Origin of the sequence: Rhodobacter sp. NSM, assembly GCF_052244495.1 — a bacterium.
GTDB lineage: Bacteria > Pseudomonadota > Alphaproteobacteria > Rhodobacterales > Rhodobacteraceae > Cereibacter_A.
In genome coordinates this window covers 112,521-167,550 of record NZ_JBQPXH010000004.1, presented here as the reverse complement: position 1 = coordinate 167,550, position 55,030 = coordinate 112,521, and the positions used below count along the sequence as shown (strand labels likewise).

The following is a 55,030-nucleotide window of genomic DNA, read 5'->3' as shown; positions in this document are numbered from 1 at the left end:
TCGGCTCAGTCAGGGCAAGATCGAATGACTGTTGCCGGCGAGGGAGACAGTGGTCGATAAAGATAACGTCGCGCGCGGCAGTATGGCCGAAGTGTGGCCATTTACAACAGAAATCACGGCCAGGGGCAGAATGCCGCCGGCACGTCGCATTGGCAGTCGAGGCGAGGAACGGTAGGGTCGTTCCGAAGGACATTCTGGAGACTGAACATGACCTGGGGAACCCTGATGAGCCGCGCCCACGGGATGTGCGAGTTCTGCGGCGGCATGGACGACTGCCTGCCGGTCGAGGTCGAGGGCGCAGGCGAGATCCTGATCTGTTCGATCTGCGACGGCGACCCGCCGGTCGAGCACTGGCGGTGCCTCGAATCCGCGGCGAAGTCGGATGTTCCGGAGGTGCAGGTCGCGGTCTGGCGTAAACTGGGCGAAATCGGCGAGCCATGGGCTGCCGAGATCCGTTCGACGATGCAGTTGTCGCCCGAGGCCCGGGCGCTCGTCTGAGAGCGCCCGGCGAGCCGCCTGCGGCCCATGCGGCGGATGGTCATGGGGCAACCGGATTCGGCGGCGAACTGAGTCGGCATGCCGCCGAGCCCGACGTTCGCGACCCGCAGTTCTGCCGGTCAGATCCGCCCCATGAGGATGAGGATCAGCACGACGACGACCACGACGCCCACGACGCCGGAAGGTCCATAGCCCCAGCCGCGCGAATAGCCCCAGTTCGGCAGGGCGCCGACGAGAATTAGGATCAGGATGATCAGAAGGATGGTCGACACGGTCATGGTGCTCCTCTCCGGCCGAATATGGCTTTCCGCGCCAACGTCTTGCGGCTGAGGCGGTTCCTGCCTGACGACAAATTCATATTATTGAATATGGTGTAATCGCCTGCTAGTCTCGCCCCTGCAACTCAATCAGGGAATCGATCGCATGACCCTCGACCGGATGGTGATGTTCTTTGCCGGATGCATGGTGCTTCTGAGCGTGCTGCTCACCATGCTCGTGTCTCCGCTCTTCGTCTGGTTCACCGTGTTCATCGGGCTGAACCTCGTCCAGTCATCCTTCACCGGGTTCTGTCCCGCCGCGATTGCGTTCCGGAAACTCGGCGTGAAAAGCGGCTGCGCCTTCGAGTGACGGCCAAGATGCGCCTTGAGCCTTGCCAGTTCGGCTGATGGCGCGCGCCGCTCCGCGCGGCGCGGACGCGACTAACGGGGTTGCGGCCGCCCCTGCCAAATGCGAGGCAGGCGGCCGGATCAGGGCAGGCGACGCGGCTCGAGCAGCTTGAGGCGGTCGCCCATCAGAGTGTTTACGTCACCCATGGAATCGAGCGATTCCTGCGTGCGCCGCGCCCGGTCGGTAAAGGGCGACGTCCGCCGGTAGAGGTCGTCCATCGAGCCGTCGGGTATCTGTGTCTCGTCCTGCGGCGGCACCGTCTGGACGCGCTGGCGTTCCAGCGCCTCGGCCTGCTCGCGGTGCTTGCAGATGAGGTAGTCGAGGGTCAGATCCTCGTCCGTGCGCAGAGGCGTGCCCTTCGACTTGACGCAGGCCGCCTGCGCCGCCCCCGGAAGGGCGAGCGCAAGAGCCGCGACAAGGAAGAGCCGCCGTGCCGTCATCTGGTGAACTTCTTGTACTTCACGCGATGAGGCTCCACCGACTCGGGACCGAGGCGGCGGATCTTGTCTTCCTCGTAGGCCTCGAAGTTGCCCTCGAACCATTCCACATGTGCATCTCCTTCGAAGGCCAGGATATGCGTGCAGAGCCGGTCGAGGAAGAAACGATCGTGCGAGATGATGATGGCCGAGCCCGCGAAATCGTCGATCGCGGCCTCCAGCGCCTGAAGCGTCTCGACGTCGAGGTCGTTGGTCGGTTCGTCGAGCAGCAGCACGTTCCCGCCCGAGCGCAGCAGCTTCGCCATGTGCACGCGGTTGCGTTCGCCGCCCGACAGCAGGCCCACCTTCTTCTGCTGGTCGGTGCCCTTGAAGTTGAACGCCCCGCAATAGGCGCGGCTGTTCATCTCGGCGTCGCCAAGGTGGATCACCTCCAGCCCGTCCGAGATCTCTTCCCAGACGGTCTTGTTCGGGTCGAGCGCGTCGCGCGACTGGTCCACATAGGAAAGCTGAACCGTGTCGCCGAGCGTGATCGTGCCCTCGTCCGGCGGCTCCTGCCCGGTCAGCATCTTGAACAGCGTCGACTTGCCGGCGCCGTTCGGCCCGATCACGCCCACGACGCCCCCCGGCGGGATCGAGAAGGAGAGATTCTCGATCAGGAGCTTGTCGCCCATGTGCTTCTTGAGGCCCTCGACCTCGATCACCTTGCCGCCGAGGCGCTCGCCGTTCGGAATGATGATCTGCGCGGTGTTGATCCGCTCGCGCACCGACTGCCCGGCCAGTTCGTTGTATTTCTGGATCCGGGCCTTCTGCTTGGCCTGACGCGCCTTCGCGCCCGAACGGATCCATTCCAGTTCGCGCTGCAGCACCTTCTGCTTGGCCTTGTCCTCGCGCGCTTCCTGCACCATCCGCTTGGCCTTCTGCTCCAGCCACGAGGAGTAGTTGCCTTCGTAGGGCACGCCGCGGCCGCGGTCGAGTTCGAGGATCCAGCCGGTGATGTCGTCGAGGAAGTAGCGGTCGTGGGTGACGATCAGGATCGTGCCCTTGTAGTCGATCAGGTGCTGCTGCAGCCAGGCGATCGATTCCGCGTCGAGGTGGTTGGTCGGTTCGTCCAGCAGCAGCATGTCAGGCGCTTCGAGCAGCAGCTTGCAGAGCGCCACGCGGCGGCGCTCGCCGCCCGAGAGGCTCTCCACATCGGCATCGTCCGGCGGGCAGCGCAGCGCCTCCATGGCGATGTCCACCTGGCTGTCGAGGTCCCAGAGGTTCTGCGCGTCGATCAGGTCCTGAAGCTGGGCCATCTCGTCCGCGGTCTCGTCCGAATAGTTCATGGCGAGTTCGTTGTAGCGCTCGAGGACCTCGCGCTTGGCCGCCACGCCTTCCATCACGTTTCCGCGAACGTTCAGTGCCGGGTCGAGTTGCGGCTCCTGCGCGAGATAGCCGACCTTCGCGCCCTTGGCGGCCCAGGCGTCGCCTTTGAAATCGGTGTCCATGCCCGCCATGATGCGCAGCAGGGTGGACTTGCCAGCGCCGTTGACGCCCACGACCCCGATCTTGACGCCCGGCAGGAAGTTCAGGTGAATGTTCTCGAAGCACTTCTTGCCGCCGGGGTAGGTCTTGGAGACGCCCTCCATGTGGTAGACGTATTGATACGAGGCCATGCCAACTCTCCGAAATCGCGGTTTGGCGGCCCTTGTACCGATTGCGCTGGACAAGCACAACGCGAGGATGGTTTCTCGGCGGCTCCGGGGGGCCGCGTCGATGCGTGGCTGTGATCTGGCGGGGCGGGTCCCGCCGCATGGGGGGACGGGTGCAGGGCTGGCCGGTGGCGAGGGCGGGGATGGTGATCGGCCTTCTCGGGGGATCCTTCGATCCTGCGCACGAGGGTCACGTCCACATCACCCGCGAGGCGCTGAAGCGGTTCAGGCTCGATCGGGTCTGGTGGCTGGTCTCGCCCGGAAATCCGTTGAAGTCGCGCCCGCCCGCGCCGCTCGCCCGCCGCCTTGCCGAGGCACGTCGTCTGATGCGACATCCGCGGGTGCGCGTCACCGGTCTCGAGGCGCGGATCGGCACGCGGTTCACGGCCGAGACGCTGGCCGTGCTGCGTCGCCGCTATCCCGGCGTGCGGTTCGTCTGGCTGATGGGCGCCGACAATCTCGCCCAGTTTCATCGATGGGAGCGGTGGCGCTCGATCATGGAGAGCGTGCCGGTAGGCATTCTCGCCCGCCCGGGCGCCGGCCTCCGCGGCCGGACCAGCCCTGCCGCCCGTATCTTCGCCGGATCGCTGATGCCGCAGGCGGAGGCTGCCGGGCTGGCGTCGCGGCAACCGCCCGTGTGGTGCTTCGTGGACCTGCCAATGGTGGACCTCTCCTCCACCGCGATCCGCGAAAGGGGGCATTGGCAGCGCTGAAGCGGTGACGACGGCGGAGCCGCGCGCCGTCGCGCGTCAGGCTGCGTCCGCGGTATGCCCGCGACGCCGCCCCCCGGATTTCAGACGAGCTTCGCCGTCATCGTGATGTCTGCCGTCATCAGCTTCGACACCGGACACCCGGCCTTGGCCTTCTCCGCCGCCTCGCGGAAGGCGTCCTCGCTCGCACCGGGGATCGACGCGCTGAGGTCGAGATGGATCGCGGTGATGGCGAAGCCGTCGTCCTGCTTGTCGAGCGAAACCGTGGCCGTCGTCTCGATACGGTCCGCGGTCAGTCCGGCCTCGCCCAGCACGTTCGACAGCGCCATCGAGAAGCAGCCGGCGTGGGCCGCACCGATCAGCTCCTCGGGATTGGTGCCGGGACCCTCCTCGAACCGCGTGTTGAACCCGTAGCGCGCTTCCGAAAGCACGCCCGATTGCGTGCTGACCGTGCCCTTGCCGGTCTTGAGATCGCCCGTCCAGACCGCCGAACCCTTGCGCTTCATGATATCCTCCGGTTGCCCGGGGCCGTCATTGCCCCGCCGTGGCAACGGCTGCGGCCTGCGCCCGGTTCCGGAGCGGGCGGGTTGCAGGCGCGGGCATCCCGGTGCCGCTTTCCGTGGCAACGCCGCCGGCGGGGGCTCGATGCCCCTGCCGGCGGCACCTCCCCGCCGATCCGACCCTCGGCAAGAGGGGCCGCCCGGACAACCGGACCACGCGGGGAAGCGCCTGAACCGGGTGCCTCAGGCTGCCAGATCGCCCGCAAGGCCCCGGTCGATCAGGGCGATGGTCTCGTCCACGCCGTAGAGCGCCACGAAGCCGCCGAAGCGCGGGCCTTCCGAAGCGCCCAGCAGCACTTCGTAGAGCGCCTTGAACCAGTCACGGAGCGGTTCGAACCCGTGCTCCTTGCCCACCGCAAAGACCATCGATTGCAGCGCCTCCGCATCAAGCCCGCCCTCCCAGGCCGCGAGCCGGGCGCGCAGATCGCCAATCGCCGCGCGCTCCTGATCCGTGGGCAGGCGGTAGACCCGCTTCGGCGCCACGAAGTCGTGGAAGTAGCGCACGGCGAAGCCCGCCGCCGCGTCGAGGTCGGGATGGGTCTCGGGGCTGGCCTCGGGCGCATAGCGCTTGATGAAGCCCCAGAGGCCGTCCTTGTCCTGCGCCTGCGCGACCGAGGCGAGGTTCAGCAGCATCGCAAAGCTCACCACCATCTTCGACTCCGGCGGCGCGCCGTGGTGGATGTGCCAGACCGGGTTGTCGATCTGCTTGGCCACCTCCTGCGAGGGGAACGCCCGAAGCTGCTGGTGATACTCGTCCACCGCCTTCGGGATCACGTCGAAATGCATCCGCTTGGCAGTCTTGGGCTTGAGGAACATGAAGTAGCTCAGGCTCTCGGTCGAAGCGTAGGTGAGCCACTCGTCGATGGTCAGACCGTTGCCCTTCGACTTCGAGATCTTCTCGCCCTTGTCGTCGAGGAACAGCTCATAGGTGAAATGCTCGGGCTTGCGGCCGCCCAGCACCTCGCAGATCCCGTCGTAGATCGGCGTGTTGGTCGAGTGGTCCTTGCCATACATCTCGAAGTCCACGTCGAGCGCGGCCCAGCGGGCGCCGAAGTCGGGCTTCCACTGCAGCTTCACGTTGCCCCCGGTGACGGGCAGGGTGGTCTCGGTGCCGTTCTCGTCGTCGAAGGTGATGGTGCCGTCCTTGGCGTTCACCTCCTTCAGCGGCACGTAGAGCACGCGGCCCGACGTGGGCGAGATCGGCAGGAAGATCGAATAGGTCTGCTGCCGCTCCTCGCGGAGGCTCGCCATCATGATCTCCATCAGCGCGTCGTAGCGCTCGCAGGCGCGGAGCAGCGTCGCGTCGAACTGGCCCGACCTGTAGAAGTCGGTGGCCGAGATGAACTCGTATTCGAACCCGAAGGTGTCGAGGAAGCGGCGCAGCATGGCGTTATTGTGGTGGCCGAAGCTCTCGTATTCCCCGAACGGGTCGGGGACCGAGGTCAGCGGCCGCTGCAGGTTCTCGCGCAGCATCGCGCCGTTCGGCACGTTGTCGGGCACCTTGCGCATCCCGTCCATGTCGTCCGAAAAGCAGATCAGCCGCGTCGGGATGTCCGAGATCGCCTCGAAGGCGCGGCGGATCATCGTCGTGCGCGCCACCTCTCCGAAGGTGCCGATATGCGGCAGACCCGAGGGGCCGTAGCCGGTCTCGAACAGGACATAGCCCTTCTCCGGTGCCTTGCCCTTGAAGCGGGCGAGGATCCGGCGGGCCTCTTCGAAGGGCCAGGCTTTGGACGTCATCGCGGCTTCGCGGAGGGCGGACATGGGCTGAGATCCTCGGGCAGTCGGGCGGCCCCGTGCCGCCCCGAACCTCCGTCCTGTATTGCCGGGGGTGGGGCGCGTCAATATTGCAGGCCCGGCCTTTCCCAAGCCTGCCGGATGCCGCCGGACGATCGGGCCGCGGCTTCGGCGTCAGGCTTCCGGTCCGCCGCGCCACCTGCCGATGACGCCATCGTGATCGCGTGCGCCCCGTCTTGCCCGAGCGGGAGCCGGGACATATTGTGCGCCGCGACATGGACTTCAGGATGCCAGCCTTGGCCGACACGCTCTCCTCGCTCAGCCCTCAGGATGCCCTCGTGGCGATCATGATCGCGGTCTCGTTCTCCGACGAGACGGTGCGCACGGTCGAGTTGATCGCCATCGAGAGGATCGTGAATCACCTGCCGATCTTTTCGGGCTACGACGGCGACCGGATCCGGCCCATCGCCCAGACCATCATCGACCTCTTCGAGGAGGACGAGGGGCTGGATGCCCTTTTCGGCCTGATCCGCTCCGCCCTCGAGGACCGCCTTTACGAGACTGCCTATGCGCTGGCCTGCGACGTCGCCGCGGCGGATGGGACGCTCGGCCAGCCGGAGCTGCGCATGCTCGAGGAGATCCGCAACGAGCTCGACATCGACCGCCTTCACGCCGCGGCCATCGAACGCGGCGCCCGCGCGCGGCACATGCTGGTCTGAGCGCGGCCGCGGATGCTCGAGCTGCAGGCGGGGATCGGGGGCTGTCTGCCCCCGGCCGCCCCTCCGGGGCGACTCCCCCGAGGATATTCGGGCGAGAATGAAGCAGAGAGTCGTCCCGCCGTGCCTCAGGCGGGGAGGGTGGCCCATCGGGCAATGAGTGCTCGCTGAAGCGCGCGGGCCCGCGCCAGCCATTCCGGGCCTCCCTGCGGACGTTCGCGCGCCTCCAGCGGCAGGGCCGCGCGGCGGGTGCGGTCGGCGCAGCAGATCGCGAAGACGAGTTCCCGGCCATCGCCGGGACTGGCGATTCCGACGAGCGCCGAGACGAAGTTGAGGGTGCCGGTCTTGGCCGCGACCGCGACCGGCGGGCCTGCCCTCTTCTTGCCCCGGTCGGCCGCGACCTCGGATCGCTTCAGGATCGGGCGCAGCCCCAGCCCCTCGCGTTCGGCGGCGAGCAGGGCCCTCACCATGTCGCCTGCCGAGACGAGCGAGCCGCCACTCAGGCCGGAATGGTCATGAAACTCGGTCGATAGGCCGAAGCGGCGGTTGGCCCATGCACTCATTGCCGCCGCCGACTGCGCGAGCGAGGGCGCGCGCGAGGCGGTCAGGCCGACCGCCTCGGCGGTCATGTTCGTCGAGAACTTCAGCATGTCGCGCAGGATCTCGCGCAGCGGGTCGCTCTGCCACTCGACGAGACTCTTGCCCTCCGGCCGGACGCGGACGACCTGCGCCGCCGGAAGCGTGATGCCCTGTGCCTTGGCGAGGGTCTGGAAGACCTCCGCGGTGTAGGTTTCGGGATGGCGCACCGGCAACCAGCGGCTGCCGGCCTTTCCGAGGGCGCTGCTCGCCACGGTCCAGCTGTCCGAGCCCTGATCGCCGGCATAGGTGTAGATCGGCAAGTCGCGGGTCACGACCTCCATCCGGGCCATGGCGACCTGCGGCACGAAGCGCTCGGCCCGGGCATCCATGGTCACCGACCAGCCCTTGGCGGCCCGCTTCCACTCGAAATGCACGCGGTTGAAGTTGAGGTTGAGGCCCGAGAGCGCCGGGTTGTAGCCGACGTGGGACGGCTGCTCGGGGTCGATCAGCGGCACGGAAGGCAAGGCACCGGCATCGGCGATGTAGCGGCCGGTCACGCCTCGCACGCCGGCCGCCGCGAGCCGTGCGGCCATGTCGCCGAGCGCATCGGTCGACAGCGTCGGATCGCCCGAGCCGGACAGCACGAGGTCGCCCTGCACGATGCCGTTCGTCACGGGGCCGGTGGCGAGGATCCGCGTGACGAAGCGGAAGTCCGGCCCGAGCGTCTCGAGCCCGTAGAGGGCGGTGATCGCCTTCGCGGTGCTGGCCGGCGGCAGGCGGAGCGCGGCATTGTGGGCTTCGAGGATCTGGCCCGTCGCGGCATCGGCGACCACGTAGGCGACGGCGCCGCCGAGCGCGGCCTTCGCAACGAGGCTTCCGGCATCGGGCGGAGGCTCGGCGAAACCGCGGCGAGGCGGGCGGGGCGAGGTCAGGGGCGCATCGGCAAGCGCGGGCGTGGCCGCGCCCGCGACAAGCGCGCCGAGCAGCCAGCGCCGGGTGAAGGTCATGCGAGGATCCTCATGGCCGGAAGGTAGCGAGAGCCTGTGCCTGCTGGCAAGTCCGGAGGTCTTCACGGCGTCTGACCGTTGCGTGGGCGTGCCTCTGTGCGTGCGCTGCCTTCACGGCGCCTGAGGATCCGCAGGGCATTGTGGGTGCCGGCAACGGGCCGCGGTCGTCGCGGGACCGGGCGGGGCGGTTCTCCGGCGTCCTGCCGAGGTCACGGCGATCGCGTCCGCGTTCCGCCGGCGCTGTTGGGCCGGCGATCGGCGGGAGCGCGGGGGAAGGGGCGGCGGAAGGCCGCCCCTTCTCATTCCGGGCGCAGGTCCGCGGGGGTCAGGCGCCAGGCGCGGCCGAACCCGCCATTCAGGACCGCCGAAACCGGCGTCAGCCGCGCGAAGGCGAAATCCGCGAAATCGACGTAGAGCTTGGCCTTCGGATGCGAGGCGAGCCAGTGCGCGCGCAGCGGCCCGTGCTCGGGCGAGCCGCGGGCGATGAGCCGCGCCCTGACCTTCACCATCAGCCGGGGGTGCGTCAAAGGGTCGCCCTTCGTGCCGGGGCTGCCCACCATGACGGCGGCGTCCGGATGGGCGCGGAGCGCCTCGAGATGCGGGGCCAGCCCCGAGACCAGCGTCAGCGGATCGCCTTCGGGATCCAGCCCGAAGGCGATCAGGCTGATCCCCGGTGTGCCCGTCGCCGCATCCGTCACGGCAAGCGAGGCATGCTGCGCCTTGGCCAGCAGCGTCTGCGCCAGTATCCTGGCGTCGTCATCGGCCGGCATCAGGGGGTCTTTGGGATCGGGCATGGTCCGCAGTGAGGGTTGACAAGCGCGGGGGGCGGCGTTCCGCTCGTGCCGACAATCGGTACAGGCATGCCATGCGCGAGACAACCCTGACCTTCTGGGACCATTTCCTGCCGAAGATCGTGACCGTCCTTCGAGAAGGATACGGGCTGCGCGACCTGAGGGCGGATGCCCTGGCGGGTCTGACCGTCGCGATCGTGGCCCTGCCGCTCTCGACGGCCATCGCCATCGCCTCGGGTGTGGGACCGGAGAGGGGGCTCTACACAGCCATCGTCGGCGGCTTCCTCGTCTCGGCTCTGGGTGGCAGCCGCTTCCAGATCGGCGGTCCCGCGGGGGCCTTCATCGTGCTGGTGGCGGCCTGCGTGATGCAGACCGGGATCTCCGGCCTGATCCTCGCCACCTTCCTCTCCGGCTTCATGCTCATCGGCGTGGGTACGCTGAAGCTTGGCAGCTACATCCGCTTCATCCCCTATCCGGTGACGGTGGGCTTCACCGCCGGGATCGCCGTCATCATCGGGGCGAGCCAGATGAAGGAGCTGCTGGGGCTCTCTCTTGCCGGGCCCGAGCCCTCGGCGCTGGTGGCGAAGATCGGCGCGCTCTGGGCTGCGCGCGGCACCCTCACGCCTGAGGCGCTTGCCGTCGCCGTGGCAACGATCAGCATGATCGAGATCCTGAAGCGTGTCGCGCGGCGCCTGCCGAACCTGCTGATCGCGGTCATCGTGGCCTCTGCGGCGGTCGAGGCGCTGCAACTGCCCGTCGAGACCATCGGCACCCGCTTTGGCGAGTTGCCGCAGATGCTGCCCATGCCCGCGCTGCCCGCCCTCGACACACAGGCCATCCTGGCCGCCTTGCCCTGGGCGGTCAGCTTCACGCTCCTCGGCGCGATCGAGTCGCTCCTCTCGGCCGTGGTGGCGGATGGCATGGCCGGCACCCAGCACCGCCCGAACGCCGAACTCATCGCGCAGGGCTGGGCCAATGTGGGCTCTGCGCTCTTCGGCGGCTTCTGCGTGACCGGCACCATCGCCCGCACCGCGACCAACGTTCGGGCGGGCTCGCGCGGGCCGGTCTCGGGCATGCTGCATGCGCTCTTCGTGCTGGGCTTCATGATGATCGCGGCGCCGCTCGCCGCCTATATCCCTCTGGCCGCACTGGCGGGCGTGCTGGCGGTGGTCGCCTGGAACATGTTCGAGAAGGAGGAATTCTGGGCTCTCCTGCGGACGTCGCGCGGCGATGCGATGGTCGTGCTGGCCACCTTCCTGCTGGTGATCTTCCGCGATCTGACCGAGGGCATCGTGGTGGGCTTCGCCCTCGGCGGCCTCGTCTTCATCCGCCGCATGTCCGAGAGCGCCTCGGCCGAGCCTGCGCCGGTGCCGGAAGCCGGCGGCGCCGTCACCTCCGAGCGCGTGGTCTACCGGCTGCGCGGCCCCTACTTCTTCGGGGCTGCGGCCATGCTCGGCTCCGCGCTCGACCGGTTCGCCGAACGCCCGCGCGCCTTCGTGCTGGACTTCACGGAGGTGCCCTTCATCGACAGCTCCGGGGCGCGGTCCTTCGAGCTTCTGGCGCACAAGATGCACCGTCGCGGCGGGCAGCTCTTCATCACCGGAGCCAATGTCGAGGTGCGCCGCGTTCTGCTGGCGCAGGGCCTGCGTGAGCCGCATGTGCGCTACCTGCCCGACGTCGCGGGCGTCGACGCCATTCTTGGCACCTCCTGAGCGAATCAAGCGGGTCGCCCACGGGTTGCGCGCGGCGACATCCTGCCGCTGCGTCTTTCGCGATTGTCGGCGGTGGAGTCCCTGCGAAAGGCTTCAGAAAAAGTTTCAGAGCGTGACGCTGCGTCACCGCACTTCGACATACCGTTGAAAAACAAGCGCAATTGGCTTTGTCAATTTTCAGGATTTACTACTTTGCGCGGCGGCCAGTAAATGAAATTACAAAAAAACCGTTCTTGGAAAAAGAGTTACGCAAAAATTGACTGATGCGTTACACTCTGTCTAATGGAGGAGGGTGGCCGCGGTGGCGGCCGTGTGGCGGGGTCGTGCACGGCCCGCATGTTGGAGGAGCTTTCATGGATCACGCTCAGGCGAATGCGATCTATCCCGCGTCGGCAGACTTCATTGCGCAGGCCCATGTAGACGCGGCCGGTTACGAGCGGATGTATGCCGCATCCGTGGCCGACCCGGATGCCTTCTGGGGCGAACAGGGCAAGCGGCTCGACTGGATCAAGCCCTACACGAAGGTCAAGGACACGAACTTCAAGCTCGGCGAAGTGTCGATCAAGTGGTTTCAGGACGGCACGCTGAACGTCGCATGGAACTGCATCGACCGTCACCTCGCGACCCGCGGCAAGCAGACCGCGATCATCTGGGAGCCGGACGACCCGAACGCGCCGGCGCAGCACATCAGCTATCAGGAACTGCACGACAACGTCTGCCGCATGGCGAACGTTCTGGTGAGCCAGGGCGTCCGCAAGGGCGACCGGGTGGTGATGTATCTGCCGATGATCCCCGAGGCCGCCTATGCGATGCTGGCCTGCGCCCGGATCGGCGCGATCCATTCGGTCGTCTTCGCGGGCTTCTCGCCGGACGCGCTCGCGAACCGGATCAACGACTGCCAGGCCAAGGTGGTGATCACCGCCGACACCGCTCCGCGCGGCGGCCGGCGCACGCCGCTCAAGTCGAACACCGACGCGGCGCTGCTGCACTGCTCGGACCGGGTGCGCTGCCTCGTCGTCAAGCACACGGGCGACCAGATCCACTGGATGGACGGTCGCGACGTGGACGTGAAGGAACTGATGCGCCACGCCTCGCCCGACTGCCCGATCGAGGAGATGGGAGCCGAGGATCCGCTGTTCATCCTCTACACGTCGGGCTCGACCGGCAAGCCGAAGGGCGTGGTCCACACGACCGGCGGCTACCTCACCTACGCCTCGATGACCCACCAGATGACCTTCGACTACCACGACGGCGACGTGTTCTGGTGCACGGCTGACGTGGGCTGGGTCACGGGTCACAGCTACATCGTCTACGGACCGCTGGCGAACGGCGCGACCACCGTCATGTTCGAGGGCGTGCCGACCTATCCGGATGCCGGCCGCTTCTGGGCCGTCTGCGAGAAGCACAAGGTCAACCAGTTCTACACCGCGCCGACCGCGATCCGCTCGCTCATGGGCCTCGGGCCGGAATGGGTGGACAAGTACGACCTGTCGTCGCTCAAGGTGCTGGGCTCGGTCGGCGAGCCGATCAATCCCGAGGCCTGGAGCTGGTACAACACCCATGTCGGCAAGGGCCGCTGCCCGATCGTCGATACCTTCTGGCAGACCGAAACCGGCGGCCACATGATCACGCCCCTGCCGGGTGCGATTCCGGTCAAGCCGGGGGCGGCCTCGAAGCCCTTCTTCGGCGTCAAGCCGGTTGTGCTCGACCCGACGGACGGTCATGAACTGACCGAGATGGCCACCGAAGGCGTGCTCTGCATGGCCGACAGCTGGCCGGGCCAGATGCGCACGCTGTGGGGCGATCACGAGCGGTTCGAAGAGGCCTATTTCTCGCAATACAAGGGCTACTACTTCACCGGTGACGGCTGCCGCCGGGATGCCGACGGCTATTACTGGGTCACCGGCCGCGTGGACGACGTGATCAACGTCTCCGGCCACCGGATGGGCACGGCCGAGGTTGAAAGCGCGCTCGTGGCTCACGCCCAGGTGGCCGAGGCCGCCGTGGTCGGCTATCCGCACGACATCAAGGGCCAGGGCATCTACGCCTATGTCACCCTGATGAACGGGGTCGAGCCCTCCGAGGACCTGCGCAAGGATCTTGTGAAATGGGTGCGGACCGAGATCGGCCCGATCGCTTCGCCCGACGTCATCCAGTGGGCACCGGGCCTGCCCAAGACCCGTTCGGGCAAGATCATGCGGCGCATCCTGCGCAAGATCGCCGAGAATGACTTCGGCAGTCTGGGCGATACCTCGACGCTGGCCGATCCCTCGGTGGTGGACGACCTGATCGCCAACCGCAAGAACCGGGGCTGAGGCATGGAGGGCGTGACCGGGACGACGACCCGTCCGGCCGTGCTGATCCTGCTCGGGCCTCCGGGTGCGGGCAAGGGCACCCAGGCGCGGATGCTGGAGGAGCGCTTCGGCCTCGTCCAGCTCTCGACCGGGGACCTGCTGCGGGCCGCGGTGGCCGCCGGCACACCCGCCGGCATGGCCGCCAAGGCGGTGATGGAGGCGGGCGGCCTCGTCTCGGACGAGATCGTGCTGGCCATCCTCGCGGACCGCATGGCCGAGCCCGACGTCTCGCGCGGCATCATCCTCGACGGCTTTCCCCGCACCGCGGGGCAGGCCGAGGCGCTCGACGGGCTGCTCGGCCGCAGCGGGCAGCGCGTGACCGCGGCGATCAGCCTCGAGGTTGACGACGCCGCCATGGTCGAGCGCGTGTCCGGCCGATCCACCTGCGCCCGATGCGGGGAAGGATATCACGACCGCTTCAAGCAGCCTCGGGCTGCGGGAAGCTGCGACAAGTGCGGAGGGACGGAGTTCAGGCGCCGTCCCGACGACAATGCCGAAACCGTGGGAGCGCGGCTGGCCGCCTACCATGCGCAGACGGCGCCGCTGATCGCCTACTACGACGGCTGCGGCGTGCTGGAACGGATCGACGCGATGGGTGCCATCGACGAGATCGCCAGCGCCCTCGGCCGGATCGTGGAGCGCGTATCCGCGTGAACAAGCCTGCGTCCCTCGAGGAGGGGGGACGCAGGCAGGCAGAAGAAACCTACAGGGAGAAGGTCCAATGGTGGACAGAACTGGTCATGTGACATCAGACCGGACGTCGTCGAATGCCTACTGGTCGGCGAACGTCCGCATCATCCTCATTTCGCTGGCGATCTGGTTCGCCTGCTCCTTCGGGCTGGGGATTCTCCTGCGCCCGGCGCTCGAGGGCATCAAGATCGGCGGCGCCGATCTCGGCTTCTGGTTCGCGCAGCAGGGCTCGATCTACGTCTTCCTCGTGCTGATCTTCGTCTATGCGGTCGTCATGAACCGCCTGGACCGCCAGTACGGCGTGGACGAGTAAGGGAGGCGGGACAGCATGGATCAATTCACCCTCAACCTGATCGTGGTTGGCATCACCTTTGCCATCTACATCGGGATCGCGGTCTGGGCCCGGGCGGGCTCGACGGCCGAGTTCTACGCGGCCGGGCAGGGCGTCCACCCCGTCATGAACGGCATGGCGACGGGCGCCGACTGGATGTCGGCGGCCTCCTTCATCTCGATGGCGGGCATCATCGCCCTCGCGCCTGCGGGCGGCTACACCCAGTCGGCCTTCCTCATGGGCTGGACCGGCGGCTACGTGCTGCTCGCGCTGCTGCTTGCACCCTACCTGCGCAAGTTCGGCAAGTTCACGGTGCCGGAGTTCATCGGTGACCGCTTCTACTCGGGCGGTGCCCGTCTTCTGGCGGTGATCTGCCTCATCATCATCTCGATCACCTACGTGATCGGGCAGATGCGCGGCGTGGGCGTGACCTTCGGGCGCTTCCTTGAGATCTCGACCGACATGGGCCTCTACATCGGTGCGGCGATCGTCTTCGCCTATGCCGTGTTCGGCGGCATGAAGGGCATCACCTACACGCAGGTCGCGCAGTATGTCGTGCTGATCATCGCCTACACGATCCCGGCGATCTTCATCTCGCTCGCCCTGACCGGCGCGTTCCTGCCCCAGCTCGGCCTGATCGGCGACTATGCCCCGGGCGGCGGCGACCAGGCCTTCCTCGGCAAGCTTGACCAGGTCGTGACGGAACTCGGCTTCACCGCCTACACCGCCGACACTCCGTCGATGCTGAACATGTTCCTGTTCACCATGTCGCTGATGATCGGCACCGCGGGCCTGCCCCACGTCATCATCCGCTTCTTCACCGTGCCGAAGGTGGCCGATGCCCGCTCCTCGGCCGGCTGGGCGCTCGTCTTCATCGCGCTTCTCTACACCGTGGCTCCGGCCGTGGGCTCGATGGCGCGCCTGAACCTGACCACCACCATGTGGCCCGGCGCCGTGACGGGCAATGCGCTGGACGCCGATGCGATCTCTGTCGAGTCGATCCAGACGGATCCGCGCCTGAACTGGGTGAAGACCTGGGAACAGACCGGCCTCCTCGTGATGGAAGACCTGAACGGCGACGGCAAGATCCAGTACTACAACGACAAGAACCCGGCGATGGCCGACGTGGCCGCCGAGCGCGGCTGGGCCGGCAACGAAGTCACCAAGATCGACAACGACATCATGGTGCTTGCCAACCCCGAGATCGCGGCTCTTCCGGGCTGGGTGATCGCGCTCGTGGCCGCCGGCGCTCTGGCTGCCGCCCTCTCGACCGCCGCGGGCCTGCTGCTCGCCATCTCGTCGGCGATCTCGCACGACCTCATCAAGGGCTCGATCAACCCGAACATCTCGGAGAAGGGCGAGCTTCTGGCCGCGCGGATCTCGATGACCGGCGCGATCGCGATCGCCACCTGGCTCGGCCTCAACCCGCCCGGCTTTGCCGCGCAGGTGGTGGCGCTGGCCTTCGGTCTGGCCGCCGCGACGATCTTCCCGGCGCTGATGATGGGGATCTTCTCCAAGCGCGTGAACAAGGAAGGCGCCATCCTCGGGATGCTCGTCGGCCTGATCTTCACCGCGGTCTACATCTTCCTCTACAAGGGCTGGTTCTTCGTCCCCGGCACCGCGATGTACGAGGACGTTCCGGCCAACTACTTCTTCGGCATCTCGCCGCTCTCGATCGGCACCATCGGTGCGATCCTGAACTTCGCCGTCGCCTTCGGCGTGTCGGCGGTGACCAAGGCTCCGCCGCGTCAGGTGGTCGATCTGGTCGAGAGCATCCGCATCCCGCGCGGTGCCGGCAAAGCCACGGCCCACTGAGGCCCAGGGTGCGCCCCGTCAGGGGCGCACCAACCCCGGTGCAGTGTCGAGGAGCCTCATGGAAGACGTCCAGACCATCGTGAGCTTTCTGGAGACGGTGCATCCCTACGACAGCCTGCCGCAGGACGAGCTGGCGCGTGTCGCCGGTTCCTTCAGCCGCAGGGAGATCACCGCCGGCGAGACGGTCTACAGTCACGGCGATCGGCTGGTCGGCCTCTACCTCGTCAAGCGGGGCGGCATCGAGATCCTCGAACCTTCGGGCGACGTGATCTCGGTCCTCGGTCCGCGCAACTCCTTTGGCGAGCGCGGGCTGATGCGCGACGGCCGCGCGGCCACCACGGCGCGGGCGACGACCGACGGCGTCCTGCTCATGCTTCCGGCCGAGCAGTTCCGCAGCCTCTTCGCCGCCTCGCCCGCCTTCGAGCGCTTCTTCACGCGGCGCCGGACGCAGGGCTACCGCGCCTCCGACCTGACGACACAGAAGGTCGTGGATCTGATGGCTCGCAAGCCGGTGACCTGCGGTCCGGCCGAGACGATCCGCAGCGCAGCAATGAAGATGCGTGATGCGGGCGTCTCGTCGCTCGGCGTCGTGGACGGCGCGACCTTCCTCGGCATCGTCACCACCCGCGACATGACGAACAAGGTCGTGGCGGTGGGGCTCGACCCCACGACTCCGGTGGCCGAGGTCATGACCCGCGATCCCATCGCCCTTTCGCCCGACGCGCTGGGCTCCGACATCCTTCACGTGATGCTCGAGCGGCGAATCGGTCACCTGCCGGTGATCGAGGAGGGACGCCTCGTCGGCATGATCACCCAGACCGACCTCACCCGCTTCCAGGCGGTGTCGTCGGCGCAGCTCGTCCGCGACGCGGCCACCGCCGAGTCGCTCTCCGAGCTGCAGGCGGTGACGGCGCGGATCCCGAAGCTGCTCGTGCAACTCGTGGCGGGGCACAACTCGCACGAGGTGGTCACGCGGCTCATCACGGACATCACCGACACGGTCACGCGGCGCCTGCTCGTCCTCGCCGAGCAGGAACTCGGGCCACCCCCTGTCGCCTATTGCTGGTGCGCCTGCGGCAGCCAGGGCCGGCAGGAGCAGACCGGCGTCTCGGATCAGGACAACTGCCTGATCCTCTCGGACAAGGTCCTTCCCGCCGACGAGCCCTGGTTCGCGGCGCTCGCGAAATTCGTGTCGGACGGGCTGGACGCCTGCGGCTACGTCCACTGCCCCGGCGACATGATGGCGACCAACTCCCGCTGGCGGCAGCCGCTCGCAGTGTGGCGGCAGTATTTCCTCGGCTGGATCGACCGGCCGGACCCGATGGCGCAGATGCTCTCGTCGGTCATGTTCGACCTGCGGCCCATCGGCGGGAACGAAAACCTGTTCCACGAGCTGCAGGCGGACACGCTGGAAATGGCGGCGAAGAACTCGATCTTCGTCGCGCACATGATCTCGAACTCGCTGAAGCATACGCCGCCGCTCGGGCTGATCCGGGGCTTCGCGACGATCCGCTCGGGCGAGCACAAGAACCACATCGACCTGAAGCACAACGGTGTCGTGCCGGTCATCGACCTTGGCCGCGTCTATGCGCTCATTGGCGAGCTCGAGCCGGTGAATACCCGGGCGCGGCTGCAGGCGGCCGAGAATGCCGGCGTGATCTCGGTCTCGGGCGCGCGGGATCTGGTCGAGGCCTACGACATGGTCGCGCAGATCCGCCTCGAGAACCAGGCGCGGCTGATCCGCTCGGGGCGCGCGCCGGACAATTTCCTCGCGCCCTCGGACCTTTCGGATTTCGAGCGCAGCCACCTGCGCGACGCCTTCGTCGTCGTGCGCACCATGCAATCCGCGCTGGGCTCTGCCCGCGGCGCGCGCACCTGAAGGCCCGCCCATGGTCATGGACCTCCTCGCCACCCTCGCCGCCGGAGCCGGTCTCGCCGGGATCGCCATGCTCCTGCGCGTGCTGAGCCGCCGCCGGCTGCCGAAGTGGCTCGTGCCGATCGCGGCGGGTGCCGGGATGCTGCTCTTCTCGATCTGGAACGAATACAGCTGGTATCCGCGCGTGACCGCGGCCCTGCCGCCCGAAGTCGTGGTGATCTCGGCGCCCGAGGACCGGGTCGGCCTCCGGCCATGGACCATGATCTTTCCGGTCGCCACGCGCTTCATGGCGCTCGACGCGACGGGGATGCTGCGGTCGGAAAGCAATCCCGCCATCCGCCGCGCCGAGGTGGTGGTGGTGCAGCGCTGGCACAACACCCAGCGCGTTCCCATGGCCTTCGACTGCGAGGGCCGGCGCACGGCGAATCTCGAAACGGGGTCGGAGCTTCGGCCCGACGGCACCCTGACCGGCACCGACTGGCTGCCGGTGAGGGAGGAGGACCAACTGCTGAAGGCGGCCTGCAGGGAGGGGTGACATGGCCGATGGAGCCAGAAAGCGCCGTATCCTCGTGGTGGAGGACGAGGATAACATCGCCATCGCGCTGGACTATCTGATCACGCGCGAAGGCTACGAGCACGACAGGGTGGCAAGCGGGGCCGAGGCGCTCGGCCGCATCCGCTCCACCCATCCCGATCTCGTGCTTCTCGACGTCATGCTGCCCGAGGTCTCGGGCTACGAAATCTGTCAGGGCGTGCGGCTCGATCCCACGCTTGCCGACGTCAAGATCCTGATGATGACGGCGCGCGGGTCGGCCATCGAGCGCAAGAAGGGGCTGGCGCTCGGCGCGGACGGCTTCATCTCGAAGCCGTTCGAACTCAAGGCCCTGCGCGAGGAGGTCCGCCGGCTGCTGGGCGAGGGGGGCTGAGCCATGCTCGATCGCCTGAACCTGCGCGTGCGGATCCTTCTCTTCTTCGCGGCGCTGGCGGTCGGTGCGAACGTGGCGGTAGCGATCGGCCTGTTCCTCGCCTACCGGCGCCTGAGCGCTCCCGAACTGCTTCCCGCCTTCGAGCAGGTGGGCATCGTTGCCGGCGCGGTGATCCTCGGACTGGTCACCTGGATCTGGTATCTCTTCGACGCGAACGTGGCGCTGCCCATCATCCGGCTGGCCTCCAAGCTCCGCGCCCGCGCCCATGCGGCCATCGATGGCGCGATGGAGGAGCCGACGGCGCGCTACCTCGGAGACCTTGAACCCGCTGCCTCGGCGACCGCGCTGACTCTCGCCGAGACGCGTGACGCGCTGGCCGAATCCGTTGCGCGCGAGACATCGCGGCTCTCTTCCGAGAAGGCGCGGCTCGAGGCGCTGCTGTCGGACGTGCCGGTGGGCGTGCTGCTCTGCTCGGGCGACCACCAGCTTGTCTTCTACAACGGCCCGGCGACGGACCTGATGAACACGGCCGGTGCGCCGGGGCTCGACCGCAACCTCTTCGACTACCTGCGCGACGGCCCCATCCGCCATGCGCACCAGCGCCTTGTCGATGCCGGTGATCCGGACGCGGCCTCGGATATCCTCTGCACGACCGTGGTGGGGGCGCGGGTGCTTGCGGCCCGGATGCGCCTCATCGGCGGCGAGACGACCAAGCCCGGCTACGTGCTGACGCTGCGCGACGTGACCTCGGCACTTGCCTCCTACGCCCGGCGCGAGGCGCTGCTGGCGGAGGTCTTCGACCGGGTGCGCCGGCCCGCGGCCAACCTCCAGACCCTCTTCGAGGTGCTGCCGCCGGGCACCTGCCCGCCACCGGATGTCGAGCGTGCGCTCCGGCAGGAGGTCGGCGGCCTTGCCGCCGCGATCACCGACCTCGGCACGCGACACGACGAGAGCCGGCACGACGGCTGGCCGCTGTCGATCACGCGGGCCTCGGACCTGCTCGACGGATTGCGGGCGCGCATGGAACAGGCGGGCCTCACGGCCGAGATCGGCGAGGCGCCGCTCCTGCTGCGCTGCAACGGCTTCGAGGTCATCGGGCTGGTCGCAACGCTGGCCGCCCGCGTCGCCGCGCGGCGCACCGGCCACCACTTCCGGGTGACGATGAGCGAGGACGGGACGGAGGCGATGCTGCGGCTGGTCTGGTCAGGCGAGCCTCTGCCGGTGGGCCTGCTCGAGGACTGGCTGGGCGAGCCGCTCGAACCGGGCGTGCCCGAGGTGACGGGGCGGACGGTGCTCTCCACCCACACGACCGAGATCTGGCCCGAGCCGGCGGGGCAGGGCGAGAACGCGCTCTGCCTGCCGCTCCGCGCGGCGCGTCGGACCGGACGGCGTCCGCGGCCGATCCCGCGGGCGGTGGTCTATGATTTCGACCTCTTGTCCAAGGCGCGCAACGAGCGGGTTGCCGACACGCGTCTTGAGGACCTGACCTATGTCGTCTTCGATACGGAGACCACGGGCCTCATGCCCTCGCAGGATGAGATCGTGCAGATCGCTGCCGTCCGGATCGTCAACGGCCGGCGTGTCGAGGGCGAGGTCTTCGACACGCTGGTCAATCCGCACCGACCGATCCCGCCCTCCTCGACCGAGGTGCACGGCATCACGGATGCGATGGTCGCCGACGCGCCGGACATGATCGAGGTCGGTCAGCAGTTCCACAAGTTCGCCGAGGGCGCCGTGCTCGTCGCCCATAATGCGCCCTTCGACATGGAGTTCCTGCGACGCGCCGAACTGCAGATCAGCCGTCGGTTCGACAATCCGATCCTCGACACCGTGCTCCTGTCGGCGGTGCTGTTCGGGCAGACAGAGGTGCACAGCCTCGACGCGCTGACGCATCGTCTCGGCATCACCATCCCCGAGGAGGCGCGGCACACCGCCATCGGCGATACGGTGGCGACGGCGGACGCCTTCCTCAAGCTCCTGCCCATGCTTCAGGGGAGGGGGTTCGAGACCTTCGGCGACGTCCTGACCGAGGTCCGTCGCCACGGAAGGCTGCTCAGGGACCTGAACGAGGCTCACCTGACCGACGCCTGAATGGAGCGGGCAGACCCCCGGACGGTGCTCCGTTCTCAGGCTTCGCTCAGGCCGCGAACGGATCCTCGGGATAGCCGACGCCGGTCAGGTAGAGCCCCTGCGGCGGGCAGACCGGACCGCAGGCGGCGCGGTCCCGAGCCTCAAGCGCCTCCTTCACCTGCTTCGGCGTCCAGGCTCCGGCGCCGACCCGCTCGAGTGTGCCGACGATCGATCGCACCTGGTTGTGCAGGAAGCTGCGCGCCCGCAGTCGGAAGCGGTATTCCGTGCCGTTCGGCACCTCCACGACCTCGAGAGACAGCTCGTCCAGCGTCTTGACCGGCGAAGCCGCCTGACAGCCGACGGCTCGGAACGTGGTGAAATCGTGCAGCCCCACGAGATGGGCGGCCGCCTCGCGCATCGCCCCGGCATCGAGCGCATGAGGCACGCGCCAGACGCGGCCGCGGTCGTGCACCTCGGGCGCGCGCCGCGCGAGCAGACGGAAGAGATAGCGACGCTCGCTGGCCGAGAAGCGGGCGTGAAACTCCTCCGCGACGCGCGCCGCGGCCACCACGGCCACCGGAAGCGGCCTCAGATGGGCGTTGAGCGCGCCGGCCAGACGGAAGGGATCCCACTCCTTGCCGAGATCGCAATGGGCGACCTGACCGGTGGCGTGAACGCCTGTGTCGGTGCGCCCTGCCGCGGCGATCGTATGGGGCCCGGGCTCCAGCCGTCCGAGCGCGGCCTCGACCGCACCTTGCACCGAAGGCAGGGCCGCCTGCCGCTGCCAGCCCGCGAAGGGCGCCCCGTCATATTCGATCTTCAGCGCATATCTCGGCATGAACGCCCCGTAGCACCGCTTCCCGACCCTGCCAAGCCGAAGCGGTTTTCCCCCGCCACATCCGCAGGCGCCGCTGATAGGCAGATGCAGATGTCATTCGCGAAGCGCGAAATCCCGGCCGGTATCCGGGCCACGGCCGCCGTTCACGAAGCGGGAATGACCGTCCGATCCGACCGGGAGATCGAGGCGCGCCGACCTCGTGGCCGACTTGTTCGCTGGATGCGGCCTGTTGGCACAGCGGCCTCGCATGCCTACATCCATGACAAAGGGCCGCCTATCCTGAGAGCGGCACAACGAGAGGCAGGCGCGTGGTTCTCCGCAGACTGACCGACGGCGTGGCGCGCGGCATCGAGGGCGCGGTCAGCACCGTCTCCGAAACCTTTCTCGAGCCGGTGATCCGGCTCGGCGTCACGGGACTTTCCCGCGCCGGCAAGACCGTCTTCATCACCGGGCTCGTGGCGAACCTCCTCGACCGCGGGCGCATGCCGCAACTCCGCGCCCATGCCGAGGGCCGGATCGAGGCTGTCTTCCTGCAGCCGCAGCCGGACGACACGCTGCCGCGCTTCGACTTCGAGAACCATCTGGCCGCGATCCTCGGCGAGGATCCGCGCTGGCCCTCCTCGACCCGCTCGATCTCGGAGCTTCGGCTCTCGTTCCGGGTGCGGCCTTCGGGCATGATCTCGGGGCTCACCGGTCCGCGCACGGTGCATCTCGACATCGTGGACTATCCCGGCGAGTGGCTGCTCGACCTGGCCCTGATGGACAAGACCTATGCGCAATGGTCCGAAGAGACGCTGAAGCGCCTCGCCACCCGCGAGGAGGCGCGCGACTTCATGGCCACCGCGCGCGCCGCCGACGGATCCCTTCCGCTCGAGGAGGCGCAGGCGCAGGCACTGGCGGCAAGCTTTACCGACTATCTTCAGGCCGCCAGAAAGGCGGGCTGGTCGGACTGCACGCCGGGGCGGTTCCTGTTGCCGGGAGATCTCGCCGGCTCGCCGGTGCTGACCTTCGCGCCCCTGCCCATGCCGGCGCAGACGCCGCGCGCCAGCCTCTGGCGCGAGATGGGCCGCCGCTACGAGAGCTACAAGGAGAACGTGGTCCGGCCGTTCTTCCGCGAGCATTTCTCGAAGATCGACCGGCAGGTGGTGCTCGTCGATGCACTGGGAGCGATCCATTCGGGTCCGCAGGCGCTCGAGGATCTGCGGCGCACCATGGCCGAGATCCTGACCGCCTTCCGACCGGGGCGGAACTCGTTCCTGTCCACGCTGCTCCTCGGCCACCGGGTCGAGCGGATCCTGTTCGCGGCCACGATGGCGGACCACCTGCACCACACGCAGCACCCGAAGCTCACCGCGATCATGGAGGCGATGCTGCGCGAGGCGCGCGACCGCGCGGCCTTCGCGGGTTCGCTGACGGCGGCCATGTCGCTCGCCTCGATCCGCGCCACGGTCGAGGAAGAGGTGACGCGTCACGGCGACACGGTCGAGGCGGTGCGGGGGCGGCTCCTCTCCGGCGGGCGGCAGGTGGCGATGTATCCGGGCGAGCTTCCCTCGGATCCGACGCGTCTCCTGTCGCCGGCCCGCGAAGGGGCGGAACGGTGGCTCGACGCCGAATTCGCGCTGATGACCTTCGCGCCGGCCCGCGTGCTGCTGAAGCCCGGCGAGGGGCCGCCGCACATCCGGCTCGACCGGGCCGCCGAGTTCCTGATCGGAGACCGGCTGTGAGCGACCGGCCCCCATTCCGGCGATCGGCGCGCCTCATCCGCGCGCGGATCGTCTTCACCGGCTTAAGGGCCGGCCGCCCCCTGCGCAGTCCGGTCCCCGATCGGGCTGACGTCCTTCATCCGCTGGGAGAAGCGTCGTGAGCGACAAGCCCCCGAAGAAGCCGATGCTGCTCGACTGGGACACGCGCGAGGAGACGCCCGCCGATGCCCCACGTGAGACCCGCCGCCCTTCGCCGGCACCCGAGACCGTCTCGGGGCCGACGCCGGCGGACGTGCCGCCGGTGCCGGATCTCGACCTGCCGCAGGGGCAGGCGATGCTGGCGGCGAGTCGGATCGCCACCGTCCGCACCTCCCGCCTCGGGCGCTTCGCGGGCTGGGTGTTCGGCACGCTGCTGACCTTCGTCCTCTCTGTCGCCGCCTGGGATTTCGTCGCCTCGCTGCTGTCGCGCAACAGCATCCTGGGCGCCGCCGCCTTCGTGCTGATCGGGACTGCGGTCATCATCGGCCTTGCGCTGGCGATGCGCGAGTGGTGGGCCTATGTCCGGCTCGAGCGTCTGGACAGCCTGCGCGAATCCGCCATTGCCGCGCGCGCCGCCAACGACCTCAAGGCTGCCCGCCGCGTCGTGGGTGCCATCGAGAAGATGTACGGGCACCGCGCCGACCTGCGGTGGGGCCGGGCCCGGCTTGCCGAGCGACAGGCCGAGGTCTTCGACGTGGACGGGCTGCTCGGACTGGCCGAGAACGAGTTGCTGGTCTCGCTCGACCAGAGCGCGCGGCGCGAGATCGAGGCCGCGGCGCGGCAGGTGGCGGCGGTGACGGCGCTCATTCCGCTGGCGCTGGCCGATGTGGCCACGGCGCTTTACGCGAACCTCCGCATGGTGCGCCGCATCGCCGAGATCTACGGCGGGCGCTCGGGCAGCTTCGGCAGCATCCGCCTGTTGCGGCGGGTCTTCTCGTCGCTCATCGCGGCCGGGGCGGTTGCGATCACGGACGATCTGCTCCATTCGGTCGCGGGCGGGGGCGTTCTGTCGAAGGTGTCGCGCCGGTTCGGCGAGGGGATGGTGAACGGCGCTCTGACCGCGCGGGTCGGCGTGGCCGCGATGGAACTCTGCCGGCCGCTGCCCTTCCACACCGCGCCGCGCCCGAAAGTCACCAATCTCGTCAGCCGCAGCCTCACGGGCCTTTTCGACCGCTGAGGACGCCGCCGCGCGCCCTGCAAGGACTTCGGGTCGTCCATGCAGCGCGCGGGTGCCATGCAGGGACGCGCGCCACTGGACCGGCCCGCGGGGCGCGGCTATAAGCCCAAGCCATGAGGCATCGCATCGCGATCATCGCCCGAATTACCGGCCCGGCGTCCTGACCCTCAGGCGCCGGGAGCCGATCCATGCGGCGCGTGTGCCCGAGGGCCGCGCCGGACCCCGACATTTCCCGAAGGCCGATATTCCCGACGGCCCGACACCCCAAAGGACCGCATCCGATGTGCGCCGATACGACCACCGTCCCTGACTACAAGGACACCGTCTTCCTGCCCGAAACCGACTTTCCGATGCGTGCGGGGCTTCCCCAGCGCGAGCCGGACTGGCTGAAGCGCTGGGCCGAGATCGGCGTCTACGACCGCCTGCGGGCCAAGGCCGGAAACCGCCAGCCCTTCACGCTGCACGACGGCCCTCCCTATGCCAACGGCCACCTCCACATCGGGCATGCGCTGAACAAGATCCTCAAGGACATGGTGGTGCGCAGCCAGCAGATGATGGGCCGCGACGCCCGCTATGTGCCGGGCTGGGACTGCCACGGCCTGCCGATCGAATGGAAGATCGAGGAGCAGTATCGCGCCAAGGGCCTGAACAAGGACGACGTGGACGTGGTGGCCTTCCGGCAGGAGTGCCGCAAGTTCGCCGAGGGCTGGATCGACGTCCAGCGCGAAGAGTTCAAGCGCCTCGGCGTCACCGGAAACTGGGCCGATCCCTACCTGACGATGGATTTCCACGCCGAGGCGGTGATCGCCGAGGAGTTCATGAAGTTCCTGATGAACGGCACGCTCTATCAGGGCTCGAAGCCGGTCATGTGGAGCCCGGTGGAAAAGACCGCGCTGGCTGAGGCGGAAGTGGAATACCACGACCACACCTCGCACCAGATCTGGGTGAAGTTCCCGGTGGTGGCGGGAGGCGACGGCCTCGACGGCGCACGGGTGGTGATCTGGACCACGACGCCTTGGACCATCCCGCAGAACCGCGCCGTGGCCTTCAGCCCCGAGATCGCCTATGGCCTCTACCGCGCCGAAACGGTCGCGGAGAATGCGGCCTCGCAGCCGGGCGACCTTGTGCTGCTTGCCGACAAGCTGGCCGAGGGCATCTTCAAGTCCGCCCGGATCGAAGGCGCCGCCCGCGTGCGTGCCGTTGCTGCAGAGGAACTGGCAGGGCTGACGCTCGCCCACCCGTTCCGCGGGCTGGAAGGCTCCGCCGGGGAGTGGGATTTCGACGTGCCGATGCTCCCGGGCGAGCATGTCACCGACGACGCGGGCACGGGCTTCGTCCATACCGCGCCCAGCCACGGCGACGACGACTACCAGCTGGGGCTGAAGTTCGGCCTGCCGATGACCTACAACGTGCTCGAGGACGGCTCCTACCGCACCGACCTGCCGCTCTTCGGCGGGCAGGTCATCATCACGCCCGAGGGCAAGGAAGGCCCGGCCAACGTCGAGGTCATCAAGGCGCTGGCGAAGGCGGGCGCGCTGTTCGCCAAGGGCAAGCTCAAGCACTCATACCCGCACTCGTGGCGGTCGAAGGCGCCGCTGATCTACCGCAACACGCCGCAGTGGTTCGTGGCCATCGACCACGCGCTCGACGACGGCATGGACGAGTATGGCGACACGATCCGCAAGCGGGCGCTGGCCTCGATCGAGCGGCTGGTGAAGTTCACCCCGGTCTCGGGGCGCAATCGGCTGCACTCCATGATGGAGGCGCGGCCCGACTGGGTGCTGAGCCGACAGCGCGCATGGGGCGTGCCGCTGACCTGCTTCGTGAAGAAGGGCGCGAGGCCCACCGATCCGGACTTCCTGCTTAAGGATGCGCAGGTCAATGCCCGCATCAGCGCCGCCTTCGAGGAGAAGGGCGCGGATGTCTGGTATGTGCAAGGCTTCAAGGAGCAGGTGCTCGACGGGCTCCACGACCCGTCGCAGTATGAACAGGTGTTCGACGTGCTCGACGTCTGGTTCGACAGCGGATCGACCCATGCCTTCGTGCTGCGCGACCGCGACGACGGGTCGGAGGACGGCCTTGCCGACCTTTATCTGGAGGGCACCGACCAGCACCGCGGCTGGTTCCATTCCTCGATGCTGCAGGCCTGCGGCACCAAGGGCCGCGCGCCCTACCGCGGGGTGCTGACCCACGGCTTCACGCTGGACGAGAAGGGCATGAAGATGTCCAAGTCGCTCGGCAACACGGTCGCGCCACAGCAGGTGATCGACGAATACGGCGCGGACATCCTGCGGCTCTGGGTGGCGCAGTCGGACTTCACCGTGGACCTGCGCATCGGCAAGGAGATCCTGAAGGGCACCGCCGACAGCTACCGCCGTCTGCGCAACACCATGCGCTACATGCTGGGGGCGCTGGCGGGCTTCTCCGAGGCGGAACGGGTTGCCCCGGCCGACATGCCGGAACTTGAGCGTTGGGTGCTGCACCGGCTTGCGGAACTCGATGTCGAAGTGCGGAAGGGCTACGCCGCCTACGACTTCCAGGGCGTGTTCCAGAAGCTCTTCACCTTCTGCACCTCGGACCTCTCGGCCTTCTACTTCGACATTCGCAAGGATGCGCTCTATTGCGATGCGGCGACCAGCCTGCGCCGCCGCGCCGCGCGCTCGGTGATGGACCTGCTGTTCTACCGGCTGACGACCTGGTTCGCGCCGATCCTCGTCTTCACGATGGAGGACGTGTGGCTCTCGCGCTTCCCGGGCTCGGACAGTTCGATCCACCTCGAGGACATGCCGGATACGCCGGCGGACTGGCGCGACGAGCCGCTGGCCGCGAAATGGGCCACGCTCCGGCAGGCGCGTCGGGTGGTGACGGCGGCGCTCGAGGTGCAGCGCACGGCGAAGGTCATCGGGGCAAGCCTCGAGGCCGCCCCGGTGGTGCATGTGCGCGAGCCCGAGATGCTCTCGGCGCTGAAGTCGGTCGATTTCGCCGAGGTCTGCATCACCTCGGACCTGACGCTGACCGGCGACCCGATGCCGTCGGAAGCCTTCCGGTTGCCCGAGGTTCAGGGCGTGGGCGTGGTCTTCGAACGGGCCGAGGGTGCGAAATGCGAGCGCTGCTGGCAGTATCTGCCGGACGTGGGCACCCACAAGCATCCGGGCACCTGTGCCCGGTGCAATGACGTGCTCGGATGAGGCGGTGCGCGCGGTCCTGATGGACCTCGCGCAGGAACGGGGCAGGGGGGCGAGCTTCTGCCCCTCCGAGGCCGCGCGCCGCCTCGGCCCGGACTGGCGCGCCCGGATGGAGGACGTCCGGCGCGTGGCAGGCCTCTGCATTGCCGCAGGCGAGCTTGCGATGACGCAGAACGGCCGACCGGTCGACCCGGCGACGGTGCGGGGTCCTGTCCGGCTCTCGCTGCCATGAAGGGTGCTGTCCTCACGCCCGTGGGCCGGCTGGTGCTGACCGAGGAGGGCGGGGCGCTCGTCCGCCTCGCCTGGAGCGACGAGGCGGCGGCCGGCGAGAGCCCGCTGCTCGCCGAGGCCGCAGAGCAGATCGGTGCCTATTTCGACCGTCGTCTCACCCGGTTCGACCTGCCGCTCGGGCTCGGGGCCGGCGCCGCTGCCGCGTTCCACGAGGCGCTCCTCGCGATCCCCTTCGGCGAGACGCGGCGATACGGCGATCTCGCGCGGGTGCTCGGCATTCCGCCGCAGGCGGTGGGGCGGGCCTGTGGGCGCAACCCTCTGCCGATCCTCGTGCCCTGCCACCGGGTTCTGGGTGCGGCCGGGCTCGGGGGCTTCTCGGCCCCCGGCGGCATCGACACCAAGATCGCGCTCCTCCGCCACGAGGGGTCGCTCCTGCTCTGAGACGCGCCTTGCGCAACCCCTGCCGCCCGGATAGCAGCGTCGGGCGGATCTTCGGCGGGCGGTGCGGATGAGCCTTGGTGTCCTTCTGGCGGTGCTCGGCGCGGCGCTCCTCCATGCAAGCTGGAACGCGATCATCAAGGTCGGGCCGTCGAAGGTCGCCGCCATGGTCATCCTGTCGGTGGCCGAGGTGCCGATCGGGCTCGCTATCGCACTGGCGCGTCCCTGGCCTGCGGCCGAGGTCTGGCCCTGGGTGCTGGCCGCAGGCTGCTGCCACTTCGCCTACAAGTCCTTTCTGACCTTCGCCTACGAACACGGCGACCTCAGCCGCGTCTATCCGATCGCGCGGGGGGCGGCGCCGATGGCGGTGGCGCTCGTGGGGGCGGTCACGCTCTCCGATGCGGTGAGCGCAGGCCAGTACGCGGGGATCACCGTTCTGGGCGCGGGCATCCTGCTCATGGCGCGCGGGGTTTTCACCTCGGGCGAGGAGCGGAGGCTCCTGCCCCTCGCGCTCGGCTCGGCGGCGGCGACGGCCTGCTACACGATGATCGACGGGCTGGGCGCACGCATCTCGGGCGATGCCGTGGCCTATGTGGCCTGGGTCTTCGTGGCCGACGGGATCCTGTTCGGGACGGGAATGGTGGCCTGGAAGGGCAGGGCGCTGCTCCGGGCCGACGCGCGGGCCTGGGCTGCCGGAACGCTGGCCTGCGCGGCCTCCTACGGGGCCTATGCCATCTCGATCTGGGCAATGACGGTCGCGCCGATCGCGGTGGTGGCGGCCCTGCGCGAGACCTCGATCCTCTTCGCCGTGCTCATTGGCTGGCTGGTGTTCGGAGAGCGCATGACGCGGGACAAGGCGCTCGCCGCCGGGCTGATCGTGGCGGGCGTCATGCTCACCCGGCTCTGACGCGGGAAGGAGCGGGACGCAAGCGGCCGTAATCGCAGGCGGCCGGAGGCACGGCCTCCGCGGGGAACACGGCGGCGATCCGGTCGGAGCGGATCCTGCGCAATCGCGCGTTGCCGCCCCTTGGGTCCGGTTCTCAGGTGCGCGCGCGTTCGGGGAAGACCTGCTGCGCGATCCCGGCGAGGACGAGGTAGATCGAGGTCACGACCAGTCCCCAGTGGGCCCAGCTCTGCTCGCTGAATTCGACCCAGGCGGCCCAGGCGGCGAAGAACACCCAGGCGGAGGCGATGGGCAGCGAGACCATCCGCCAGCGGGCTGTCCGGACCGGATGGATGAACTTCAGGTTGGTGAACATGGCGGCGGTCAGCGCCAGGACGATCCCGAGGATCGTCCATTCGCCCGGCGAGATCGCAAAGAGCACCAGCACGACCATGTTCCAGCAGGCGGGGAAGCCCGCGAAGGAATAGTCCTTCGTCTTCATGCGCGTGTCGACGAAGTAGATCGCCGAGCCATAGACGATGACGATGATCACGAGCCAGCCGGTCCACCCCGTCAGCAGGCCCGACTTGAAGAGCGCATAGGCGGGGATGAAGACATAGGTGAGGTAGTCGATGATCAGATCGAGCAGGACCCCGTCGTAGGTCGGCCAGTTGCGCTTCACGTCGTAGCGGCGCGCGAGAGGCCCGTCGATGCCATCGACGAAGAGCGCCACGACGAGCCAGAGGAACATCAGGCTCCACTTTCCCTCGACGGCCGCCAACATGGCGAGCATGGAGAGAACAGCCCCGGTGGCGGTCAGCAGATGGACGAACAGGGCTTTCAGGCGTGCATTCATGGCCCCCTCATGCCGCATCCGCCGCCATGAGGCAAGGCGCGAGGGGCAGGCGGGACGTCGCGCCGGGCCGGATGGCGGCATTCCGGCGCGGAGGGCGATCCGAGCGCGGGGGGTGCCGCCTGCTGGGGCATCGAACCCCCGCAGGCGGCGCTGCCGCGGAAGAAGCCTCGACCGGCGGGTCGGGGCAAGGGGGCATTATGACCGGCGCGTCCCATAGGGATCATCGGCCCCGACCTGCGAGCAGGGCACGGGCGTGTGCCGTCGGACGAGCCAAGGGCGGCCTGCGGCCGCACCGGACGTCCGTTCGTGGCTTTTCGCGACAGGCTTGGCGGTCTTTTTGGCGAAACGTCGGACAAGCCGCGTCGGTGGCAGTTTCGGATCCGATACTCTGGCGCTTGCGAAGGCTCAGGCCCGCGGATGCGCGCGGGCGTAGACCTCCATCAAGCGGGCGCCGTCCACCGCCGTGTAGACCTGCGTGGTCGAGAGCGAGGCATGGCCCAGCAACTCCTGGATCGCGCGGAGGTCGCCGCCTGCGTTCAGGAGATGTGTGGCGAAGGAATGGCGCAGCGCGTGGGGGGTCGCGCTCGGCGGCAGGCCGAGGATTGCGCGGGCGCGCTCCATCACCCTGGCCACGAGCCGCGGGTTCAGCGGTCCGCCGCGCGCGCCCCGGAAGAGGCTGCCCGACGTCAGCTCGAACGGGCAGAGCGCGGCATAGGCGGCCACTGCCTCGCGTGCGGCGGGAATCGCGGGCACCAGCCGCTCCTTGCCGCCCTTGCCGGTGATGCGGAGCACTTCGGGCAGCGGATGGGCCGTGGCGGGCAGCCCCAGCGCCTCGGAGATCCGCAGCCCGCAGCCGTAGAGGAGCGTCACGACCGCGAGATCGCGGGCGCGGATCCAGTCTTCGGCACCATCCTCGGCCACGGTGGAGAGAAGGGCCTTCGCGTCCCCCTCCGACAGGGGCCTTGGCAGCTTGCGCCGGAACTTCGGGCCACGGGCGGACAGGACGGCGGTCGCATCGACGCCCTCCCGCTCGGCAAGCCATCCGGTGAACTGGCGCACCGCCGAGAGGGACCGCGACAACGAGCGGGCGCCCAGGCCCCGCGCGCGCTCATGCGCCATCCAGGCGCGAAGGTCGGAATGCGGGGTCGACGCCAGCGCCCTGAGGCCGTAGCCCTCGCCCAGATGCCCGGCGAGGAACACGAGCCAGCCCGTCACATCGGCCGTATAGGCGCGGATCGTGTTCGGCGAGGCACCGTCGATCACCCGCTGATGCGCGATCCACGCCTCCAGCGCATCGCGCGCGGCGGGCGGGATCGCGAGGCTCACGACAGCCAGCGGCGCATCGTCCGCTCGAAGACGCCGGCAAAAAAGGCGAGCAGGTCAGTCCCCTGGGTCGGCTTGAAGTGGTCGGGATCCTCCGACCCCATGGCCAGCATCCCCGGCAGCCGGCCTCGGCCGAAGTCGAGCCGCATCAGCGCCTCGGAGGCGATGCGGCCGGAGAGGTCGCCGTAGAGGCTCGCGCCGGGCAGGACACGGCGCAGCGTCACCGCGCGGAGCGACACGTTGCGGCCCCCCGACATGTATTCCGCGACGAAGCCCGGCTCGGCGACATGCAGGATGCCCTCCAGCCGGTCGAGCGCCGGGTCGGCTTCGCGCTGTGCCGTCTCGAGCACGAGACGGATGCTCTCCACCCTCAGTGTCTGGGCCACCTCGCCCGACAGGTTCACCAGAAGCTCCTCGAAGCCCAGCGGATCGAGCATCTGCAGGATCGCCCGGTGGATGAGATTGGTGCCGGCGAGATTCTCGTAGGCGGCGGCGATGACCGAACGATGGGTGTCCTCGAGCCGGTCGAGCCGGCCTTCCAGACGCTCCATCGCGATCCCGCGCAGGTCGATGACGTTCTCCCCCATCGCGCGTTCGTTCGCCGCGATCAGGGCCTTCATCAGGTCGCGGTCCTCGAGGATCATCTCGGGGGTCGCGAGGATCTTGTCGCGCAGGTCCTGTTCGATCATGCCGCCCTCGCCGATCCGAAGCTTACTTGAGAAGGATCTTCTGGCCGGTCTTGGCCCAGTCGGCGTTGAAGAGTTCCAGCCCCTTGTCGGTCAGGACGTGGCTCGCGAGGCCCTTGATCACGGCGGGCGGCGCGGTGATCACGTCGGCGCCGATGCGCGCGCATTCGGCGACGTGGTTCGGCGTGCGGATCGAGGCGGCGAGCACCTGGGTCTTGAAGTCGTAGTTGTCGTAGACCTGACGGATGTCGGCGATGAGTTCAGTGCCGTCCATGTTGATGTCGTCGAGCCGGCCGATGAAAGGCGAGATGAAGGTCGCGCCCGCCTTGGCGGCCAGAAGGGCCTGGTTGACCGAGAAGCAGAGCGTCACGTTGACCATGCGCCCCTCGTCCGAGAGAACCTTGCAGGCCTTGAGGCCGTCCCAGGTCAGCGGCACCTTGACGGCGATGTTCGGCGCGATCTCGGCGAGGTGGCGGCCCTCCTCGATCATGTCGGAAGCCGAGGCGGCCACGACCTCGGCCGAGACGGGTCCGTCGACGAGATCGCAGATCTCCTTCGTCACCTCGAGGATGTTGCGCCCGGACTTCAGGATCAGCGACGGGTTCGTTGTCACGCCGTCCACCATGCCCAGTGCGTTGAGTTCGGCAATTGCCGCGACGTCGGCGGAGTCGACGAAGAATTTCATGGGGATCTTCCTTGGCTCGGGGTTCCGCGGGGGTGTCGTCCCCGCCGTCTGCGGTGTAATAGCGCATCGAGGCGCAGGGGAAAAGGGAAGCCGGGCGTGGAGGGTCGTTTCGCGGAGGGCGAACGGGTAGGGGTTCTGACGACCGAGCCGCTGGGCCGCGTGCTGGACTACCGCGCGCCCGAGGGCGGCTGTGGCCTCGGCGACTACGTGGTCGTGCCGCTCGGGCCCCGGCGGGTGACGGGCGTCGTCTGGGGGCCGGGCGAGGGCGGCTTCGACGCGGCGAAGCTGCGCGGGATCGAGCGCGTGCTCGACGCGGTTCCGATGCGGGAGGAGATGCGGCTGTTCCTCGCCCGCGCGTCGGACTACACGCTGACGCCGCTGCCCGCGATGCTGCGGCTGGCGACGCGTGCGCCGGGGCTCGGGGATCCGCCAGCCGTGCGGCGCATCTACCGCGCCTCGGGGCACGAGCCTGCGCGCCTGACCGAGCCACGCCAGCGGGTGCTCGATGCGCTGGCGGCCTATGGCGGTGCGCCGGTGACGCTGTCGGAACTCTGCGCCGAGGCGGGGGTCACGACTTCGGTCGTCAAGGGTCTCGTGAAGGTGGGCGCGATCCTCGAGGAAGAGGCGCCGCGCGACCTGCCCTATCCGCCGCTCGATCCCGGCGCGGCGCCCGTGCGGCTCGAGGGCGATCAGGTGCCTGCGGCCGAGGCGCTGGTCGCGGCGGTGGCGGCGGACGGCTACAGCACGACGCTTCTGAAGGGGGTCACCGGCTCAGGCAAGACCGAGGTTTACCTCGAGGCGGTGGCCGAGTGCCTGCGCAGCGGCCGGCAGGCGCTGGTGCTCTTGCCCGAGATCGCGCTCACATCCGAGTTCCTCGCCCGCGTCGAGGCCCGCTTCGGCGCGCGGCCCGCCGAATGGCACTCGGGCGTGACCGCGACCGAACGGCGGCGGCTCTGGCGGATGGTGTCCGAGGGGCAGGCGCAGTTCGTCGCCGGTGCGCGATCTGCCCTGTTCCTGCCCTTTCGCGACCTCGGCCTCGTCGTCGTCGACGAGGAGCACGACACCTCCTACAAGCAGGAAGAGGGCGCGCTCTACAATGCGCGCGACATGGCGGTGCTGCGCGCCTCGATCTGCGGCTGCCCGGCCGTGCTCGCCTCGGCCACGCCCTCTCTGGAAAGCTGGGTGAATGCCGCGCAGGGCCGCTATGCGCGTCTCGACCTCGGCGCGCGCTTCGGGGCGGCGGAACTGCCCGAGATGCACGCGCTCGACATGCGGCCCGAGAAGCTGCCGGCGAACCGCTGGATCTCGGGAACGCTCGCGCGTTCGGTCGAGGCGCGGATCGCGCGGGGCGAGCAGTCGCTGCTGTTCCTGAACCGCCGCGGCTATGCGCCGGTCACGATCTGCCGGGCCTGCGGCCACCAGATCGGCTGCGACCATTGCGACGCCCGCATGGTCGAGCACCGGTTCCAGAAGCGCCTCGTCTGCCACCAGTGCGGGGCGACGAAGCCGATGCCGGAGGCCTGCCCCTCCTGCGGGGTCGCGGGGCGGATGGCGCCCGTGGGGCCGGGGGTCGAGCGGCTGGCCGAAGAGGTGGCGGAGCGCTTTCCGCAGGCGCGGGTGGCGGTGCTGTCCTCGGATCTCTTCGGCTCGGCGCGCGCGCTGAAGGAGCAGATCGCCGCGATCGCCGAGGGCGGGGCCGAGATCATCATCGGCACGCAGATCGTCGCCAAGGGACACAACTTTCCGCTGCTGACGCTGGTGGGGGTGATCGACGCGGATCTCGGGCTGCAGGGCTCGGACCTCAGGGCCGCCGAGCGCACCTTCCAGCTCGTGCGGCAGGTGGCCGGGAGGGCGGGGCGATCGGCGGAGCGTCGCGGCGTGGCGCTGGTGCAGACCTACCAGCCGGAGCATCCGGTGATCCGGGCGATTCTGGGCGGGGACGAGGAAGCGTTCTGGAAGGCCGAGGCCGAGGAGCGCAGGGTGGCCGGGATGCCCCCCTACGGGCGGCTCGCAGGGATCATCCTCTCCTCGCCCGATGTGGCGCAGGTCTTCGACACCGGCGCGGAGCTTTCGCGCGCGGACGCGCCGCTGCGCCGGATCGGGGCGCAGGTCTTCGGTCCCGCGCCGGCGCCCATCGCCCGGGTGCGGGGGCGTCACCGGGTGCGGCTTCTGGTGAAGGCGCAGAAGGGCGCGCCGCTGCAAGCTGCCATTGCGGAATGGCTGGCACAGGTGAAGCTGCCCGCGAACCTGCGGCTTGCGGTGGACATCGATCCGCAGAGCTTTCTCTGACCTCTCCGCAGCTTCAGCAGCCCTCTCGCCTTGAACGCCGGCAGGGGGTAACAGGACGCATGATTCCCACCGTGCCCCTCTCCCGGACGCAGGAGCTGCCCATCTGGCGGCGGCCCGAGGCGCTCCTCTTCCTCATGGCGGCGGCCATGCCGATCGCCTTCTCGACCTGGTCGGCGCTGCTGAACAATTTCGTCATCGACACCGCCGGATTCACCGGCGTCGAGATCGGCTGGCTGCACACCGTCCGCGAGATCCCGGGCTTCCTCGCCATCGGGGTCATCGCCATCCTCCTCTTCGTGCGCGAGCAGGTGCTGGCGCTGGTGTCCCTCACGCTGCTCGGCGTCGCGACCGCGATCACCGCCTGGTTCCCGAGCTTCGGCGGGATGCTCTTCATCACGCTCCTCTCCTCGATCGGCTTCCACTACTTCGAGACCGTCAACCAGAGCCTGCAGCTCCAGTGGCTGCCAAAGGCGACCGCGCCGCGGACCATCGGCTGGATCGCCTCGGTGGGCGCGGGCGCGTCGCTCGTGGCCTACGGGCTCATCGTTCTGACCTGGCGGACCTTCGACCTTTCCTACGACACGGTCTATCTTGCCTCGGGCGGGCTGACGGCGCTGCTGGCGCTGGCGGCCCTGCTGCTCTACCCGCAGTTCGAGGCGCCGCATCCGCAGAACAAGCGCATGGTCCTGCGCCGCCGCTACTGGCTCTATTATCTGCTGCAATTCCTCGCAGGGGCGCGGCGCCAGATCTTCACCGTCTTCGCGGCCTTCATGATGGTCGAGCATTTCGGCTTCGAGGTGGACGAGGTCACGGGGCTTTTCCTGATCAATTTCCTCGTCAACATGCTGGCCTCGCCCTGGATCGGGCGCATGGTGCAGCGGCACGGCGAGAGGCGGATGCTGATGATCGAGCATACGGGCCTCACCCTCGTCTTCCTCGCCTACGGCGGCATCTACGCCTTCGGCTGGGGCGTGGCGGTGGCGGCGGTGCTTTACGTCATCGACCACCTGTTCTTCGGCATGGCCTTCGCGCTCAAGACCTACTTCCAGAAGATCGCCGATCCGGCCGACATCGCGCCGACCGCCGCGGTCGCCTTCACGATCAACCACATCGCGGCGGTCTTCCTGCCGGCGGCGCTCGGCTATCTCTGGGTGACCGAGCCCGCTTCGGTGTTCCTGCTCGCCGCGGGCATGGCGTTGCTGTCGCTGGGCCTGTCGCGGCTGATCCCGCGCCATCCCGAACCAGGATACGAGACGGTGATCGCGCGGCCGCCTGCGGTGCCGGCAGCGTGACTCGCAGCGGCGGCTTCCGGCGACTATATTCGTCTCCTGTCAACCGGAGGCCGCATCATGTTCCTGCTCAACCGTAAGAAGTCCGAGATGGTGTCGCCCGGCGAGGCGCTGCCGGGGCGTGCGGAGCCCATTCCCACGGCCGAGACGCATTTCCTCTCGGGTCTGCCGCTGAAATCGCCCGTTCCCGCCGGCATGGCCGAGGCGGTGTTCGCCATGGGCTGCTTCTGGGGCGTGGAGCGCAAGTTCTGGCAGGTGCCGGAGGGCGTCTGGCTGACCATGGTCGGCTATGCCGGGGGCTACACGCCGAATCCGACCTACGAGGAAGTCTGCTCGGGCCGGACCGGACACACCGAGGTCGTCCGCGTCATCTACGACCCGTCGGTGATTTCCTATGCGATGCTGCTCAAGCTCTTCTGGGAAAATCACGACCCGACGCAGGGCATGCGGCAGGGCAACGACAGCGGCACGCAGTATCGCTCGGCGGTCCATACCTATGGCGAAGAGCAGGCCAAGGCGGCTGCCGCCAGCCTCACGGCCTATCAGGGTGCGCTGAGTGCGGCGGGACGCGGCAGGATCACCACCGAGATCCGTCCGGCGCCTGCCTTCTACTTCGCCGAAGCCTACCACCAGCAGTATCTCGCGAAGAACCCGGCCGGCTACTGCGGGATCGGCGGAACCGGCGTGTCCTGTCCGATCGGAACCGGTGTCGGCGCAGGGGTCGCGCGCTGACCGGCGCTTGACGCGGGGCGGAGGCGGGGTTAGGCCCGCCCCGACCGCACCGGAGGCCGCGCCCCATGCCCACCTATTCCGCTCTGACCACGCTCGATGGCGAGGATGCCGCCGAGGATCTGGCCGACGCGCTCGAGAAGATGGAGCCGGAGCCGACCGGCGTGGGCGTCTTCGAGATCGAGGACGGGTCGGGTCTCTGGGAGGTGGGCGCCTATTTCCTCGAAAAGCCGTCGGAGGCTGTGCTCGAGCTTCTGGCGACGGCCTTCGGCGCGAAGCCCTTCGCGCTCTCCGAACTTCCCGAGATCGACTGGGTGGCCAAGGTCCGCCGCGAGCTGTCTCCGGTCGAGGCCGGACGGTTCTTCGTCTACGGCAGCCACGACAGCGACAAGGTGCCCGAGGGGCGCGTCGCGTTGCAGATCGAGGCGACCGTGGCCTTCGGAACGGGGCATCACGGCACGACGCTGGGCTGCCTCCGTGCGCTGGACCGTCTGGTCGATCAGGGCATCCGGCCGGGCAGGGTCGCGGACGTCGGCTGCGGCACCGCGGTCCTGGCCATGGCCGCCGCGCGGGTCTTTCCCGAAGCTCTGGTGATCGCCTCGGACATCGACGAGGTCGCCGTCGAGGTGGCCGAGGCGAATGTCGCGATCAACGACCTTCAGGGGCGCGTCGCCTGCCGCGAGGCTGCGGGCTTCGACCATCCCGACATCGCGGCGGCGGCTCCGTTCGACCTCGTCTTCGCCAATATCCTGAAGGGACCGCTGATCGAACTTGCGCCCGCCATGGCTGCCCATGTGGCGCCGGGCGGCGGGCTTGCGATCCTGTCGGGGCTTCTGGTCGTGCAGGCCGAATCGATCATCGAGGCTTACCTGTCCGAGGGCTTCGACCTCGCCTCGCGCGAGGATCTCGGAGAGTGGTGCTGCCTCGTCATGCGGCGGCGCTGAGCGGACAATCCGGCACCTCCGCCGCGATCCGGGCAGACGGTCGTTCGCGTCCTGCGGGAAAGATCTCCTCCGGCGCAGCCGTGAGGCCGGCACCACAGGCACGGCCCCGTTTTCGCCATCTTCTCCGCCTAGCCTGTCTCGATGATTTCGGGGGCGAGTATCGTGAGCATGGGCATGTCGATGGATCGTAACCTCGCCGACTTCCGCGAGCGTATCTCGCGGATCGAGGCCGCCCATGCGAAGGGCTTCGGCTTCGAGGCGGAAGGCACGTTGGGCAGGTCTCACTACGTCAAGGCCACGAGAAGTCGCCCGCGTCTCGTCGGGCCGCTGCTCGTGGTCGTCCTCTGCGTGATCGGGATGAAAGGCGCGCTTCTGTGGCGGATCGGCCCCGACGCTTATCAGGAGCGTGTCGATCTGCTCGCCACCGGCGAGGGCTTCGACCGGATGGGCAGCTTCCTCATGCAGCCGGATCCCGGGTCCCGTCTCGTCGCCGAGCGCCTCGCCGCCCTTCTTCCGTCGCTCTAGGACGTCTCTCCGTCACCTTCGGCCTCCGCATCTGTGGCGCGCCGCGTATGCAGGGCAAGAAAAAAGGCCGCGTCCCTTGGGGATGCGGCCTTTGGCAGATGGTCCGGGTGGGAGCGTCCCGTCCCCTGCTCGTCCTCAGCGGCGGAGCGCACAGATGTCCTCGATGTCGCCGCGGCAGAGACCGATGTCATCGAGTTCGCGATCGCTGAGCTTCGACAGCGCGGCGCGGGTCGCACGGGCATCGTTCCAGGCGACGACGGTCGCGACGAGGTCGCTCACGCGCTGCACGAAGTGGAAGGTGGAGATGGCGCCGAAGGGCGCCGGAGGGGTCGTCTCGAAGGCGGCCATGGCGTCTGTCCTTTTTATAAACTGCTAAAGATCGCAGCATCACTGCGTCTGATCCGGCAGATAATCCGGCATCTTCTTGTCGGCAATCACTCTCGCTGCAATGCTGCATTGCAGAAAACGCAAGGCTCTCAGTCACGAAAACGTCTTGTTTTCCGGATGCTTGGCGGGCGCCTCCGCGCCGTCGCATCACGTGGAGGAAGCGTCGCTTTCCGGCCATCCCATGCTGCCGATCTGCCTCTCCGAGGGCAAACCTCCCGAAGGCGCTGGCGGGTGTTCTCGCTTCGTGCTAGCCCTTGCGGCAACAGGAAGCAGGGATCGTCATGAGGGTTCTGGGCATCGACCCCGGTCTGCGGAACATGGGATGGGGGGTGATCGACGTCGCGGGCACCCGTCTGACCCATGTCGCGAACGGAATCTGTCATTCCGATTCGGGCGCCCTGGCACAGAGGCTGCTATCGCTGCACGACCAGTTGACACGGGTCATCGCCCGCTTCGCCCCGGACACGGCAGCGGTCGAGCATACCTTCGTCAACAAGGATGGGGTCGCGACGCTGAAGCTGGGCCAGGCGCGCGGCATCGCGCTGCTGGTGCCGGCGCAGGCGGGGCTCGATGTCGGGGAATACGCACCCAACGCGGTGAAGAAGACGGTCGTGGGTGTGGGACACGCCGCCAAGGAGCAGATCCAGCACATGGTGCGCCTGCACCTGCCGGGCGTGGACCTTGCCGGACCGGATGCGGCGGACGCTCTGGCGGTTGCCATCTGCCACGCCCACCATGTCCAGTCCTCGGGCCGGCTCCAGGCGGCACTTGCGAAGGCCGCGCGATGATCGGCAAGATTTCGGGCATCCTCGACTTCCGCGGATCGGACCACGTCCTGATCGACGTTCGCGGGGTGGGCTACATCGTCCATGTCTCGGACCGCACGCTGGCCGCGATGCCGGGGCTCGGCGAGGGTGTGGCGCTCTATACCGAGCTGGTCGTGCGCGAGGATCTGCTGCAGCTTTTCGGCTTTCCCACGATGATCGAGAAGGAATGGCACCGGCTCCTGATGACCGTGCAGGGGGTGGGGGCCAAGGCCGGCATGGCGATCCTCGGCGCGCTCGGGGCCGATGGCGTGGCGCGGGCGATCAGCCTCGGCGATGCGCGTTCGATCCAGGCGGCGCCGGGCATCGGGCCGAAGATCGCGCAGCGCGTGGTGATGGAGCTGAAGACCAAGGCGCCGGCGCTCATGGTGATGGGCGGGGCAGCTCCGGCGAGGGCCGTGCCGCAGGGGGACGAGGCGCCCGCGACGACGCCCCGGCGCAAGGCTCCGTCCTCGCCCGCCGCCCCGCCGCGCCCGACGCATACTGCCGATGCTCTCTCGGCGCTGACGAACCTCGGCTACCAGCCCACGGATGCCGCGCAGGCGGTGGCCCAAGCCTCGGGCGACAACCCCGATGCGGATGCGGCCGGCCTGATCCGCGCAGCCCTGAAGCTGCTCGCACCGAAGTCCTGACGCAGGAGTGGCACGCCGTGTCGGCGCCATGTCACGGCGGTCGGCAGGGCGATGCCCCTGCCGCGTCGGGCGTCGATGCCGGCAGGCCAGGCTCTCTCGGGCAGCAGGTGCGGATCTTGCGGCAGCGCCACGTCGCGCCCATATCCGCGGCGTTTCCAGGCAATGGGAGAAGCACTCATGGGTTACGTTCGCACGGGCATCCTGATGGCAGTGATGACGGCGCTGTTCCTCGGCGTCGGCGGGCTGATCGGGGGGCAGAGCGGCGCCCTCATCGCGCTGGTCGTGGCGGCGCTGATGAACCTCTTCACCTTCTGGAACTCCGACAGGGCCGTGCTTTCCATGCATGGGGCGCGCGAGGTCGATCCGCATGCCGCACCCGATCTCTACAACATGGTCCGGGGTCTGGCCGAGAAGGCCGGGATGCCGATGCCGAAGCTCTATCTGATCGAGACCGACCAGCCGAATGCCTTCGCGACCGGCCGGAACCCGGAAAACGCCGCGGTTGCGGTGACGCGCGGGCTTCTGCGCACGCTGACGCCCGAGGAGGTGGCCGGGGTCGTGGCGCATGAGCTTGCCCATATCAAGAACCGTGACACGCTGCTCATGACGGTGACGGCGACCTTTGCCGGCGCGATCTCGATGCTGGCGAATTTCGCCTTCTTCTTCGGCGGCGGGTCGAACGAGGAGGGCGAGCGGCCGATGGGACTCATCGGCACGCTCGCGCTGATGATCCTCGCGCCGATGGCGGCGGGCCTCGTGCAGATGGCGATCTCGCGCTCGCGCGAATACGAGGCCGACCGGATCGGGGCCGAGATCTGCGGGCGGCCGCTCTGGCTCGCCTCGGCACTGGCCAAGATCGAGGGGCTTGCGCAGCGCATCGACAACACGCGGGCCGAGCGCAACCCGGCGACCGCGCACATGTTCATCGTGAACCCGTTGCATGCCATGGGTCACGACCGGCTTTTCGCGACCCATCCGAACACCGCCAACCGGATCGCCGCGCTCCGCGCCATGGCAGGAGCCGGCGAGGAACGCTCGTCGATCCCCCGGGTCCCGCGCCGCGGCCCCTGGAGCTGATCGTCGTCAGCCCCGTCCCGCCGCCGGTGGCAAAGGAGCGTAGCGGCGGGCCCATATCCGCCTGCCTGCGCTTCCCGCTTGCATCCATTGCCTCGTTCGGGGAATGTTCCGGCAAAGGCCGAGCGAGCGCATGACCAGTTCCGATCCGACCCTCCGCCCCGAGCGGCTGCCCGAAGACATGGACCGTGCGCTGCGCCCGCAGTCGCTCGAGGAGTTCGTGGGTCAGGCCGAGGCTCGGGCGAACCTTCGCATCTTCATCGAAAGCGCCCGGATGCGCGGCGAGGCGATGGATCACACGCTCTTCCACGGCCCGCCGGGCCTTGGCAAGACGACACTCGCGCAGATCATGGCGCGGGAACTGGGCGTCGGCTTCCGCATGACCTCGGGTCCGGTGCTGGCCAAGCCGGGCGACCTCGCGGCGATCCTCACCAATCTCGAGCCGCGCGATGTCCTTTTCATCGACGAGATCCATCGTCTCTCGCCCGTGGTCGAGGAGGTCCTCTATCCCGCGCTCGAGGATTTCGCGCTCGACCTCGTGATCGGTGAGGGGCCGGCGGCGCGGACGGTGCGGATCGACCTGCAGCCCTTCACGCTGGTCGGGGCCACCACGCGCCTCGGCCTTCTGACCACGCCCCTGCGCGACCGGTTCGGCATCCCCACGCGGCTCCAGTTCTACACTGAGGCCGAGCTTGACCTGATCGTGGCGCGGGGCGCGCGCATGATGGGTGTCGACAGTGACCCGGCCGGCACGCGTGAAATTGCGAAACGCGCGCGCGGAACGCCGCGGATCGCGGGGCGGCTCCTTCGCAGGGTGGTCGATTTCGCTCTGGTCGAGGGCGACGGCCGGCTGACGCAGGCCATCGCGGACCTGGCGCTGACGCGCCTCGGGGTGGACAACCTCGGCCTCGACCTTGGCGACCGGCGCTATCTGGCCCTGATCGCCGAGAATTACGGCGGCGGACCCGTGGGAATCGAGACCATCGCCGCCGCCCTCTCCGAAAGCCGCGATGCGGTCGAGGAGGTGATCGAGCCGTATCTCCTGCAACAAGGTCTCATCCAGCGCACGCCGCGCGGCCGGATGCTTGCGCACAAGGCCTGGCGGCACCTGGGGCTCGATCCGCCGAAGGCGCCGGGGCAGGCCGACCTGTTCGGCTGAGGGGAAAAGGCTCGACGGGCGCGCCTTCTGATGGCTGCAGCTTCGTCTGTTTCGGCCAGCCCAAGGGCCCGCCGCCGCCCGACAGGCTCTAGTGCGGAATGGTCTTCGAGAAGAGGTTGACCACCAGCACGCCCGCAAGGATCAGACCGAGACCGAGGATCGCGGGCATGTCCAGCCGCTCTCCATAGACGAGCCAGCCTATGGCCGCGATGAAGACGATGCCGAGGCCCGACCAGACGGCATAGACGACGCCGGTCGGCATGACCTTCAGCGTGACGGAGAGGCAGGCGAAGGCGACGCAATAGCCCACGACCGTGATCACGCTGGGCCAAAGCCGCGTGAAGCCATCCGACCGCGCCAGCGCGGTGGTAGCCACGACTTCGGCGAAGATGGCAAAGACGAGGAAGGCGTAGGTCGTGGCAAGGGACATGGCGATCTCCGGGAGAGGCGCCATCCTGTCCGTCCGGCTCCGGCAGAGTCAATCGGGTGCAGCATTGCCGCGGCCGGCATCCGGTCCCCACCCGCGCTAGACCGAATGCTCTCCCCCTTCGCCGCCGGGTGGTGGTCAGGGGGAGAGGTGGTTCGAAACGAAGCTCGCCTCCACGTCTGCCATCCGGCGCCTGTGCCTCGAGGCACGGCCGCCCAGCACGCGGGCAGGTGGTTGCCGGTGCAGCGCAAAGCGCCTATGTCCCCGGCCGAGCAAGGGAGGGCGATCATGACACCTTCGGACGTCGAGGCGCTCTTCACCGGCGCGGATGGCAGCTATCGCTTCGCGCGCTGGGGGCGACCCATCGTGCCGGTCGTCTTCGGGGTCGAGGATGCGACGCTCTCGACCGTCAAGGGCGCGGTCGAGGCCGTCGTGACGCTCGCCGGACACCGGATGGCCGAGACCGACCCGGAACTCGGGGTGAACCTCATGTTCTTCTTCTTCCGTGACTGGGAGGAGCTGCCACAGGTCCCGAAACTCGATCGGATGATTCCGGATCTGGCACCGCTCTGTCTCCGGCTGGGCGAGGCAGGCGCGAACCAGTATCGGCATTTCCGCTTCGACGCCGCGGGCGCGATCCGGGCCTGCTTCGTGTTCCTGCGCATGGATGCCCACCTCTCGGCCCTTCCCGCCGACGCTTTGTCGTTGGGTCAGGCGGTGCAGTCGATCCTGCTCTGGTCAGATCGCGCCTTTGCCGAGACCTCGCCTCTCGCCCGTGCGGGCGGTCAACTGGTCCTGCGGCCCGAGATCGCCGCCGTGATCCGAGCCGCCTATGATCCCGTGATGCCGGCGTCGGCGACCGATGCGAGCCACTCCCTGCGACTGGCAGCCCGGATGGGGTGACGGGGGGACGGCTGTCGGAGGCCGCCGCCCTGCGCTCGGGTCGCGTCCCGGACTGGTCGGACAACAGGTGCCCGCCGCAGTCTGGCAGCCGGTCACCGCGCCCGCCGACCGATTGCTGCCAAGGGAAGGGTGACGATTGTCCCCGTAGGGTCCCGAGCCGCGCATCCTGCCGCCAGCTCGGGAACTGCGCAGTCTGTCGCTATTCGGCCGTTGGTGCGAGCAGAGGCTCCATCGCCGCAAGGGCGCGCGCCTGCACGTCCTCGGGCGTGCCCGAGGCGTCGATCACCGCATGGCGCGCGGGATCGCGGGCCGCCTGCGCGAGGAACGAGCGCCGGATGCGTTCGTGGAACGCGAGGTCGAGACTCTCGAACCGGCCCTCGTCCACGGCCTCTCCGGTCAGGCGGCGACGGCTGCGAGCGAGGCCCGTGGCAGCGTCGAGGTCGAGGATCAGCGTCAGGTCCGGCCAGAGGTCGCCCGTGGCCTCGGCATGCAGCGACCGGATGAAGCCCTCGGACAGTCCGCGCCCCGTCCCCTGATAGGCGAGCGTCGAACCGACATAGCGGTCCGACAGGACCACCCGGCCCGCGTCCAGAGCGGGGCCGATAAGGCGGCGGACGTGCTGCACCCGGGCCGCGGTCATCAGCAGAAGCTCGGCCATAGGATCCCAGGCCTCATCGGCCCCGGCCAGCACGAGACCCCGGATCGCCTCGCCCTCGGGTGTGCCGCCCGGCTCACGCGTGACAACCACCTCGCGGCCCGCGGCGCGCAGGTGGTCCGCAAGATGCTTCACGATCCCGGACTTGCCCGAGCCGTCGATCCCCTCGACCGCGAGAAAGAGGCTGCCCTGCGCGCGCATCCTGCCGCCGGCTCAGGTGGCCGGCGCCTCCTCCATGAAGCGGCGGTAGAGCACCTTCGCCGCCGTCAGCAGGCGCACCTGCAACCCTCCGCTTCCGACGCTGCCCTCGGCCACCAGCGGCACACGGGCATCGGGAAGGTCGGGCACATGGATCACCAGCTCGGCCAGTTCCTGCCCGGCGGCGATGGGCGCGCGAAGCGGGCCCGTGTAGCTCACTTCGGCGGTCACGCTTTCCTGCACCAGCGCAGGCACGAGCAGCTTCACGTCCTCTGCCGGGACGAGACCCACGCGCGAGGCATTGCCCAGCCAGACGTCGGCCTCGGTCACGCGCTGGCCCTTCTTCACCAGCGTCTTCTGAACGAACTGCCGGAAGGCCCAGTTCACGATCTGCTCGCCCTCCTGCGCCCGGTCGGCCTCGGTTGCAAGACCGGAGAGGACGAAGACGATCCGGCGGCCGTCCTTCTGCACCGCCGATCCCACGAGGCCGTAGCCTGCCTCCTGCGTGTGGCCGGTCTTCAGCCCGTCGGCCGTCCAGTCGCCGTTGGGGCCAAGCCGCAGCAGCGGGTTGCGGTTGTTCGCGTTGGAGGGCACGCGGTCCTTGTAGTTGAACTCGGTGTGGGCAAAGTAGGGATAGTATTCAGGGAATTCCTCGATCAGGCGCACGGCGAGGATGCCGAGGTCGTGCACGCTCATCCGGTGGTCGGGCGCCGGCCAGCCTGAAGCGTTGGTGAAGGTCGAGTCGTTCATCCCGAGCGCCTTCGCGCGGACGGTCATGGCCCGGGCGAAGTCGCTCTCGGTCCCGTTCAGCCCCTCGGCCACCACCACGCAGGCGTCATTGCCGGAATTGACAATGATGCCGTGGATCAGTTCCTCGACGGTGGGCCGGTCGCGCTCTTCGACGAACATCTTCGAGCCGCCCATCTGCTTTGCCTTGGTCGAGACGGCGAAGGTGGTTTCCATCGTGACGCGCCCGTCGCGCAGCGCCTCGAAGAGCATGTTGAGCGTCATGAGCTTCGACATCGAGGCCGGCGGCAGCGGCTCGTGCGCGTTCTTGTCCAGGAGCACGGTGTGTGTCGTCACATCGTAGACCCAGGCGGCGCGGGCGCGCGTGTCGAAGGCCTGCGCGGGAAGGGCTGCGAGCAGACCGAAGATGAGGGCGAGGAAGAGGCGAGGCAGCGACACGGTATGCGTCCTTTCCAGTCAGCGGGCGAGAAGATAGGCGTCGTCGAAGCCCAGCCCCTTGATCCTGCTCAGCAGGGCGGGGGCATCGGCGGGAGCGGCCGGCCCGGCGACGACGCTCCAGAGCGACTTGTCGCCCTGCTTCGCCTCGGCGACGCGGGCGGCGACTCCGTCCTTCGCGAGTTGATCGGCGGCGCGGCGGGCGTTCTCCTCCCTGCTGAAGGTTCCGACGCGGATCGAGCGGCCACCCGTCGCTGACGCCGCGGCTGCGGCGGTAGCGGCCGGGGGCGCAGGCGTGGCGGCCGCGGCAGGTCTGGCTGCGGCAGGCGCTGCGGCTCCGGGCGTGGCCTGCGGTGCAGGGGCCTCTGCGGACGCCGGGGCCTCCTTGCGGCGGAGGGCGGTCACGCGGATGGTTGCCGGCTGTCCCGCGAGCAGGCCCAAGGCCTCGGCCGCATCGGAGGACAGTTGCAGCCTCGGCCCGGGATTCTCACGTTCGCGCCGGAAGAGGGCACCCACCACCGACTTGCCGTTCGAGGGGTTCACCATCTTCACGCGCTCAGGATCCTTCACGTCGGGCGAGGCGACCCAGACCCCGCCGAGCGATGGCCGTCCGTCCCAGAGTGCCTTGTCGGTGGCCTGATAGGCCTCCGGCGCCTCGACATCCGCTCCGACCGGAGCATCGGGTGCGGCGGACGCCGGGACGACCGCCTCGGCCGAGGCCCCGTCCGCACCATCCCCGCCCGTAGCCTGCCGGATCGTGTCGCAGGCCGCGATCGCCAGACCGGCGGCCGCCATGAAAACCAGGTTCCGGACCCCCGAATGTCGCATTGCTCGCCCCCATGGTGCGCGGGTTCATTCCGCGTCTCTTGCCGAACCGCGCGTGTCGGACGGCTTCCTGCCCCTGCCGCAGGCATCCTGCAGCGGCGGCATCATAGCCACGTAGCGTTGTGCTGGGAAGGGCGGCGGGGCGGCCGCCGCAGCCCGCGGGCGGCCCGCCGCCATCACCTTCACGTGCGCCGCCGGGCGCGGTTCCGCCGGCTGGCGAGGTGCGGCGGGAGTAGCGTGGACAGCGGGCACGCGGCCGATCTAGGCTCCGGCTGCAAGGGCGGCCGGATCGTCCGGACGCGACGGAGGAGACGGACAGAAGATGACGACGACGCTCAAGGACATGATGGCCGCTGCCAATGCGGTGGTGGAGCGGATCGACGCAGAGCGCGCGCAGGCCCTGATGGCCGACAAGGGGGCGCTGCTTCTCGACATCCGCGATGCACCCGAGATCGAGAAGAGCGGTCGGGCGCAGGGCTCGCATCACATTCCGCGCGGGATGCTGGAGTTCCGTGCCGACCCCGAGTCGCCCTATCACGACCCGATGCTGCGGAAGGACCGTCCGGTCGTGCTGCACTGCGCCTCGGGCGGGCGCGCGGCGCTGGCGGGCAAGCTTCTGAAGGACATGGGCTTCTCCGAGGTCTACAACCTCGGCGGATTGAAGGACTGGGCCGAGGGCGGCGGGCCGGTCGACGGCCCGATAGATCCCGGCATGTGACAGCACGAGGCATCCGGCACGGCCGCGGTTGCAGCGCCGGGGCCGTCGCAGCCGCCGACCGGCACGAAGGGGGTGTCGGCGCCGATGCATTTCACGCTTCGCGATTCGCACGGCCCGAGCGCAGTTGGCTCAGCGGCTGAGCAATTATTCACCACCCCTTCCACGCCTGCGGTGTTTTCGCCGGACGATTGTGCGGGCTCGGCCTTTCGGCGAGAAGGCCCTGCCGCCATGTTGGACATATGGGCCGCAAGGCGCGAAAATGAGTTGTAAGAGTACGATGAAGACGGAGGTCTTGTGATGGACACTTCCGCGGCAGGTTCCAGCGCAGCGGCCGAACGGGGCGAGGAATACCTCACGCTCGACGCCCTGTGCGAAATCGCGAAGCTTCTGACCGGAGCGAGCGACCCGATCGCCCGCATGCCCTCGGTCTTCGGGGTCCTCGGCTCCTTCATGGGCCTCAGGCACGGTGCGCTCGCGCTGTTGCAGGAGGGGGCGCAGTCGGAATCGTCGCGCAACGCCCGACATATCAATCCCTACGTCGTGGCTGCGACGGCGGCCGGCGTGCCGACGGCTCCCGGCACCTGCCGGGCCATTCCCGCACAGGTCGCCCGCCACGTCTTCCGCAACGGCGTGTCGATCGTCTCCTGCGACATCCTGCAGGAATTCGGCCCCGACTCGCTGCCGCCCGGCCTCGACGACGGCCGGCACGCCCTGATCGCCGTTCCGATCCGGGATCAGGCGAGCACGCCCTTCGTGCTCGGCGTCCTCTGCGCCTACCGCAACCTCAAGGACAACGGGGCGCGCCACCTCGATACCGACCTCCGGGTGATGAACATGGTGGCCGCCGTCCTCGAGCAGTCCATCCGCTTCCGGCGGCTGGTGGCGAGGGACCGTGACCGGATCCTGCAGGAGGCGCGCGAGGCCATAAGGGTTGCCGCCGAGGCCACCGCGGCGCCGCCGGCCGAGGCGCCCGCGGAAGCGCTCGACGGCGTCATCGGTTCGAGCCCCGCGATCCAGCGGGTGATCGGGCAGATCCGCAAGGTGGCGGGCACGCATACGCCCGTTCTCCTGCGTGGCGAAAGCGGCACGGGCAAGGAGGTCTTCGCCCGCGCGCTGCATGCCCTCTCCGACCGGCGCGACCGGCCCTTCATCAAGGTCAACTGCGCGGCGCTGAGCCAGTCGCTGCTCGAATCCGAACTGTTCGGTCACGAGAAGGGCTCGTTCACCGGCGCAGTGCAGCAGAAGAAGGGCCGCTTCGAACTGGCCGACGGAGGCACGCTCTTCCTCGACGAGATCGGCGAGATCAGCCTCGAGTTCCAGGCCAAGCTGCTGCGCATCCTGCAGGAGGGCGAGTTCGAGCGCGTCGGCGGCTCGCGCACGCTGCGGGTCGATGTCCGGCTGGTGACGGCCACCAACAAGGACCTGGAACGTGCGGTCGCCAACGGCACGTTCCGGGCCGACCTCTATTTCCGCATCTGCGTCGTGCCGATCGTGCTGCCGCCGCTGCGCGACCGCAAGGAAGACATCGGCCTGCTGGCGCAGGGACTGCTCGACCGCTTCAACAAGCGCAACGGCATGAAGAAGAAGCTGCACCCTTCCGCCGTTACCGCGCTGGCGCAATGCAACTTCCCCGGCAACGTGCGCGAACTCGAGAATTGCATCGCCCGCGTGGCGGCGCTGTCGCCCGACACGGTGATCCATGCGGACGATCTGGCCTGCCACCACGACCATTGCCTGTCCGCGGATCTCTGGAGGTTGCAGACCGGCGGCGCCTCGCCGGTGGGCGGGCTGGCGCAGGGGCCGCTGGAATTGCCCGTGCTGGGAAGCCGTCCGCCCTCGGCGCCGGCACCGGTGCCTGCTGCTCCGCCTGCGGCCCCGGCAGCAGCCGAGCTGCCCGAAGCGCCCGCTGCGCCGCCGCTCTCGGTGGTGCCGCCCGCGCGTCCGCAGCCGCTGGACGGAGAAGCCGCCGAGCGCGAGGCGCTCATCGAGGCGATGGAGCGCGCCGGATGGGTGCAGGCCAAGGCCGCGCGCCTGCGCGGCATGACCCCGCGGCAGATCGGCTACGCGCTGAAGAAATACAACATCCGCGTCGAGAAGTTCTGACACCTGCCTTTCGACATCCGCGACGCCCCGGCCTTGCCGGGGCGTCTGCTTTTCGACGGATGCGCCGCGACCGCTCCGCGGCGGGTGGTGTCCCCCAACCCGACAGGGTGGAGGGCGCGGCACTCCGGTCGTTGTCGGGTTTCCGACCTTCACGCCCCGGCTGCCGCGCCTGTCGGGGCGAAGTGCTTGGACGCGGTGGCTTGGCACGCGCCGTGCTTCTCCGAAATCCGACACAGGACAGGCGGAGGCGCGGAACATGGCCAACATCATCTCGCTGGGCGGACTTCAGGTCGCGTCGCGTGACGAGCTCGGGCAGGCGATGGGTGGCGGCTGCACCTCGTCCTCCTGCGGGACCAAGGCCGGCCCGGCGGACATGGACCCGGCGATATGGGCCAAGGTGAAGGACCACCCCTGCTACTCCGAGGAGGCGCACCACTACTTCGCCCGGATGCATGTCTCGGTCGCGCCCGCCTGCAACATCCAGTGCAACTACTGCAACCGCAAGTACGACTGCGCCAATGAAAGCCGCCCCGGCGTCGTGTCCGAGCGGCTGACGCCCGAGCAGGCCGCCCGCAAGGTGCTCGCCGTCGCGGCCGAGGTGCCGCAGCTCTCCGTCCTCGGCATCGCCGGTCCGGGCGATGCGGCCTATGACTGGAAGAAGACCCGGGCCACCTTCGACATGGTCCAGAAGCAGCTTCCCGACATCAAGCTCTGCCTCTCGTCGAACGGTCTCGCCATGCCGGATCACGTCGACGAGATCGTCGAGATGAACATCGACCATGTGACGCTCACCATCAACACGCTCGACCCCGAGGTGGGGGCGAAGATCTACCCCTGGGTCTTCTTCCGCGGAAAGCGGCACGAGGGAATCGAGGGCGCGACCATCCTTCTCCAGCGCCAGATGGAGGCGCTCGAGATGCTCGTGGCGCGCGGCGTGCTGGTCAAGGTGAACTCCGTGCTGATCCCCGGCATCAACGACGAGGGCATGACCGAACTGAACCGCGTGGTGAAGGCCAAGGGCGCGTTCCTCCACAACATCATGCCGCTGATCTCGGATCCGGCGCATGGCACGCATTTCGGCCTGACCGGCCAGCGCGGGCCGACCGCCGCCGAACTGCGCGCCGTGCAGGAGGCCTGCGGCGACGGGGCGAACCTGATGAAGCACTGCCGCCAGTGCCGCGCCGATGCGGTCGGCATGCTGGGCGAGGACCGGGGACAGGAGTTCACCCTCGACAAGCTGCCCGAGACCATTGCCGAGGACGGCGAGGAGAAGCGCGCCGCCTACCGCGACTGGGTCTCGCGCGAGCGCGAGGACCGTCGCGTGGCCACCGAGGCCGCGCAGGCGGAGGCGGCCGAGGTCGCGGCGCCGCCGATGCTGGTGGGCGTCTGCACCAAGGGCGGCGGCCGGATCAACCAGCACTTCGGCCACACGACCGAGTTCCAGATCTACGAGGTCGACGCGACCGGCGTCCGCTTCGTCACGCACCGCCGGGCCGACAACTACTGCGTCGGCGGCCACGGCGAGGGCGACAAGCTCTCCGAGATCATCCGCACGCTGGAGGGTGTGCCCGTGGTCCTCTGCTCGCGCATCGGCGAGGCGCCACGTGGCAAGATGGCCGAAGCCGGCATCGAGGTCATCGACAGCTGCGCGATGGACTACATCGAGACGGCAATCCTCGACCTCTACGCCGAACGCCACCGCAGCACCGGGACCGGGGCGCTGATCGCCTGACCCCCGCGCCACCGCCCGAGGAGCCCGCCCATGCCCTACCGCATCGTCACGCCGCAATGCACCGCCTGCGGAGCCTGCGAGATCGAATGCCCAAGCTCGGCCATCGGCTTCGCGGGCGAGGCCTACAGCATCGATCCCGCCCTCTGCACCGAATGCGCGGGGCATTTCGAGAGTCCGCAATGCGCCTCGGTCTGTCCGGTGCCGAAAACCTGCGTGCCCGCCTGATGCCCGGGGGCCCGGAGCCGCTCGACTGGCAGGGAGCCGCCGTCGATTGCGGCACCTGCCGTCACCGCGAGCGTCTTTCGCAGGGGCTCTGCGGGCCCGGCTGGGCCTGCGTGAACGACCGCTACACGAAGCGGATCGAGCGGTTCTTCCTGCTCGGGCCCGAGCTCGCCGACGCCTTCCTGACGCATCCCTATTTCGAGACGCGGGCGCAGGCGGCGCGGCGGGCGAACCTCTTCCGGCTGCCACAGCTCCTCGAGGACCCCGATCCCGGCGTGCGGGCGGTCGCGGTGCTTCGGCTGCCGCCCGCGCAGGCGCGCCGCCTCGTGGCCGATCCCGACCGCGGGGTGCGCATCGCCGTGGCGCATCGCCTGCCACTGGCCGACCTGCATCTCGTGATGCGGGACGAGGATCCGGCCGTCCGCCTCGTCGTCGCCCGCCGGGCCGAGGAGGGCACGCTGCCCGTCCTCGCCCATGATCCCGACCCCGAGGTCCGCCGTTCGGTCGCGCGCAGGATCGACCCGGCCTGGCTCGTCCATTTCAACGCCGATCCCGAGCCGCTGGTGCGTCGCGCCGCGGCCGAGCGGATCGAGCCCACCCGCCTCGGCGCCTTCGCCGCCGATCCCGACCTCCGTGTCCGCCATGCGGTTGCCGAACGCGCCGACGAGGACATCGCGCGCCGCCTGGCAGCGGACGAAGATCCCCTGATCCGCGAGACCGCCCTCAGGCGGCTCGCCCAGCTCCGAGAGGAAAGCGATGCCTGAGGTCGACGATACCGTGGAGATCTACGCCCCGCCGCTGTTCGAGCCGGGCGAGAAGGTGCAGTCGCGCTTCACCGTGAAGAACGATGGCACGATGTGGGATGCCGAACTGGGCGAAGTCGTCGTCCACAAGGGCGACGAGGGCTATGTCCGCGACATCGGCACCTATCTGCAACGCTATTACATCTATGCGGTCGAATTCGTCGGACGCCAGCGCATCGTCGGCATGCGCGGGCGCGAGCTGATCGGCCTCGACACCACACAGGAGGAAACCCGATGAAGGTAATGATCAGCGAGGGCGCGAAGGGCTTCGTCGCCTATGTGGCGAAGAAGGACCTCGAGGAGCCGGTGGTCGAGATGGAGAAACCCGGCATGTGGGGCGGCTGGGCGAAGCTCGGCAACGGCTGGATCTTCCAGATGCCGGAATACGACACTCCGCCTTCGCTGCCCCTCACGGTCGAGGCACGCCGCCTGACCGACATGGAGGAGTGATCCCATGAACCGCGAGATGCTGCGGGTCGCTCTGGATGCGGTCGGGCAGGGACGGGTCGTGCCCTATCTCGGCGCCGAGGTCGCGGCGCTCGGGGGCGCGATCTCGTCGCCCGCGGCGCTCTCGGCCGTGATCGAGGCGCAGGTGCGGGTGCCGAAACGCGCCCAGGGCAACCTGTGGGCGGCGGCACAGTTCGTCGAGACGCGGAAGTTCCGCGCCACGCTCGAGAAGATGGTGGTGCAGGCCTTCGCGGAGCCCGCCGGAGCCAATCCGATCCACGACTGGCTGGCTGCCGTGCGCCCGCCGCTGGTGGTCGATGCCTGGTACGATCCGGGCCTCGTCCGATGCTTCCGCAACGGGTCGGGCGACTGGGGGCTCGTCCAAGGCGTAAGCCGCAACGGCGAATGGGCCGAGATCTGGCACCGCGCCTATGGCGCCGACGACGTGCTTCGTCCGGAGGGTGCCGATCCCGCCTGGCCGACCTTGCTCTACAAGCCGCATGGCATGGCGGTGCCCGGACATTCCTTCCTCGTCTCGGACAGCGATTATGTCGAGGTCCTGACAGAGATCGACATCCAGTCGCCGATCCCCGAGGAGGTGCAGAACCGACGCACCGGCCGGGGCTTCCTCTTCCTCGGCTGCCGCTTCGACGACCAGCTTCTGCGGACCTACGCCCGGCAGATCGCGAAGCGGTCGGGGCTGGGACATGTGGCGGTCATCGAGGGTGAGCTCAGCCGCATGGAGCGGCTGTTCCTCGAGGAACTTGCCATCGAGCGTATCGACCTGCCGCTCGCGGCGGTCGTCGAGGAACTGGCGGAGCGGCATCTCTCTGCCCACTGACCGCATCGCAGCCTTGCCTCGCCAGGGCGGAACCGGTGGCTTTGCTCCTGTGTTGTTGTCGTCTCGGAGCATCGTCCGGACTTCGGACGCTGCTTGCTTGATGAGTACCCGTACAGGAGCAGAGCCATGAATGCATTCGACTCGTCCCTCGTCTCGTTCTACGAAAGCCTGCGGCCGGCAAGGCTGATGACCTACGAAGACGTTTTCGGCGCCGGTCTCGGCCTTCCGGCCACGACCACTTGGGAAGCGGTTCTCGGCTCCTGGGCCGACGTGGACCTCAAGGGCGCCGAGCGGGCGATGGAGCCGTGGAAGCCGTCGACCGGCTTGAACGATCTCGGCACCCGCGGCGCGGGCGACACCGCCACCAGCGACGCCGGGTCCAAGCCGAAGACCTGATCGGCGGCCATCCGACGCGCCACCTGCTGGAAGGACAAGGGGCCGAAGCATTGCTTCGGCCCCTTGTCGTGCATTGTCCCCGGACGCGGCCGGTCGAGCCGTCCGGTAGCGGGCATCGCTTTGCATGAGCGCGCTCGATCCGGCGCCGCCGGCATTCGATCCGAACCTCCGACACAGTCTGCCCCTGCCGTCCGTCGGCACGTTTCCAGGTCCCGCGGGAGCGTGTCCGCCGGCCGTTGCGCGGGAGGGACGCGCTGCGGGAAGCCGCGGCCGGCATGACAGTGTCGCCCCTTTTGTCGGCTTTCGCACATGACAGGCCGCGGTCGGACCGCTTCGACCGACATGCGACAATCCCGGTCCGGCGCCGCAAGTGGTTCATCCCTCAGGAAAAAGGGCGTGGCGCGACTTGGCACAGTGGCTGCTTTTCTGCTGACGAGACCGGCGACCATCGCCGCCTTCACCAGAAACACCCTTTCGCAAAAGGACATGAACATGGGAAAACTCCGGCAGATCGCT

At 68.7% G+C, this 55,030-nt stretch carries 56 protein-coding genes (1 of these 56 running past the window's edge); 39 read left to right on the top strand and 17 right to left on the bottom strand.

Annotation, left to right across the window (positions count from 1 at the left end; translation table 11 throughout):
• The first annotated feature begins 207 nt into the window (after window positions 1-207).
• A complete protein-coding gene (locus ACTVZP_RS10400; RefSeq protein WP_443212089.1) occupies window positions 208-498 on the top strand; it encodes a hypothetical protein in 291 nt (96 codons plus the stop codon).
• 119 nt (window positions 499-617) lie between these two features.
• On the opposite strand, the gene ACTVZP_RS10395 is transcribed toward ACTVZP_RS10400, so the two are convergent.
• Entirely contained in the window at window positions 618-770 is a 153-nt protein-coding gene (locus ACTVZP_RS10395; protein WP_443212302.1) for a DUF3309 family protein, read from the bottom strand.
• A 151-nt stretch (window positions 771-921) separates the two neighbouring features.
• Between ACTVZP_RS10395 and ACTVZP_RS10390 the strand changes: the two genes are divergently transcribed.
• Window positions 922-1,125: a YgaP family membrane protein gene (locus tag ACTVZP_RS10390; RefSeq protein ID WP_443212088.1), complete on the top strand. Its 204-nt coding sequence runs from the start codon at window positions 922-924 to the stop codon at window positions 1,123-1,125.
• A gap of 119 nt (window positions 1,126-1,244) precedes the next feature.
• Here ACTVZP_RS10390 and ACTVZP_RS10385 read toward each other — a convergent pair whose 3' ends face one another.
• A complete protein-coding gene (locus ACTVZP_RS10385; RefSeq protein WP_443212087.1) occupies window positions 1,245-1,604 on the bottom strand; it encodes a hypothetical protein in 360 nt (119 codons plus the stop codon).
• Entirely contained in the window at window positions 1,601-3,256 is a 1,656-nt protein-coding gene (gene ettA / locus ACTVZP_RS10380; RefSeq protein WP_443212086.1) for an energy-dependent translational throttle protein EttA, read from the bottom strand. The genes ACTVZP_RS10385 and ettA overlap by 4 nt, the downstream gene beginning before the upstream one ends.
• Before the next feature lie 137 nt (window positions 3,257-3,393).
• Between ettA and ACTVZP_RS10375 the strand changes: the two genes are divergently transcribed.
• Window positions 3,394-4,005, top strand: a complete 612-nt coding sequence (locus ACTVZP_RS10375) for a nicotinate-nucleotide adenylyltransferase (protein WP_443212301.1) — start codon at window positions 3,394-3,396, stop codon at window positions 4,003-4,005.
• 80 nt (window positions 4,006-4,085) lie between these two features.
• On the opposite strand, the gene ACTVZP_RS10370 is transcribed toward ACTVZP_RS10375, so the two are convergent.
• Together ACTVZP_RS10370 and ACTVZP_RS10365 are read right to left on the bottom strand one after the other, a co-directional pair.
• Window positions 4,086-4,508, bottom strand: a complete 423-nt coding sequence (locus tag ACTVZP_RS10370; RefSeq protein ID WP_443212085.1) for an OsmC family protein — start codon at window positions 4,506-4,508, stop codon at window positions 4,086-4,088.
• 237 nt (window positions 4,509-4,745) lie between these two features.
• Window positions 4,746-6,326 carry a lysine--tRNA ligase gene (locus tag ACTVZP_RS10365; protein WP_443212084.1) on the bottom strand — a complete coding sequence of 527 codons (1,581 nt, stop codon included), beginning with the start codon at window positions 6,324-6,326 and terminating at the stop codon, window positions 4,746-4,748.
• A 269-nt stretch (window positions 6,327-6,595) separates the two neighbouring features.
• Between ACTVZP_RS10365 and ACTVZP_RS10360 the strand changes: the two genes are divergently transcribed.
• A complete protein-coding gene (locus ACTVZP_RS10360) occupies window positions 6,596-7,018 on the top strand; it encodes a tellurite resistance TerB family protein (protein WP_443212083.1) in 423 nt (140 codons plus the stop codon).
• A gap of 125 nt (window positions 7,019-7,143) precedes the next feature.
• Here the strand turns inward: ACTVZP_RS10360 and dacB are convergent, their stop codons facing one another.
• Together dacB and ACTVZP_RS10350 are read right to left on the bottom strand one after the other, a co-directional pair.
• Entirely contained in the window at window positions 7,144-8,601 is a 1,458-nt protein-coding gene (gene dacB, locus ACTVZP_RS10355) for a D-alanyl-D-alanine carboxypeptidase/D-alanyl-D-alanine endopeptidase (RefSeq protein WP_443212082.1), read from the bottom strand.
• Window positions 8,602-8,900: 299 nt separating this feature from the next.
• Window positions 8,901-9,395, bottom strand: a complete 495-nt coding sequence (locus tag ACTVZP_RS10350) for a HugZ family pyridoxamine 5'-phosphate oxidase (RefSeq protein ID WP_443212081.1) — start codon at window positions 9,393-9,395, stop codon at window positions 8,901-8,903.
• Window positions 9,396-9,466: 71 nt separating this feature from the next.
• On the opposite strand from ACTVZP_RS10350, the gene ACTVZP_RS10345 reads away from it, so the two are divergent.
• The 9 genes from ACTVZP_RS10345 (at window position 9,467) to ACTVZP_RS10305 (ending at window position 21,187) form a co-directional block, all read left to right on the top strand.
• Window positions 9,467-11,104, top strand: coding sequence for a SulP family inorganic anion transporter (locus ACTVZP_RS10345; RefSeq protein ID WP_443212080.1), 1,638 nt, complete (start codon window positions 9,467-9,469; stop codon window positions 11,102-11,104).
• Window positions 11,105-11,457: 353 nt separating this feature from the next.
• Window positions 11,458-13,419 (top strand): acetate--CoA ligase, encoded by a 1,962-nt coding sequence (gene acs / locus ACTVZP_RS10340; protein ID WP_443212079.1) that lies wholly within the window; start codon window positions 11,458-11,460, stop codon window positions 13,417-13,419.
• A 3-nt stretch (window positions 13,420-13,422) separates the two neighbouring features.
• A complete protein-coding gene (locus ACTVZP_RS10335; RefSeq protein ID WP_443212078.1) occupies window positions 13,423-14,112 on the top strand; it encodes an adenylate kinase in 690 nt (229 codons plus the stop codon).
• 67 nt (window positions 14,113-14,179) lie between these two features.
• On the top strand, window positions 14,180-14,461 hold the full coding sequence (locus ACTVZP_RS10330; protein ID WP_443212077.1) for a DUF4212 domain-containing protein: 282 nt from the start codon (window positions 14,180-14,182) through the stop codon (window positions 14,459-14,461).
• 15 nt (window positions 14,462-14,476) lie between these two features.
• On the top strand, window positions 14,477-16,294 hold the full coding sequence (locus tag ACTVZP_RS10325; protein ID WP_443212076.1) for a sodium:solute symporter family protein: 1,818 nt from the start codon (window positions 14,477-14,479) through the stop codon (window positions 16,292-16,294).
• A gap of 58 nt (window positions 16,295-16,352) precedes the next feature.
• Window positions 16,353-18,173, top strand: a complete 1,821-nt coding sequence (locus tag ACTVZP_RS10320; RefSeq protein ID WP_443212075.1) for a DUF294 nucleotidyltransferase-like domain-containing protein — start codon at window positions 16,353-16,355, stop codon at window positions 18,171-18,173.
• A 10-nt stretch (window positions 18,174-18,183) separates the two neighbouring features.
• The gene (locus tag ACTVZP_RS10315; protein WP_443212074.1) at window positions 18,184-18,705 is read left to right on the top strand and encodes a hypothetical protein; all 522 of its coding nucleotides are present in this window, start codon (window positions 18,184-18,186) and stop codon (window positions 18,703-18,705) included.
• A gap of 1 nt (window position 18,706) precedes the next feature.
• Window positions 18,707-19,096, top strand: a complete 390-nt coding sequence (locus tag ACTVZP_RS10310) for a response regulator transcription factor (protein ID WP_443212073.1) — start codon at window positions 18,707-18,709, stop codon at window positions 19,094-19,096.
• A 3-nt stretch (window positions 19,097-19,099) separates the two neighbouring features.
• Window positions 19,100-21,187, top strand: coding sequence for an exonuclease domain-containing protein (locus ACTVZP_RS10305; RefSeq protein WP_443212072.1), 2,088 nt, complete (start codon window positions 19,100-19,102; stop codon window positions 21,185-21,187).
• Between the two features lie 46 nt (window positions 21,188-21,233).
• On the opposite strand, the gene truA is transcribed toward ACTVZP_RS10305, so the two are convergent.
• Window positions 21,234-22,004 carry a tRNA pseudouridine(38-40) synthase TruA gene (gene truA, locus ACTVZP_RS10300; RefSeq protein ID WP_443212071.1) on the bottom strand — a complete coding sequence of 257 codons (771 nt, stop codon included), beginning with the start codon at window positions 22,002-22,004 and terminating at the stop codon, window positions 21,234-21,236.
• Window positions 22,005-22,312: 308 nt separating this feature from the next.
• Here truA and ACTVZP_RS10295 point away from each other — a divergent pair, with 308 nt between their 5' ends.
• The 6 genes from ACTVZP_RS10295 (at window position 22,313) to ACTVZP_RS10270 (ending at window position 29,684) form a co-directional block, all read left to right on the top strand.
• Window positions 22,313-23,728, top strand: a complete 1,416-nt coding sequence (locus ACTVZP_RS10295; protein WP_443212070.1) for a YcjX family protein — start codon at window positions 22,313-22,315, stop codon at window positions 23,726-23,728.
• 136 nt (window positions 23,729-23,864) lie between these two features.
• Entirely contained in the window at window positions 23,865-24,923 is a 1,059-nt protein-coding gene (locus ACTVZP_RS10290) for a YcjF family protein (protein ID WP_443212069.1), read from the top strand.
• A gap of 281 nt (window positions 24,924-25,204) precedes the next feature.
• Entirely contained in the window at window positions 25,205-28,111 is a 2,907-nt protein-coding gene (gene ileS / locus ACTVZP_RS10285) for an isoleucine--tRNA ligase (protein WP_443212068.1), read from the top strand.
• Entirely contained in the window at window positions 28,095-28,340 is a 246-nt protein-coding gene (locus tag ACTVZP_RS10280) for a DUF3253 domain-containing protein (RefSeq protein WP_443212067.1), read from the top strand. The genes ileS and ACTVZP_RS10280 overlap by 17 nt, the downstream gene beginning before the upstream one ends.
• Window positions 28,337-28,780: a methylated-DNA--[protein]-cysteine S-methyltransferase gene (locus ACTVZP_RS10275; protein ID WP_443212066.1), complete on the top strand. Its 444-nt coding sequence runs from the start codon at window positions 28,337-28,339 to the stop codon at window positions 28,778-28,780. Before ACTVZP_RS10280 ends, ACTVZP_RS10275 begins: the two co-directional genes overlap by 4 nt.
• Window positions 28,781-28,847: 67 nt before the next feature.
• Window positions 28,848-29,684 carry an EamA family transporter gene (locus tag ACTVZP_RS10270; RefSeq protein ID WP_443212065.1) on the top strand — a complete coding sequence of 279 codons (837 nt, stop codon included), beginning with the start codon at window positions 28,848-28,850 and terminating at the stop codon, window positions 29,682-29,684.
• A 133-nt stretch (window positions 29,685-29,817) separates the two neighbouring features.
• Here ACTVZP_RS10270 and ACTVZP_RS10265 read toward each other — a convergent pair whose 3' ends face one another.
• From ACTVZP_RS10265 to fsa, 4 genes are all read right to left on the bottom strand, one after another.
• On the bottom strand, window positions 29,818-30,534 hold the full coding sequence (locus ACTVZP_RS10265; protein WP_443212064.1) for a CDP-alcohol phosphatidyltransferase family protein: 717 nt from the start codon (window positions 30,532-30,534) through the stop codon (window positions 29,818-29,820).
• Between the two features lie 387 nt (window positions 30,535-30,921).
• Window positions 30,922-31,842, bottom strand: coding sequence for a tyrosine recombinase XerC (locus tag ACTVZP_RS10260; RefSeq protein ID WP_443212063.1), 921 nt, complete (start codon window positions 31,840-31,842; stop codon window positions 30,922-30,924).
• Window positions 31,839-32,528: a DUF484 family protein gene (locus ACTVZP_RS10255; RefSeq protein WP_443212062.1), complete on the bottom strand. Its 690-nt coding sequence runs from the start codon at window positions 32,526-32,528 to the stop codon at window positions 31,839-31,841. Before ACTVZP_RS10255 ends, ACTVZP_RS10260 begins: the two co-directional genes overlap by 4 nt.
• A 22-nt stretch (window positions 32,529-32,550) precedes the next feature.
• On the bottom strand, window positions 32,551-33,210 hold the full coding sequence (gene fsa, locus ACTVZP_RS10250) for a fructose-6-phosphate aldolase (protein ID WP_443212061.1): 660 nt from the start codon (window positions 33,208-33,210) through the stop codon (window positions 32,551-32,553).
• A gap of 96 nt (window positions 33,211-33,306) precedes the next feature.
• Here fsa and ACTVZP_RS10245 point away from each other — a divergent pair, with 96 nt between their 5' ends.
• The 5 genes from ACTVZP_RS10245 to ACTVZP_RS10225 all read left to right on the top strand — a co-directional run bounded on the left by ACTVZP_RS10245 (window position 33,307) and on the right by ACTVZP_RS10225 (window position 38,986).
• A complete protein-coding gene (locus ACTVZP_RS10245; protein ID WP_443212060.1) occupies window positions 33,307-35,499 on the top strand; it encodes a primosomal protein N' in 2,193 nt (730 codons plus the stop codon).
• Between the two features lie 59 nt (window positions 35,500-35,558).
• Window positions 35,559-36,791 (top strand): MFS transporter, encoded by a 1,233-nt coding sequence (locus ACTVZP_RS10240; RefSeq protein WP_443212059.1) that lies wholly within the window; start codon window positions 35,559-35,561, stop codon window positions 36,789-36,791.
• 57 nt (window positions 36,792-36,848) lie between these two features.
• A complete protein-coding gene (msrA, locus tag ACTVZP_RS10235; protein WP_443212058.1) occupies window positions 36,849-37,520 on the top strand; it encodes a peptide-methionine (S)-S-oxide reductase MsrA in 672 nt (223 codons plus the stop codon).
• Window positions 37,521-37,585: 65 nt separating this feature from the next.
• Entirely contained in the window at window positions 37,586-38,461 is an 876-nt protein-coding gene (locus ACTVZP_RS10230) for a 50S ribosomal protein L11 methyltransferase (RefSeq protein ID WP_443212057.1), read from the top strand.
• A gap of 174 nt (window positions 38,462-38,635) precedes the next feature.
• Window positions 38,636-38,986 (top strand): hypothetical protein, encoded by a 351-nt coding sequence (locus ACTVZP_RS10225; protein ID WP_443212056.1) that lies wholly within the window; start codon window positions 38,636-38,638, stop codon window positions 38,984-38,986.
• A 135-nt stretch (window positions 38,987-39,121) separates the two neighbouring features.
• On the opposite strand, the gene ACTVZP_RS10220 is transcribed toward ACTVZP_RS10225, so the two are convergent.
• Window positions 39,122-39,334, bottom strand: coding sequence for a DUF1127 domain-containing protein (locus tag ACTVZP_RS10220; RefSeq protein ID WP_443212055.1), 213 nt, complete (start codon window positions 39,332-39,334; stop codon window positions 39,122-39,124).
• A gap of 320 nt (window positions 39,335-39,654) precedes the next feature.
• On the opposite strand from ACTVZP_RS10220, the gene ruvC reads away from it, so the two are divergent.
• The 4 genes from ruvC to ruvB all read left to right on the top strand — a co-directional run bounded on the left by ruvC (window position 39,655) and on the right by ruvB (window position 43,062).
• The gene (ruvC, locus tag ACTVZP_RS10215; protein WP_443212054.1) at window positions 39,655-40,161 is read left to right on the top strand and encodes a crossover junction endodeoxyribonuclease RuvC; all 507 of its coding nucleotides are present in this window, start codon (window positions 39,655-39,657) and stop codon (window positions 40,159-40,161) included.
• Window positions 40,158-40,829, top strand: coding sequence for a Holliday junction branch migration protein RuvA (ruvA, locus tag ACTVZP_RS10210; protein ID WP_443212053.1), 672 nt, complete (start codon window positions 40,158-40,160; stop codon window positions 40,827-40,829). The genes ruvC and ruvA overlap by 4 nt, the downstream gene beginning before the upstream one ends.
• A gap of 177 nt (window positions 40,830-41,006) precedes the next feature.
• Window positions 41,007-41,906 (top strand): zinc metalloprotease HtpX, encoded by a 900-nt coding sequence (htpX, locus tag ACTVZP_RS10205; RefSeq protein WP_443212052.1) that lies wholly within the window; start codon window positions 41,007-41,009, stop codon window positions 41,904-41,906.
• A 130-nt stretch (window positions 41,907-42,036) separates the two neighbouring features.
• A complete protein-coding gene (gene ruvB, locus ACTVZP_RS10200; RefSeq protein ID WP_443212051.1) occupies window positions 42,037-43,062 on the top strand; it encodes a Holliday junction branch migration DNA helicase RuvB in 1,026 nt (341 codons plus the stop codon).
• Between the two features lie 88 nt (window positions 43,063-43,150).
• Here the strand turns inward: ruvB and ACTVZP_RS10195 are convergent, their stop codons facing one another.
• Window positions 43,151-43,492 (bottom strand): SMR family transporter, encoded by a 342-nt coding sequence (locus tag ACTVZP_RS10195; RefSeq protein ID WP_443212050.1) that lies wholly within the window; start codon window positions 43,490-43,492, stop codon window positions 43,151-43,153.
• Between the two features lie 285 nt (window positions 43,493-43,777).
• Between ACTVZP_RS10195 and ACTVZP_RS10190 the strand changes: the two genes are divergently transcribed.
• Window positions 43,778-44,392, top strand: coding sequence for a hypothetical protein (locus ACTVZP_RS10190; RefSeq protein ID WP_443212049.1), 615 nt, complete (start codon window positions 43,778-43,780; stop codon window positions 44,390-44,392).
• 199 nt (window positions 44,393-44,591) lie between these two features.
• Here ACTVZP_RS10190 and tmk read toward each other — a convergent pair whose 3' ends face one another.
• From tmk to ACTVZP_RS10175, 3 genes are read right to left on the bottom strand one after another with little or no spacing between them, the layout of a single operon-like run.
• A complete protein-coding gene (gene tmk / locus ACTVZP_RS10185; RefSeq protein ID WP_443212048.1) occupies window positions 44,592-45,248 on the bottom strand; it encodes a dTMP kinase in 657 nt (218 codons plus the stop codon).
• 12 nt (window positions 45,249-45,260) lie between these two features.
• Window positions 45,261-46,430 carry a D-alanyl-D-alanine carboxypeptidase family protein gene (locus ACTVZP_RS10180; protein WP_443212047.1) on the bottom strand — a complete coding sequence of 390 codons (1,170 nt, stop codon included), beginning with the start codon at window positions 46,428-46,430 and terminating at the stop codon, window positions 45,261-45,263.
• 18 nt (window positions 46,431-46,448) lie between these two features.
• Window positions 46,449-47,255, bottom strand: a complete 807-nt coding sequence (locus ACTVZP_RS10175; RefSeq protein ID WP_443212046.1) for an SPOR domain-containing protein — start codon at window positions 47,253-47,255, stop codon at window positions 46,449-46,451.
• 319 nt (window positions 47,256-47,574) lie between these two features.
• On the opposite strand from ACTVZP_RS10175, the gene ACTVZP_RS10170 reads away from it, so the two are divergent.
• The 10 genes from ACTVZP_RS10170 to nifH form a co-directional block, all read left to right on the top strand.
• Window positions 47,575-47,970 carry a rhodanese-like domain-containing protein gene (locus tag ACTVZP_RS10170; protein ID WP_443212045.1) on the top strand — a complete coding sequence of 132 codons (396 nt, stop codon included), beginning with the start codon at window positions 47,575-47,577 and terminating at the stop codon, window positions 47,968-47,970.
• A 297-nt stretch (window positions 47,971-48,267) separates the two neighbouring features.
• Window positions 48,268-50,073, top strand: a complete 1,806-nt coding sequence (gene nifA, locus ACTVZP_RS10165; RefSeq protein WP_443212044.1) for a nif-specific transcriptional activator NifA — start codon at window positions 48,268-48,270, stop codon at window positions 50,071-50,073.
• A 256-nt stretch (window positions 50,074-50,329) separates the two neighbouring features.
• Window positions 50,330-51,805, top strand: coding sequence for a nitrogenase cofactor biosynthesis protein NifB (gene nifB, locus ACTVZP_RS10160; protein ID WP_443212043.1), 1,476 nt, complete (start codon window positions 50,330-50,332; stop codon window positions 51,803-51,805).
• A 30-nt stretch (window positions 51,806-51,835) separates the two neighbouring features.
• Window positions 51,836-52,030, top strand: coding sequence for a 4Fe-4S dicluster domain-containing protein (locus tag ACTVZP_RS10155; RefSeq protein WP_443212042.1), 195 nt, complete (start codon window positions 51,836-51,838; stop codon window positions 52,028-52,030).
• Entirely contained in the window at window positions 52,030-52,791 is a 762-nt protein-coding gene (locus ACTVZP_RS10150) for a 4Fe4S-binding leucine-rich repeat protein (protein WP_443212041.1), read from the top strand. Before ACTVZP_RS10155 ends, ACTVZP_RS10150 begins: the two co-directional genes overlap by 1 nt.
• On the top strand, window positions 52,784-53,068 hold the full coding sequence (locus ACTVZP_RS10145; RefSeq protein WP_443212040.1) for a nitrogen fixation protein NifZ: 285 nt from the start codon (window positions 52,784-52,786) through the stop codon (window positions 53,066-53,068). Before ACTVZP_RS10150 ends, ACTVZP_RS10145 begins: the two co-directional genes overlap by 8 nt.
• Complete coding sequence (gene nifT / locus ACTVZP_RS10140; protein WP_443212039.1) at window positions 53,065-53,280, top strand: putative nitrogen fixation protein NifT; 216 nt, start codon at window positions 53,065-53,067, stop codon at window positions 53,278-53,280. Before ACTVZP_RS10145 ends, nifT begins: the two co-directional genes overlap by 4 nt.
• A gap of 4 nt (window positions 53,281-53,284) precedes the next feature.
• Window positions 53,285-54,118, top strand: a complete 834-nt coding sequence (locus ACTVZP_RS10135; RefSeq protein ID WP_443212038.1) for an SIR2 family NAD-dependent protein deacylase — start codon at window positions 53,285-53,287, stop codon at window positions 54,116-54,118.
• A 126-nt stretch (window positions 54,119-54,244) separates the two neighbouring features.
• Entirely contained in the window at window positions 54,245-54,514 is a 270-nt protein-coding gene (locus tag ACTVZP_RS10130; protein ID WP_443212037.1) for a hypothetical protein, read from the top strand.
• A 492-nt stretch (window positions 54,515-55,006) separates the two neighbouring features.
• A protein-coding gene (gene nifH / locus ACTVZP_RS10125; RefSeq protein WP_443212036.1) for a nitrogenase iron protein crosses the window boundary here: on the top strand, window positions 55,007-55,030 show its start. The gene runs 852 nt beyond the window's last position; the window shows 24 of its 876 coding nt (coding positions 1-24); the start codon lies at window positions 55,007-55,009; its stop codon lies beyond the right edge, outside the window.

Coding starts and splice junctions, on each gene's coding strand:
- ACTVZP_RS10310 (WP_443212073.1), top strand. CDS start 18,707: ATGGCCGATGGAGCCAGAAAGCGCCGTATCCTCGTGGTGGAGGACGAG.
- ACTVZP_RS10345 (WP_443212080.1), top strand. CDS start 9,467: ATGCGCGAGACAACCCTGACCTTCTGGGACCATTTCCTGCCGAAGATC.
- ACTVZP_RS10135 (WP_443212038.1), top strand. CDS start 53,285: ATGAACCGCGAGATGCTGCGGGTCGCTCTGGATGCGGTCGGGCAGGGA.
- ACTVZP_RS10325 (WP_443212076.1), top strand. CDS start 14,477: ATGGATCAATTCACCCTCAACCTGATCGTGGTTGGCATCACCTTTGCC.
- msrA (WP_443212058.1), top strand. CDS start 36,849: ATGTTCCTGCTCAACCGTAAGAAGTCCGAGATGGTGTCGCCCGGCGAG.
- ACTVZP_RS10230 (WP_443212057.1), top strand. CDS start 37,586: ATGCCCACCTATTCCGCTCTGACCACGCTCGATGGCGAGGATGCCGCC.
- ACTVZP_RS10190 (WP_443212049.1), top strand. CDS start 43,778: ATGACACCTTCGGACGTCGAGGCGCTCTTCACCGGCGCGGATGGCAGC.
- ACTVZP_RS10255 (WP_443212062.1), bottom strand. CDS start 32,528: ATGATCGAACAGGACCTGCGCGACAAGATCCTCGCGACCCCCGAGATG.
- ACTVZP_RS10145 (WP_443212040.1), top strand. CDS start 52,784: ATGCCTGAGGTCGACGATACCGTGGAGATCTACGCCCCGCCGCTGTTC.
- ruvC (WP_443212054.1), top strand. CDS start 39,655: ATGAGGGTTCTGGGCATCGACCCCGGTCTGCGGAACATGGGATGGGGG.
- ACTVZP_RS10330 (WP_443212077.1), top strand. CDS start 14,180: ATGGTGGACAGAACTGGTCATGTGACATCAGACCGGACGTCGTCGAAT.
- ACTVZP_RS10400 (WP_443212089.1), top strand. CDS start 208: ATGACCTGGGGAACCCTGATGAGCCGCGCCCACGGGATGTGCGAGTTC.
- tmk (WP_443212048.1), bottom strand. CDS start 45,248: ATGCGCGCGCAGGGCAGCCTCTTTCTCGCGGTCGAGGGGATCGACGGC.
- ACTVZP_RS10280 (WP_443212067.1), top strand. CDS start 28,095: ATGACGTGCTCGGATGAGGCGGTGCGCGCGGTCCTGATGGACCTCGCG.
- ACTVZP_RS10195 (WP_443212050.1), bottom strand. CDS start 43,492: ATGTCCCTTGCCACGACCTACGCCTTCCTCGTCTTTGCCATCTTCGCC.
- ACTVZP_RS10265 (WP_443212064.1), bottom strand. CDS start 30,534: ATGCGGCATGAGGGGGCCATGAATGCACGCCTGAAAGCCCTGTTCGTC.
- ACTVZP_RS10130 (WP_443212037.1), top strand. CDS start 54,245: ATGAATGCATTCGACTCGTCCCTCGTCTCGTTCTACGAAAGCCTGCGG.
- htpX (WP_443212052.1), top strand. CDS start 41,007: ATGGGTTACGTTCGCACGGGCATCCTGATGGCAGTGATGACGGCGCTG.
- ACTVZP_RS10240 (WP_443212059.1), top strand. CDS start 35,559: ATGATTCCCACCGTGCCCCTCTCCCGGACGCAGGAGCTGCCCATCTGG.
- nifA (WP_443212044.1), top strand. CDS start 48,268: ATGGACACTTCCGCGGCAGGTTCCAGCGCAGCGGCCGAACGGGGCGAG.
- ACTVZP_RS10315 (WP_443212074.1), top strand. CDS start 18,184: ATGGTCATGGACCTCCTCGCCACCCTCGCCGCCGGAGCCGGTCTCGCC.
- ACTVZP_RS10320 (WP_443212075.1), top strand. CDS start 16,353: ATGGAAGACGTCCAGACCATCGTGAGCTTTCTGGAGACGGTGCATCCC.
- ACTVZP_RS10375 (WP_443212301.1), top strand. CDS start 3,394: ATGGGGGGACGGGTGCAGGGCTGGCCGGTGGCGAGGGCGGGGATGGTG.
- ACTVZP_RS10175 (WP_443212046.1), bottom strand. CDS start 47,255: ATGCGACATTCGGGGGTCCGGAACCTGGTTTTCATGGCGGCCGCCGGT.
- ACTVZP_RS10390 (WP_443212088.1), top strand. CDS start 922: ATGACCCTCGACCGGATGGTGATGTTCTTTGCCGGATGCATGGTGCTT.
- ACTVZP_RS10220 (WP_443212055.1), bottom strand. CDS start 39,334: ATGGCCGCCTTCGAGACGACCCCTCCGGCGCCCTTCGGCGCCATCTCC.
- nifB (WP_443212043.1), top strand. CDS start 50,330: ATGGCCAACATCATCTCGCTGGGCGGACTTCAGGTCGCGTCGCGTGAC.
- ACTVZP_RS10305 (WP_443212072.1), top strand. CDS start 19,100: ATGCTCGATCGCCTGAACCTGCGCGTGCGGATCCTTCTCTTCTTCGCG.
- ACTVZP_RS10370 (WP_443212085.1), bottom strand. CDS start 4,508: ATGAAGCGCAAGGGTTCGGCGGTCTGGACGGGCGATCTCAAGACCGGC.
- ruvA (WP_443212053.1), top strand. CDS start 40,158: ATGATCGGCAAGATTTCGGGCATCCTCGACTTCCGCGGATCGGACCAC.
- ACTVZP_RS10365 (WP_443212084.1), bottom strand. CDS start 6,326: ATGTCCGCCCTCCGCGAAGCCGCGATGACGTCCAAAGCCTGGCCCTTC.
- ACTVZP_RS10350 (WP_443212081.1), bottom strand. CDS start 9,395: ATGCCCGATCCCAAAGACCCCCTGATGCCGGCCGATGACGACGCCAGG.
- ACTVZP_RS10150 (WP_443212041.1), top strand. CDS start 52,030: ATGCCCGGGGGCCCGGAGCCGCTCGACTGGCAGGGAGCCGCCGTCGAT.
- ACTVZP_RS10275 (WP_443212066.1), top strand. CDS start 28,337: ATGAAGGGTGCTGTCCTCACGCCCGTGGGCCGGCTGGTGCTGACCGAG.
- dacB (WP_443212082.1), bottom strand. CDS start 8,601: ATGACCTTCACCCGGCGCTGGCTGCTCGGCGCGCTTGTCGCGGGCGCG.
- ACTVZP_RS10155 (WP_443212042.1), top strand. CDS start 51,836: ATGCCCTACCGCATCGTCACGCCGCAATGCACCGCCTGCGGAGCCTGC.
- acs (WP_443212079.1), top strand. CDS start 11,458: ATGGATCACGCTCAGGCGAATGCGATCTATCCCGCGTCGGCAGACTTC.
- ACTVZP_RS10225 (WP_443212056.1), top strand. CDS start 38,636: ATGTCGATGGATCGTAACCTCGCCGACTTCCGCGAGCGTATCTCGCGG.
- nifT (WP_443212039.1), top strand. CDS start 53,065: ATGAAGGTAATGATCAGCGAGGGCGCGAAGGGCTTCGTCGCCTATGTG.
- ACTVZP_RS10385 (WP_443212087.1), bottom strand. CDS start 1,604: ATGACGGCACGGCGGCTCTTCCTTGTCGCGGCTCTTGCGCTCGCCCTT.
- ACTVZP_RS10270 (WP_443212065.1), top strand. CDS start 28,848: ATGAGCCTTGGTGTCCTTCTGGCGGTGCTCGGCGCGGCGCTCCTCCAT.
- ACTVZP_RS10170 (WP_443212045.1), top strand. CDS start 47,575: ATGACGACGACGCTCAAGGACATGATGGCCGCTGCCAATGCGGTGGTG.
- ruvB (WP_443212051.1), top strand. CDS start 42,037: ATGACCAGTTCCGATCCGACCCTCCGCCCCGAGCGGCTGCCCGAAGAC.
- ettA (WP_443212086.1), bottom strand. CDS start 3,256: ATGGCCTCGTATCAATACGTCTACCACATGGAGGGCGTCTCCAAGACC.
- ACTVZP_RS10335 (WP_443212078.1), top strand. CDS start 13,423: ATGGAGGGCGTGACCGGGACGACGACCCGTCCGGCCGTGCTGATCCTG.
- fsa (WP_443212061.1), bottom strand. CDS start 33,210: ATGAAATTCTTCGTCGACTCCGCCGACGTCGCGGCAATTGCCGAACTC.
- truA (WP_443212071.1), bottom strand. CDS start 22,004: ATGCCGAGATATGCGCTGAAGATCGAATATGACGGGGCGCCCTTCGCG.
- ileS (WP_443212068.1), top strand. CDS start 25,205: ATGTGCGCCGATACGACCACCGTCCCTGACTACAAGGACACCGTCTTC.